Raw genomic sequence first — 57,671 nt, forward strand, 5'->3', positions numbered from 1 at the left:
CCTCTACGGGTACTGCGGAGACATCCCACCGGCGGAGATGGAGGCCGCCTACTACACTCGACAACCGGACCCGGCAATCGTCGGATCCTCAAACTAGAAAGTCTCCGGACACGCCGGGGCGGTTCACTAAAGGCTGGCACGCCGAACCTGCGGGTTGGGGCGGGCCCGTGGCTCAGGTCGGTTACAACCTGTCTCCGAGGCTGCACATCCTGTTATGGGGTGACGCACGCGGTAAGTAGCAGCTCCTCGGAGTGTGTCCTGAGGAGCGAAACGAGACCTCGGCAGAACCGCCTTCAAGCCCGCCGAGGACCGACCACAGGCAGAGCCGGAGCACAAAACCGTTCGACCCTCGACTGTTTACCTCGACGGTCGGGGCGGGATCCGGCGACCGCGTAGCCGGCGCAAAGCCCAGCACGAGGAGTCCTACGAGTGGACCAAGGGCTCCTTCTGTGGCGTGGGTCGGGTCAAAAGCAAATCACGAGGTCCGACCAAGATGTCGTCAACATCAGGTGTTCTCCCACGTCAAACGGCGATGGGACCGTCTCATCGACCGTCCCATCGCGTGTCTTTTCGGTGGAGGTAAGGGGATTCGAACCCCTGACCTTCTGCATGCCATGCAGACGCGCTACCAACTGCGCCATACCCCCGTGGAGCTGAGGGGACTCGAACCCCTGACCCCCTGCATGCCATGCAGGTGCGCTACCAGCTGCGCCACAGCCCCGGAAACCGCGCCGAACGAGAGCTTGAGAGGATCCAGAGATCCCCTCACTTCCTTCGGAGCAACTCGTCCATCTTAGACCGCGCCAGCCCCGCGCACAAATCCACAGACCCGCTCAGAGTCAGCCTTCGACGACGGCGACAGGCACCAGAAGCGTGCCCGCATTATGCTCGCCAAGGCGCCAACGCGGCGCACCGTCAGCCCCATCTCCGGGGGCTGATCGCCGCTCCTCGAGCACCGACCAGTTGCAGTTCGACAGGCCCGAGAGCGCTCCCCACAGCGAGTGCGGGAGACCGAGGAGCTCGGCGAGCACCACGCGAATCGCGCCGCCATGGCTCACCACGACGAGCGTCCCCGAGTCGCCCAGCTCCCCGAGCGCCCGCTCGACCGCAGCGCGCGTCCGGGCGGCGACGTCGAGCCGGGTTTCGGCCCCGCCCGCGGCCACATCCACCGCGCCGTCCTCCCACTGCGCGAGAAGATCAGCGTCGGAGAGCCGGATCTCGTCGAACGTCTGCCCCTGCCAGCGGCCCGCGTTGGTCTCGCGGAGGCCGGAATCCACGGCGACGGTCAGGCCCGTCTCCTCGGCGAGGGCCTCCGCCGTCGTCCGTGTGCGCTGGAGATCAGAGGCGACGATCGACGTGGGACCCATCGCCGCGAGCAGCCGGGCCGCGTGCTTCGCCTGACGCACGCCGTCCTCGTTCAACGGAATGTCCGTCTGCCCCTGAAAGCGGCCCGCCGCGTTCCAATCGGTGCGCCCATGGCGCCAGAAGACGATCCTCCGCCTCTCCCCCACGGTCGGTCAGCCGGCCGCTGTGGCGGACGCGCCGGACTCGTCGAGCCCGAGGTCCACCACGGGGCAGTCCTTCCAGAGCCGCTCAAGGGCATAGAAGGCACGGTCCTCGTCGTGCATCACGTGAACCACCATGTCTCCGTAGTCGAGCAGCACCCAGCGGCCCTCCGCGCGGCCTTCGCGTCGCACGGGCTTGCGGTCGAGCTTGATGAGCTCATCCTCGATGTTGTCCACGATCGAGTTGACCTGGCGTTCGTTGGACGCCGACGCGATGACGAAGAGATCTGTGATCGCGAGCCGCTCGCTCACATCCACGGCCACGATGTTCTCAGCCAGCTTGTCCGCTGCGGCCTTGGCGGCCACCCGTGCGGACTCGATCGCCGATTCTGTTGCGCTCACTCTTCTCCTTGAAGTCTTCCGAAAATTCTCACTGTCCCGGCAGCTTGCCGAACAGCACGACAATGACGACCGCGGCGATCAACGCCACGAGTCCGAAGAGGCCGAACCCGAGCAGGAACGCCCGCTCGCGGTTGCCCCGGGGTGCCTGGACGCCGAGAGGCTCCAAGCCGTGCGCCGTCGCCGCCGAGACTGGCGCCGCTTCGCGGACCTTGCCCGTGGTCACGGGCACGTGGGTCGTGGTGGGCGGCCGCATGACAGGATGCGGAAGCCCGGGAACCTTGACGTACTCGAGCGGGGTCACCATCGCGAGGTTGTTGGCCGCGGTGGGCGCGGGCCCCGCCTTCCCGCTCTCGGCGTCGCGGCGCGACGCCTCGGCGAGGCGTTGCCGGGTCTGGGCGCGGCGGTTGAGGATCGCCGCCCGCTCGGCCTGCGCAAGCTGCTGCTTGAGCGTCTCGGGGTCGACGGCGTCAGGCTGGCCCTGCTTGGCGGGAGCCGGAGCCTTGGCCTCTTCGCGGAGCTGCTCGCGGGCGGCCGCGATCTGCTCGTGCGAGAGCATGCTGAACGATCCGGTCTCGGGACCCAGCACGGCCGAGCCGTCGGGCGCCTGTCGCACCGGGGCCTGCCGTCCCCGGCGTCGTCCCGCGGCGGGAACGGACGACGGCGGCGCCTCGCCCTGGGTGCCCTCGGCGGGCTCCGCAGCTGGGACCGGTGTCGGGACGATCGGGAGGGCTCCGGCAGGAAGGTCGCCGCCGGACGAGCCAAGGGGGCGTGCCGCGGGCGTCGGGCGAGCTGCAGGCCACGCAGGCGCCTGCGGCTGCTCCTGGCCGGCGTCCGGCTCCGCCGCCGGCTGACGCAGCGAGCGACGGCTCGGGGGCTGCGCGGCCCTTTCCTTCTCGGCCAGCTCGCGCATGACGCGCAACGCCTCGCGGTCCCTGGCACGCGCCTGCGAGCTGCGCTCAGCTCGAGCAGCGTCGGCGTCTCGCACCGCGTCAACGGGGGCGTCCAAGGCCCGGCGGGAGCGGATCCGTCCCGTCTCAGTGCTCTCGGCAGCTTGCGCGCCGGGCTCGGCGGCCGGACCGCTGTCGGCGGCCCCGGTCGCCTCGGCTTCTGCCTTGGCCTCAGCTTCGGCCCTCGCCTGGGCAGGCGTCAGCTCCGCGAGGCCATCGCCTGCGGCGGCGCGCCGCCGCTCCCTTCGGCTCGTGATCGGCTTGTCGTCATTATTCATAGCTTCATTCACCCGGCCACCGAGGCGCCGCCCTGCGGGCCCCCTTCGTGCGCTGGCTCATCCCGCCACGCAAGGCTGACCACGTCCGAGGCAGCCGCCGGGCGCACTTGTTCGTCGGAGACGTAGAGTCCGTACTTCGCGATGTACTGCACCACGCCGTCCGGAACCAGATACCAGACGGGATCGTGGGCCGCGACACGAGCACGGCAGTCTGTCGAGGAGATGGCCATCGCCGGAACTTCGAGCAGGCTCACCTCGGCCCGCGCGAGGTCGGGAAGCTCGTGGCCGGGACGTGTGACGCCCACGAAATGCGCGAGTCCCCAGAGCTCGTCGACGTCCTTCCACGAGACGATCTGCTCCATCGCGTCAGCGCCTGTGATGAAGTACAGATCTGCCTCGGGCCGTTCGGCCCGCAGATCCCTCAGAGTGTCGATCGTGTACGTCGGGCCTGGGCGCTCGATGTCCACGCGGCTCACCGTAAATCGAGGGTTCGAGGCGGTCGCGATCACCGTCATGAGGTAGCGGTGCTCTGCCAGGCTCACATGGCGACTGCTCTTCTGCCACGGCTCACCCGTCGGCACGAAGACCACCTCATCGAGGCCGAACTTCGAGGCGACCTCGCTCGCCGCGACAAGGTGCCCATGATGGATCGGGTCGAACGTCCCGCCCATCACGCCGAGGCGGACGCGCCGCCCTCCGGGCACCTCCATTGGATCCGCCAAGGGTCAGTGGCTCGAAGCGCCCTGGTGGCGGTCGTGCTTGTTCGGGTGCTGTCGGTGCGGATCCGCGTGCTCGTCGCTCGCCTCGTGGCGGCGTCCGAGGTTCGAGTAGGAGAGCGTGACGAACATGAGCACCACGAAGATGGCGAAGAGGACCCCGCCGACCACGAACGGCGGAGCGATGGTCGGTGCGGGAGCCTCGTGCCCCGCGGCCTCAGCACTCACCGAGAGCGCGGCGGTCATGACCGTTGCCAGCATGCTTGAACCCCTTCAGAGCCTCTTAACTGCGGTTGGCCACTTTCGTGACCGATCTTCGGTTTATCCTACCCCGGCGCCGCGGCGAGAACCCTCAGCCCCGCACCTGTCCTTCGCCCTGCACGATCCATTTCGTGGTGGTGAGTTCGGTCAGCCCCATCGGGCCACGCGCGTGCAGCTTCTGCGTCGAGATCCCCACCTCGGCGCCGAGCCCCAGCTCGCCGCCGTCGGTAAAGCGCGTCGATGCGTTCACGATCACGGCCGCCGAATCAATCTCAGCGGTGAACCGCTCCGCGTTGCCCAGATCGTTGGTGATGATCGCCTCGGTATGGCCGGTGCTCCAGCGCCGGATGTGCTCGAGCGCCTCGTCGAGGGAATCGACCGTGGCAACCGCGAGGTCGAGGTCCATGTATTCCGTGGCCCAGTCGAAGTCCGTCGCAGGAACCCCGTCGACGCCTGCGGGGAGCGCACCCATGGAGCGCCCATCGACGTGCAGGCGCACCCCGCGCTCCGCGAGCGCACGGGCGACGGCGGGAAGCACCGTGCTCTTCGAATGGACGAGCAGCGTCTCGACGGTGTTGCACACGCTCGGGCGCTGGGTCTTGGCGTTGAGGAGGATGTTGACGGCCATCTCCTCGTCGGCAGATTCGTCGACGAAGATGTGGACGTTCCCCTCGCCGGTCTCGATGACCGGGACGGTCGAGTTGAGGACGACGTTCTGGATGAGCTCGCGCCCGCCGCGCGGGATGAGGACGTCGACCCGGCCGCGCGCCCGCATGAGCACCTCTGCGCCGGGCCGCCCGAACTCGTCAACCGTCTGCACGGCGTCCTCGGGCAGCCCGACCGCTGCAAGCGTGTCGCGGAGGATCCCCACCAGCTCGCGGTTCGTGTGCGCCGCGGCGCTGCCGCCGCGGAGGATCACGGCGTTGCCGCTCTTGAGCGCGAGGCCCGCGATGTCCACGGTCACGTTCGGCCGGGCCTCGTAGATCGCCGCCACGACGCCCATCGGGACGTTGACCTGCCGCATGCGCAGGCCGTTCGGGAGTGTCTGCCCCCGGACCACGTTGCCCACCGGGTCGGGAAGCCCCGCGAGATTCTCGAGGGCGGACACGAGCCCATCGATACGGGCCGGTGTGAGCGCGAGCCTGTCGAGCAGGGCCTTGGTGGTCCCGTTCGCGCGGCCCTCCTCGAGGTCCTTCGCGTTCGCCGCGAGGATCGCGGCCTCGTGCTCCTTGAGCGCGGAGCCGATCGCGCGGAGGGCGCGATCCTTCCACGCCCGGTTGGCACGGGCCATCGCGCGCGACGCGCGGCGGGCACGGTCGCCGATGGCGAGGACCGCGGCCTCGACGTCGACCGGCTGCGCGCCCGCAGGAGCGTCGGCAGCGGAGGCAGTCTCGTGGGCGACGGTGTCAGTCATGCCTTCAAGTCTAACGAGGCGCTAGACACTAGACGATGACGAGGTCGTCCGTGTGAACAACCACACGTTCATACTCCGGCCCGAGCTCACGCCCGAGGTCCTTCGTCGAGCGCCCGAGCATCGCGGGAAGCTCGTCCGCAGAGAAGTTCACAAGCCCGCGCGCCACGACGTGGCCTGCCTGGTCCGCGATCTCGACGGGGTCGCCGGCCTCGAAGTCACCCTCGACGGCGGTGATCCCGGCCGGGAGCAGCGAACGGTGGCGCTGTGCGACGGCACGGACGGCGCCGTCGTCGAGCGTCAGCGTTCCCCGAGTGGCAGCGAGGTGAGCGAGCCACAGGAGCCGCACCGGCTTCCGGCGGCCGCTCACGCTGAACCAGGTCCCGACGTCCTCCCCCGCAAGTGCTCGCGCTGCGGCCGCGGTCGACGTCACGAGCGCGGGAATCCCCGACCCCGCGGCGATGCTCGCTGCCTCGATCTTCGTGGCCATCCCGCCGGTGCCGACCCCGGCCACGCCCGCGCTGCCGATCTGCACCCCTACCAGGTCGGCGGCACCGCGAATATGTGCGATCCGCTCGCCGCCCTGGGTAGGGGGGCCCGTGTAGACGGAGTCGACGTCGGAGAGCAGCACGAGCGCGTCGGCGTGCACGAGGTGGGCCACGAGCGCCGCGAGGCGATCGTTGTCGCCGAAGCGGATCTCGTGGGTCGCCACCGTGTCGTTCTCGTTGACGACGGGGACAACGCCCAGGTTGAGGAGCTTCTCGAGGGCCCGGTGCGCGTTCTTGTACTGCGTGCGGCGCACGAGGTCGTCCGCAGTCAGGAGGACCTGGCTCACCGTCACGCCATGCGCGCCGAAGGCCTGCGTGTACCGGGCCATGAGGAGGCCCTGCCCCACGCTCGCGGCCGCCTGCTGGGTGGCGAGGTCGCGGGGGCGCTTGGGGAGGCCCAACGGTGCGAGGCCCGCAGCGATCGCGCCCGACGAGACGAGGACGATCTCAGTCCCCGCGTTCGCGCGCGAGGCGAGCGTGTCCACGAGCGCCGCGACGGACTGCTCCGAGATGCCGCCTCGGATCGTCGTGAGCGACGACGACCCGACCTTGACCACGATGCGCCGGGCCTCGGGCAGCCATTCCCGCTCGCGGACCTCGAGCTCAGAGGTCATCGTCGGCGTCATCCCCGGCTTCCTCCTCCGAGCGAAGGTCCGGTGCCCACTCCTTGCGTCGGCTCGACTCGGTCCAGATGCCAGCGCGGCGCTCCTGCTCGAGCTCGTCCCGGGCGGCGGCCCTCGCGGCCTTCCGGTCCTCGTACTCCTCGCGCTTCTGGACGCGCGTGGGACGGTTCCAGTCGGAGAGCCGCAGGTCGGTGCCGCGCGGGCCGGCCAGGATCTCTGCGCCGGTCATCATGGTCGGCTCCCAGTCGAAGACGACCGCGTCGTCCTCGCCGATCACCACCGTGTCACCGGGGTGCGCACCGATCTTGAACAGCTGGTCCTCGACACCGAGTCGGTTGAGCCGATCGCTGAGGTAGCCGACGGCTTCGTCGTTCGTGAAGTCGGTCTGCTTGACCCAGCGCTCGGGCTTCTCGCCCAGGACCCGGAACAGCGGCTCCAGGTTGCGCTCCTCGCGGCGGATCTTGAACCCGGCCTCGTTGACTGCGCGCGGGCGGAGGACCGTCGGCGCGACCTTGGGGGGCGCGACCGTGAGGCTCTCGCGGGCCTTCTGGACGATCTCGGCCATCGCGAAGCCGAGGGTGCGGAGGCCTTCGTGGCTCGTGGCCGAGACCTCGAACACGCGGTACCCGCGCGACTCGAGCTCCGCACGGACCATGTCTGCCATCGCCTGCCCATCCGGGAGGTCAACCTTGTTGAGCGCCACGAGCCGCGGCCGCTCGTTGAGCGGCACCGCCTCGCCGTCGGGACCCGCGAAGCTCATGTCCACGCTGTACTTGTCGAGCTCTCGCTCGATCACTTCGAGGTCATCGATCGGATTGCGCTCCGACTCGAGCGTCCCGCAGTCCAGGACGTGCACGATCGCGGCGCAGCGCTCGACGTGGCGGAGGAAGTCGTGGCCGAGGCCGCGACCCTCGCTCGCGCCCTCGATGAGCCCCGGAACATCCGCGATGGTGAAGCGGACATCGCCCGCCTGGACGACGCCGAGATTCGGCACGAGGGTCGTGAACGGGTAGTCGGCGATCTTGGGGCGCGCCGCGGACATGGCCGCGATGAGGCTCGACTTGCCCGCAGACGGGAAGCCCACGAGGGCGACGTCGGCGATCGACTTCAGTTCAAGTACGATGTCGCGCTCGTCACCCTCGATGCCCAGGAGCGCGAAGCCCGGGGCCTTGCGCTTCGAGGTGGCGAGCGCGGCGTTGCCGAGCCCGCCCTGACCACCGGCGGCAGCGACGAACTCGGCGCCCTCGCCCACGAGGTCGGCGAGTAGTTCGCCGTCGCGGGACTTCACGACCGTGCCGTCGGGGACCGGCAGGATGAGGGTCTCCCCCTTGTGGCCCGCGCGCCAATCGCCCATGCCGGGACCGCCGTTCTCGGCGTTACGGTGCGGCGAGTGGTGGTAGTCCAGGAGGGTCGTGGTCTGCGACGAGACGCGCAGGATCACGTCACCGCCGTTGCCGCCGTTGCCACCGTCGGGCCCACCGAGCGGCTTGAACTTCTCCCGCTTGATGGAGATGCAGCCGTGGCCGCCGTGCCCTCCGGAGACGTGCAGCACCACGCGGTCGACGAAGCTCGCCACGCCATTCTCCTTACGCCGGGGTCACCCCCGATTCTAATTCGCGGGCCCCAATGACCGGGGCGCCGCCACCCGCGCGGTGCGGGCCGATTCGCTGAAAAAACAAGGTGGAGCGGGCCGCTGGCCCGCTCCACCGAGAAAAGCATTTGGTCCGGACTCGCCGGGCCGCCCGACTACTGGGCGGCGACGATGTCCACGACGCGGCGGCCGCGACGCGTGCCGAACTGCACGGAGCCGGCCTCAAGGGCGAACAGGGTGTCGTCCTTGCCACGGCCAACGCCGTTGCCCGGGTGGAAGTGGGTGCCGCGCTGGCGAACGATGATCTCGCCGGCGCCGACAACCTGGCCGCCGAAGCGCTTGACGCCGAGGCGCTGAGCGTTCGAGTCGCGGCCGTTGCGGGTGGAGCTTGCGCCCTTCTTATGTGCCATGAGCTGTGCCTGCCTTGGTTCTAGGTGGGAAGAAGTACTGGGTCCGAAAGGATCAGGCGGAGATGCCCGTGATCTTGACCTTCGTCAGGTCCTGACGGTGACCCTGGCGCTTCTTGTAGCCCGTCTTGTTCTTGTACTTCTGAATGACGATCTTCGGGCCGCGGAGGTCCTCGAGGATCTCGGCAGTCACCTTGACCTTGGACAGCTCGGACGACTTGGAGGTGACATTGTCACCGTCAACCAGCAGGAGGGCAGGCAGCTCGATGGTGCTGCCAGCGGCGCCGGCCACGCGGTTGAGGGTCACGAAGTCTCCAACGGAAACCTTCTCCTGGCGGCCGCCGGCGCGGACAATCGCGTACACCACTGGGGAACTCACTTCTCTCGACGATATTTCTGAAAGCTCTTGCGCGCGGCGCCCGACGCTCCGCTGCACCTGCAACGGTCCGTGGACGCTCGACTGTGCTTCTTGCCGTGAGCCCGCGAGGGGATTCCCTGGGACGAAACCCAAGTGTAGGCGTCAGCACCGAGGATCTAGACTACGCCAGTCCTCTGCCCGGCCGCAAATGAGCAGCCTGCCGCAGCATCGGAATCGCTGTGGCATGCCGTTCGTGCCGGAAGCACGCTGCACTAGTTTACCCGATGTGCGGAGCTGTTCCGGTCACGCGTGCTGGCTGGGCGCGTCGAAGAAGTCGCGCTCGTACACCGTGGACTGCTCGAACGCGAGCATCATCGCGTCCCGCTCCGCCGGCGAACCGTGCTGGGCCGCCCTGTCCGCGTAACGGATGGCGCGGCGGGTCGACTCGGCAAATGCCTCGTCCGCGTACGTCTCGATCCACGCGCCGTACGGGTGGGGCGCCGCCCCGCCGTCGGACGTCGTGCGCTCCATATGCCGCCGGTGAAGCTCGTCGCCGACCTCTGCGTAGATCCAGTAGCACGGCAGGACGGCGGCCGCGAGGACCGCGTAGCTGCCCTGCGCCGAGACCGCGAGGAGATGGTCCAGGTACGCCTTGGTCACCGGGCCCTGACCCGAGGCCCGCCCCGGCGCGGGCGCGTGCTGGGACAGCCACGTGCGGTGCAGCTCGGCCTCGACCACAAGGCACACCTGAGCGGAATTGGCCCAGAACGCCTGCTCCTCCTCGGTGGGCGCGAGGGCACTCGCCCGCGCGAGCGCGCGAGAGAAGCCGTTGAGATATTGCGCGTCCTGCGCGAGGTAGTACGCGAACTGGTTCTCGGGCAGCGTCCCCGAGTCGAGCTGGGCCACGAAGGGCAAGGCGTCGATCTCGGCACGGACCTTCGCGGTCGCATCCCACATCCGCGCGGCGAACTCGCCTTCGGCAAGGGGCACCGAGCCCTCTGCGTGGTGGAAGTGATGGACGGGACCGTGGCCGCCGCCCACCTCGAGCTCGCCGGACGCAGCGAGGGCGCCGCGAAGCCAGTCCTTGACGACCCGCAGCGAGGACTCCCAGTCCCCCGTGCGGGCCTGCATCGTAGCCAGGGCGGAGGACAGCGAGCACCCGGTGCCATGCGTGTTGGGCGTGTCGACGCGCTCCCCCGGCACCTCGACAACGCGCATCGCGCCGTCCTCCGCCTGAAGCACAAGGGCGTCCGGGCACTCGGCCCCCGCGAGGTGCCCGCCCTTCACGAGCACGGCGGCACCAGTCCGCGCAGCGAGCCGCTCGCCTTGCGCAAGCGCGTCCTCCCACGACTCGGCGGCCGGCTCGTCGAGCAGCACGCCCAGTTCCGGGAGGTTCGGGGTGACCAGATCCGCCGCGGCGAGGAGACTGCGCAGGGCCGCGGCGGCGTCGTCCGCCAGCAGGCGGTCGCCACTCGTGGCGACCATCACCGGATCGAGGACGACGACGGCGGGCCTGACTCGCGCGAGCCACTCGCCCACCGCGCCGATCACCTGGGCATCCGCGAGCATGCCGATCTTGACGGCGTCGACCGCGATGTCCGAGGAGATCGCGTCGAGCTGGGCCCGCAGGAAGTCGACGGGCGGCGTGTGCACGGCGGTGACGCCGCGCGTGTTCTGCGCGGTGAGGGCCGTGATCGCCGCCATCCCGTAGCCGCCCATCGCGGCGATGCTCTTGAGATCGGCCTGGATGCCGGCTCCGCCCGACGGGTCGGAGCCGGCGATGCTCAGGACGCGCGGAATCTTCCGCGGCATGGTCACAGCTCCGAGGCCGGCACGCCGACGCCCAGGATGAGCGGACCCTCGCCCTCGGGCTGCTCGGGGGCCGGAGCCGGCGCGGGCTGCGCCGAGGACGTGCGCGTCGTGCCGCCGACGGCGGCCGCGGACTCGTCCACGCGCGTCACCTCGGCCGAGCCCTGACCGCTGCGCGCCCCCCGGCTCCGGCGGCGGCGCCCGGCGTGCTCCTCGCCGGAGTGGCGCTCTCCCGTGAGCTCGTCGAAAGCGTGGCTCAGGGCATCCAGGCTCAGGGTCGGTTCGGGGCGGGACACCGCAACGGGCACATCGCCGATGGGCAGCTCGATGCGCTCGCCGCCGATCGTCAGGACCGGGACGGCCGGAACCACGCCGCCGATCTGCTCTGCGTGCGTGGCGGCTGCGGCAGAAGGTCCGGTGTGCTCGGCGGCGATCCGCGTCACGTCGGCGAGATCTCCGGCGACCGGGTGCTCGGTCACGGCCCGCGCCTTCTCGTCGTCGTGGACGTGGGCAGCGTGAGCCGCTGCCGCGACAGCGGCGAGCGCCGCACGGGTGGCCTGCGCGCGCGCCTGCCGGTCGGAGTCCTCCTCAGGCGCGGCGTGCTCGTGAGCGGGGGCTGGCGCGGGCTCCGCCTGGCCGCCCCGCCCGCGGCGCCGCCGGCGCTCGGCGCGGCCGGCCGGCTGCTGCTGTTGCTGCTGGCTGTCCCCACGCACCGGCTGGTGCTCGGACGTGGATCCCTGCGGGCGGCCCTTCTCGACCGGTTCCTCGTGCGTGATGACGCCACGACCGCCGCAGACCTCGCAGGTCTCGCTGAACACTTCGAGCAGACCCGTGCCCATGCGCTTGCGCGTCATCTGCACGAGGCCGAGCGAGGTGACCTCCGCGACCTGGTGCTTCGTGCGGTCCCGCCCGAGGCACTCGACGAGCCTGCGCAGCACGAGATCGCGGTTCGATTCGAGCACCATGTCGATGAAGTCGATCACGATGATGCCGCCGATGTCCCGAAGCCGCAGCTGCCGGACGATCTCCTCGGCCGCCTCGAGGTTGTTCTTCGTCACAGTCTCTTCGAGGTTGCCCCCGGAGCCCGTGAACTTGCCCGTGTTCACGTCGATGACGGTCATGGCCTCGGTGCGGTCGATCACGAGCGAGCCGCCGGACGGCAGGAAGACCTTGCGGTCGAGAGCCTTGTGGATCTGCTCGTCGATGCGCCACTCCGCGAAGACGTCCGCATCGCCCTGGTACCGCTCGAGCCGGCCCAGGAGGTCCGGCGCGACGTACGTGACGTAGGCCTCGATCGTGTCCCACGCGTCCTCGCCGCTCACGATGAGCTTCGAGAAGTCCTCGTTGAACACGTCGCGGACCACCTTGATGGTGAGGTCCGGCTCGGCGTACAGCAGCTCAGGCGCAAGGACCTTCGTGGAGGTCGCCTGGTTCTGGATGGCGTCCCACTGGGCCCGGAGGCGGTTGATGTCGTGGGTCAGCTCCTCTTCGCTCGCACCCTCGGCGGCCGTGCGGACGATCACGCCGGCGTCAGCCGGGAGGCGGTCCTTGAGGATGCGCTTGAGGCGGTTGCGCTCGACGTCGGGGAGCTTGCGGGAGATGCCCGTCATCGAGCCGCCCGGGACGTACACGAGGTAGCGGCCGGGGAGCGAGATCTGGCTCGTGAGGCGGGCGCCCTTGTGGCCCACAGGGTCCTTCGTGACCTGGACCAGCACGGAGTCGCCGGACTTGAGTGCGTTCTCGATGCGGCGCGGCGCGCCGTCGAGGCCGGCGGCGTCCCAGTTGACCTCGCCCGCATACAGCACGGCGTTGCGCCCGCGGCCGATGTCCACGAACGCCGCTTCCATGGACGGCAGCACGTTCTGGACCTTGCCGAGGTACACGTTGCCGATGAGCGAGTCCTGCTGCGTCTTGGACACGAAGTGCTCGGCGAGCACGCCGTCTTCGAGGACCGCGATCTGGATCCGGTCCTCCTTCTGGCGCACGACCATCTGGCGGTCCACCGACTCGCGCCGTGCGAGGAACTCCGCCTCCGTGATGACGTGCCGGCGGCGGCCGGACTCGCGCGACTCGCGGCGGCGCTGCTTCTTGGCCTCGAGGCGCGTGGAGCCCTTGACACTCTGGACGCGGTTGCTCGTGGCCTCCGAGGGGGTACGGGGTCCGCGCACACGCGTCACGGTCCCGGGCGGGTCCGTGTCCAGACCGCCCTCGAGCTCGAGGTCGGACTCTCCGCGGCGGCGACGACGCCGACGGCGCGACGTCACCTCCTCCTGTTCCTCGTCCGACTCCTCGGTGTCCTGCTCCTCCTCGGAATCCGACTCGGTTCCCGTCTCGGAGCGGCCACGGCCACGGCGCCCGCGGTTCCGGCGGCGGCGGCGCGATCCGGCACCCTCGTCTTCGTCTTCCTCTTCCGTCTCGGCCTCACCCTCGGGCTCGGCAGACGCGGGGCGCGTGACCACGCTGAGGTCCGGCGCCTGGAAGATCATCGACGTCGGTGAGAGCGGCTCGCTGAACAGGGAAGCGAACGGGCTCATCTCGGCCTCTTCCACGGCCTCCTCGATGGCATCCTGCTTGGCCTCGTCGACGGTCTCTTCGGGTGTTTCGACGGGCGCGGATTCCCTGCGGGCTGGTGCCGGCGCCGCGGCCGGCGCGGACCTGGGCGCCCTCGCCGGAGCCTTGGCGGGCCGCGAGGCCTTCGCCTCGGCCTCGCGAGCGGTCGCGGGAGCGGCCTCGGAAGCCTCGTCGGGAGCCGTCTCGGCGGCCTCGTCCTCATCCGCGACGGTCAACGCGGCCTGCGCCGCGGCGACGACCGCACGACGGCGGGCGCGCACCGAGCTCTTGGCACGCGAGACGGGCGTCTCGTCGGCCTCTGGGCCCGACTCGCCGTCGTCGGGCAGCGGGAGCATGGGGTTCGCGGCCGCCGACTTCGAGTCGGCGTGGGCCGCCTTCGCCCGCGCCGACGTGCGGCGGGATCGCGAGGCGGTCTTGGTCGCCGCGGAGGCCTCTGCGGGGTCCGCAGCGGCGGCTCCGGCGAGGTCGGCCTCGGCCTGAGCCGCGCCCTCCGTCGTCTCGGCGGCCGCCGCCTCGCCCTTCTTCTTGCGGCTCCTCGGGGCGCGCTTGGGCTTCGCCGGGACCTCAGGCGACTCGCCCGGCTCAGGCGCACTCCCGCCGTCGTCCGTGCTCGGTGCGGCCTGCTCTGCCGCGGTGGCCGCCGCTGCGGGCGACCCGGTGTCTGCCTTGGCCCTTCGGGGCGCGCGGCGCTTCTTGACCGGCGCGCCTTCCTCGTCCCGGATCTCCGGAAGTTCCTGGGCCTGCTGTTCAATGTCCATTTTTGAGTACTCCACAAGCCGCCCGCAGCGCCGCCACATTCGACGCCGGGACGGCACCACGTGTCGGCACCCGCGGGCGCCGACGAAGTCGACCCTGTACCTGCCCGGCTGCGGCGTTGCCGACCGTGCAAGCCGATGCCGCGTTGACCCGCGGCCCTGACGGCCGGCAAGGTGCCGCTCGGTCCAGCGGGCGTCGGTGGGGATCATGCCCCGCGCGCCCGGCGTTGAATCGGCGGTCTTCGTCGCTCTGCATCGGACCGGCCGCCGAATGTGGATCGGCGCCCGGCCATTTGCATTGTCTCACACGCCGCCCAGACGGGCCCGGCGCACGGCTCGCAGCCAGCTTCGTGTCAGGGAGGGGTCCTAGAATCGGGTCAGGATCTCAGGAAGGACCCCGCAGCCATGACGAAGGCCCCGACCTCCGCGCCGACACTCCCGCAGACGACGTCGCCCGAAACCGGCCCGGCCATGGTGCGGACACGCGGGTTCGCGTGGCTCCTGCTCGTGACGAGCGTGGTTGGCTGGCTCGCGTCTGGCGAGCTCGTGCTGGAGAAGCTCGAGAAGCTCGCGGACCCCTCGCACCACACGATCTGCGACGTCAACCCGTGGGTCTCGTGCGGCGAGGTCATGAGCACCTGGCAGAGCTCGCTCTTCGGCTTCCCGAACATGTTCATCGGGATCGTCGCGTTCGGGATCACAGCGACGACGGCCATGGGCATCCTGCTCGGCGGAGCCCGTTTCTCGCGGGCCTACTGGATCGGGCTGCAGGTTGGCGTGACTCTCGGCTTCGCGTTCATCGTGTGGCTCTGGAGCCAAGCCCTGTATGCGATCGGGATCCTGTGCCCGCTGTGCATGATCGTGTGGGCGATGATGATCCCGATGTTCGTCTGGACGACCATCCGAAATCTGCAGCACGGCGTCATCCCGGCCCCGCCGGGCCTCGTGAAGACGCTCGGCGAATGGGGCTGGATCATCGTCGCAGTGCTGTACGTCGGCGTGATCGCGTCGATCTTCTTCCGCTTCCTGCCGATGTTCATCCCCTCGACGATGTAGCCACCCCGCCCCGCCCCTCCCCTTCCCCCTTCGTTTCGGGTACAGATACTCCCCGCCTCAGGCGTTTCGGGTACAGATACTCCCCGCCTCAGGCATTTCGGGTACAGATACTCCCCGCCTCAGGCATTTCGGGTACAGATACTTGAACTTGGAACACAGGCCACCCCACGACGAACGACGGCGGGTGGCGGCTTCGTGATGAAGCCGCCACCCGCCGTCGTCTGTTTCTCAGTCCGTCGCGAAAGTAGCCGTACCCGAAACCGCTGAAAGGCGGAGGATCTGTACCCGAAACCGCTAAAAGGCGGAGTATCTGTACCCGAGACGGCTAGCAGACGGAGTATCCGTACCCGAAACGGCTAGCAGACGGAGTATCCGTACCCGAAACGGCTAGCAGGCGGAGTATCTGTACCCGAGACGGGAATGGAGGGTGCGCGGTCCGGTCAGTTGCCGAACCAGATCTTGATCTCACGCTCCGCCGACTCGGTCGAGTCCGAGCCATGGACGAGATTCTGCTGGACCTTGAGCCCCCAGTCGCGGCCGAAGTCGCCACGGATCGTCCCGGGCGCGGCCGTGGTCGGATCGGTCGCGCCGGCCAGGGAGCGGAAGCCCTCGATGACGCGCTCGCCCTCGAAGACCGCGGCCACCACGGGGCCGCTCTGCATGAACTCGAGAAGCGGCTCGTAGAACGGCTTGCCCTCGTGCTCGGCGTAGTGCTCCTCGAGCAGCTCGCGGCCGGCGGTGAGGAGGTTGAGCTGAGCAAGGCGGTAGCCCTTCGCCTCGACACGCGCGAGGATCGCGCCGGCAAGGCCGCGGGACACGCCATCCGGCTTGACGAGGACAAGGGTGCGCTCTGCGGTCACGGTGGCTCCTTGATAGAGGGGGGTCGTGGGTCGGGACCAGTCTACTGAGTCTGGCCGGCCTCCCCGTCCGCCCCGTCGGGATGCAACCGCTCCCATTCGGCCTGCTCGCGGTCGCGCACCACGTTCTCCCGGTCAAGCCGAGCGCCCGTGCGGATCGCGAACCACCAGGCCAAAGCCATGAGGACACCGACCACGAACATCATCGGCTCGACAAAGCCGAGCGCGATCAGGACGAGCTGGAGGAGCCACCCGAGGGCCATGCCCCACGGCCGCTTGACCACGGCACACGCGAGAACGAGGACCGCCATCAGGCCGAAGCCCACCCCCAACACCAAGCCGGGGCCGTACTCGTGGCCGCGGAGCCCGAAGACGGCGAGTGTCGCGAAGAGCGCGACGAACGCTTCGGTGAGCAGCACGACCGACGCGAACTGGACCCGGATCGACCGCCGTTTCTTCGGCATCCCCGGGCGCCATTCACGCTGGGCTTTGGTGAGCTTTGCCATCACGCGGCGTCCTTCCCGAGCAGGATGCGGGCCTCGCCGACTACCGTGATCGATCCGGTGACGAGCACGCCGCCCCCGAAATCGCCGACCTCATCGGCTCGCTCGACCGCATAGGAGATCGCGTCGTCGAGCTTTTCCTCCGTGTGGACGGCGTCCTCGTCGAAGCCCAGGTCGAGGGCGATCTCCGCGAGCTCGTCGGCGGGAATCGCTCGCGGCGACGCAGACTGCGTGAACACGAACTCCGTGGGCAGCTCGCTGAACTCGTCCTGGAGCGCGCTGAGGATCTCCTCGGCGTCCTTCTCGCGGAGCACGCCGAGGACCACGACAAGACGGCTGAACTCGAATGCCTCCTGGAGCGCCTGGGCGCTCACGCGGATCCCATCTGGATTGTGCGCTGCGTCCACGACGATCGTCGGAGACGTCCTGACGACCTCGAGCCGCCCGGGCGACGTCACGCTGCTGAAGGCCTCGCGCAGCACCTCGTGGTCGAGCTCGCGCTCTCCCCCGCCGAGGAATGCCTCGAGCGCCGCGACCGCCACAGCGGCGTTCTCCGCCTGATGCGCGCCGTGCAGCGGCACCGAGAGATCCTCGTAGCGGCCCGCGAGCCCCTGGACAGTCACGAGCTGGCCGCCGACGGCGAGCGTGCGGCTCTCGACGCCGAATTCGACGCCTTCGAAGCGGAACTCCGCGCCGACCTCGCGGGCCCTGTCGAGGAGCACCTGGGCGGCGTCCGCCGGCTGCGCTGCGCTCACGAGGAACCCGCCGGGCTTGATGATCCCGGCCTTTTCCCGCGCGATGTCCTCCGTCGTGTCACCGAGGAGGTCCGTGTGGTCCAGGGAGATCGGCGTGACCACGGAGACGACACCGTCACCCACGTTCGTCGCGTCCGTGATCCCGCCGAGGCCCACCTCGATGACCGCCACGTCGACCGGCTCGTCCGCGAAGACCGCGAAGCCGAGGATCGTGACGCACTCGAAGTACGTGAGCCTAGGCTGGCCGGCCGCGGTCAGCTCGCCGTCAACCAGGCCCAGATACGGCGCGATCTCGTTCCAGATCCGCACGAACGTCGAATCCGGCACCGGCGCGCCGTCAATGCTGATGCGCTCCGTGACGCGGCTCAGGTGCGGGCTCGTGTACCGGCCGGTCCGCAGGCCGTGGGCGCGCAGGCCGGCCTCGATCATGCGCGCCGTCGACGTCTTGCCGTTCGTCCCGGTGATGTGGACGATCGGGAACGCCTTGTTCGGCTCCCCCAGCACGTCCATGGCGCGGAAGAGCGGCGCGAGGCGCGGCTCCATCTTGTTCTCGGGCGCCCGTCCGAGCAGTTCGGCGTAGACCTCCTCGACCGTGGTCGGCACTCCCGTCAGCTCCGTCACAGCGCGACCTCCTCGGCGGGCTCGGCGCGCTCCACGACCGCGCTCGGCTCGACGTCGGCCTCGTTGAGCTCGAGCTCGACGCTCAGCGTCTCGCCCATCAGCAGCTCGGCATGCGCGAGCGCAGCGGCGACCAGGGCGGGGCGCGCGGTGACGCTCGTCCGAATCCGATCGCTCACGTTGAGGTCGGCGTCCTTGCGCGCCTGCTGGATGACGCGCACGAGGTCACGGGCCAGGCCCTCTGCCTCGAGTTCGGGCGTCACCTCGGTGTCAAGGACCACGAAGCCGCCGCCGGGCAGCATCGCCACCGCCGCCGAGCCGCCGGCCCTCGCGGAGTCGACCACCGTCTCGAGCGCGTACTCGTGCGGCTCGAGGGCGATGCCGCCCGAGGTGACCTGGCCGCCGTCGTCCACGGACCAGTCACCGGACTTGGAGCCCTTGATGGCCTGCTGGACGTTCTTGCCCAGACGCGGGCCGGCGGCGCGAGCGTTCACCACGAGCTTCTGCTCGATGCCGAACTCCTCGGGCGCAGCCTCGTCGGCGTCGAGCACGCGCACCGACTTGAGGTTGAGCTCGTCGGCGATCACGGGCTCGGAGCCGGCGAGCGCTGCAGCCCCGGGCACGACGACGGTCATCGCCTTGAGCGGCAGCCGCACCCGCAGCTTCGCGGCCTTGCGGAGCGACGAACCGGCCGAGCACACGGCCTGGGTCCGGTCCATCTGGTCCACGAGCGCGGGCTCGTCCACGAAGAGCGCAGCGTCGGGCCAGTCGGTGAGATGCACGGAGCGCCCGCCCGTGAGGCCACGCCACATCTCCTCGGACACGAGCGGCAGGAGCGGCGCGGCCACGCGGCACACGGCCTCGAGGGCGGTGTACAGCGCGTCGAAGGCATCCGTGTCCTCGTCGAAGAAGCGCTGGCGGCTCCGGCGGACGTACCAGTTCGTGAGCATGTCGAGGTAGACGCGCAGGGCCTCGCACGCGTTCGAGATGTCGTACGCGTCGAGGTGCCCGCGCATCCCGCCCACGAGACGCCCGGTCTCCGCGAGGAGGTACCGGTCGAGGGGGTCTGTGTAGCCGTCGTAGCGGAGCTTCGCCTCGTAGCCGCCGGCCGCCGCACCGTTTCCGGACCCGTTCGCGACCCGAGTCGCGGCGTTCGCGTAGAGGGTGAAGAAGCTGTACACGTTCCAGAGCGGCAGCATGACCTGGCGCACGCCGTCGCGGATGCCCTGCTCGGTGACGATGAGGTTGCCGCCGCGCAGGATCGGGCTCGCCATGAGGAACCAACGCATGGCGTCGGAGCCGTCGCGGTCGAGCACCTCGGAGACGTCCGGGTAGTTGCGCAGGCTCTTGGACATCTTCTGCCCGTCCGAGCCGAGCACGATCCCATGGCTGATGACGTTCCGGAACGCGGGTCGGTCGAACAGTGCGGTGCCCAGCACGTGCAGGAGGTAGAACCAGCCGCGGGTCTGCCCGATGTACTCGACGATGAAGTCCGAGGGGTTGTGGGTCTCGAACCAGTGCTGGTTCTCCATCGGGTAGTGCACCTGCGCATAGGGCATCGACCCGGAGTCGAACCAGACGTCGAGCACGTCCGTGACGCGACGCATGGTGGACTGGCCCGTCGGATCGTCCGGGTTGGGGCGCGTGAGCTCGTCGATGAACGGCCGGTGCAGGTCCGGCAGCCCCTCGTGGTTGACGGGCACGCGGCCGAAGTCCCGCTCGAGCTCGGCGAGCGACCCGTACACGTCCGTGCGCGGGTACTCGGGGTTGTCGGAGACCCACACCGGGATCGGCGAGCCCCAGTAGCGGTTGCGGCTGATCGACCAGTCGCGGGCGTTCTCAAGCCACTTGCCGAACTGGCCGTGCTTGACGTTGCCCGGGATCCAGTTGATCTGCTCGTTGAGCTCGACCATCCGGTCCTTGAACTTCGTGACCTGGACGTACCAGGACGAGACGGCGCGGTAGATGAGCGGGTTGCGGCAGCGCCAGCAGTGCGGGTAGCTGTGCACGTAGCTCGCCTGCTTGACTAGCCGTGCCTGCTCCCGGAGCACGCGCGTGATCGGCTTGTTGGCCTCAAAGACCTGGAGGCCCACGATCTCGCCGAGGGGCGCGTCCTTGCCCTGCGCCGCATCACCGGAGGCAAACAGCGGGAGGAACTTCGCGCCGTCGTCCACGGAGATGATGACCGGGATGCCCGCGGCCTCGCAGACGCGCTGGTCGTCCTCGCCGTAGGCCGGGGCCTGATGGACAATCCCCGTGCCGTCTGTCGTGGTGACGTAGTCCGCGACGAGGATCTGCCACGCCTGCTCGGTGCCCCACGTCTCGGCATCAGTGAAGTAGTCCCACAGCGGTTCGTACCGGATGCCGCTGAGCTCAGAGCCGAGGAAGGTGCGCTCGACGGCGGCCGCAGCGGCCGCCGCTGCGGAAACCTCGCCGTCGTCGTACCCGAGGTCCTTCGCGTAACCCGCGAGAAGATCCTCGGCGAGGAGGAAGCGCGCGTCGCCGGGGATCGCAGAGGCCTTCACACCGTGGGGCCCCGCGGGCACGACGGCGTAGCGCACCTCGGGCCCGACCGCGAGGGCCGCGTTGGTGGGCAGCGTCCAGGGCGTGGTGGTCCACGCGAGCGCGAGGACCCCGGCGAGCGCTTGGGAGACCTCCGATTCGCCGGCGAGCAGGGGGAACGTGACGGTGACGGTCTGGTCCTGACGGTCCTTGTAGACGTCGTCGTCCATGCGCAGCTCGTGGTTGGAGAGCGGCGTCTCGTCCTTCCAGCAATACGGCAGCACGCGGTAGCCGCTATACGTGAGCCCCTTCTCATGCAGCGTCTTGAACGCCCACATCACGGACTCCATGTACTCGACATTGAGCGTCTTGTAGTCGTTCTCGAAGTCCACCCAGCGAGCCTGGCGCTTGACGTACGCCTCCCACTCCCGGGTGTACTTCAGCACCGAGGCGCGGCAGGCCTCGTTGAACTTGTCGATGCCCATGCGGTCGATGTGGGCCTTGTCGCTCATGCCGAGCTGCTTCATGACCTCGAGCTCGGCTGGCAGGCCGTGGGTGTCCCAGCCGAAGCGGCGCTCGACGCGCTTTCCGCGCTGCGTCTGGTAGCGGGCCACGAGGTCCTTGGCGTAGCCAGTGAGGAGGTGCCCGTAGTGGGGCAGGCCGTTGGCGAACGGCGGGCCGTCGTAGAACACGAACTCGCCGGAACCGTCCTGCCCGGCGTCGCGGTTGTCGATCGAGGCCTGGAAGGTGCCGTCCTCGTCCCAGTACTTGAGGATCCTCTCCTCGAGCTCCGGGAAGCGCACGGAAGCCAACGAGCCTGCGCTGGCTGACTTGTCTGCGTTCGGCGCGGTGGTGGCCTTGGGGTACACGCTCACGGAAGATCCTGGCTGTTCGGCTGAGGATGCGAGGACGGCGAACGCCCGGATCTGCCGGGCGGCACCGCGGTACCACCTCGCTTGCCCGTTGCGTGCGCTGTGCGCGCTCGCGCGGGGCCTCTCGTGAGGGCTGTGACGGGCCTGCCCGTCCGGTTCTACTGGGCGGCCGCGCCGGGCTGGCGAAGCGCGCTGTTCTTCCGGAAGCTCACCGGTGATGGCCGGGTCGATGCTTTGCTGACCAGTGTACCCCTCGGCCCTACAGTTCCCGGGAAGCGCTCAGCGCCTCCCGCGCGCCCTGCGCTCAGCGCTTCCGGAGGAGCTTGTGCGCCGCCGCCTGCGCCACGGGGCGGATCACGATGTCGTCCAGGTTGACGTGGTGCGGGACGGTGACGGCGTAGCGGATCACGTCGGCGACGTCCTCGGCCGTGAGCGGCTCCTCGACGCCCTCGTACACGCGCTCGGCCGCGGCGGCGTCGCCGCCGAGCCGGCTCAGGGTGAACTCCGGGGTCTTGACGAGACCCGGCATGACCTCGACGACGCGCACGTTGTGCTCGGCCTCCTCGAGCCGAAGCGCCCGCGTCATGCCGTGCTCGGCAAACTTCGCGGCGTTGTACCCGCCTCCGCCCTCGTAGGACACGAGGCCAGCCACCGACGTGAGATTGAGCACAGTTCCGCGGCCGTGGGCGCGCAGCATCGGGAGGAACGCCCGGGTGATCTTCATGGTGCCGACCACGTTGACGCGCAGCATCCACTCCCAGTCCTCGGTCTTCGCGTCGGCCACCCAGTCGGTGCCCCGCGCGCCGCCCGCGATATTGACGAGCGTGTCGATCCACCCGCCCGCCTCCACGGCCTCGAGCAGGCGAGCGACGTCGTCGTCCTCCGCGATATCCGCGGGCACCGCGATCGCGCCAGTCTCCGCGGCGAGCGCCTCGAGCCGCTCGGCGCGGCGCGCCACCGCGTAGACGCGCCAGCCCTCGGCGGCGAGCGCACGGACCGTCGCCTCGCCGATGCCCGTGCTTGCGCCGGTAACGACAGCGGCGCGCTGGGGCCGGACATCGGGCTGGTCGACGGCGGTGGAGGGCTGCGTGGCGTCTGTGGTCATGGCCCCAAACTACCGCGCGCCCTCATGACCGCGCGCCCAACTACCGCGCAGACCGGCCGAGCACGTCCCGGAGCACCACTGCCTGGTTGTGCTCCTCGTCGCGCGCCGAATAGACGAGGTCCACGCGCGAATGCCCGGCGACGGCGTCCTTCAGCTCGCCGAGCGCGGGCGAGCCCTCGAGCTCGTCCCGGTAGCGACGCGCGAACTCGTCGAAGCGCTCGGGATCGTGCGCGAACCACTTGCGCAGCGCGGTCGAGGGTCCCACGTCCTTGAGCCACAGGTCCACGGCCGCGTGGTCCTTGCTCAGGCCACGCGGCCACACGCGGTCCACGAGGATTCGATAGGTCCCTCCAGGCGAGGAATCATAGACCCGGCGCACATTCACGGTGGCCATGGGCCCCATGCTAGGCCCGCCGACCGCCTCCGGGGACCGGCCGGAGCGGCAATCCATGGAAGAATTGACGCATGCCTGAAGCGAACACCACGGGTACAGACACGCCCACCCCAGAGTCCCGCCCAGCCGCCCCTCGCCAGTCCGGCCCAGCCGCCTCAGCGGCCCGCGCCGCGACCGTCCCCGAGAAGCCCGCCCTCGAGGGCCTCGAGGCCAAGCTCACCGACCGCTGGCTCGCCGCGGGCACCTACCGGTACGAGCCGGACACGAGTCGGGAGCAGGTCTACTCGATCGACACTCCCCCGCCGACGGCCTCGGGCTCGCTCCACGTGGGACACATGTTCTCCTTCACGCAGACCGATCTCCTGGCGCGCTACCAGCGCATGACGGGCAAGAACGTGTTCTACCCCATGGGCTGGGACGACAACGGCCTCCCGACCGAGCGCCGCGTCCAGAACTACTTCGGCGTGCGGTGCGACCCGAGCATCCCGTACGACGCCGACTACCGGCCGCCTGCCCAGCCCGCCAAGAACCAGCGCGACTTCGACGTCGTCTCCCGGCGCAACTTCATCGAGCTGTGCGAAGAGCTCGCGGTCGAGGACGAGAAGGTTTTCGAGCATCTCTTCAAGACGCTCGGGCTGTCCGTCGACTGGGACATGACGTACCGCACGATCGACAGCGCGTCGCGCGCCGTCTCGCAGCGGGCGTTCCTGCGCAACCTCTCTGAGGGGGACGCCTACCTCGCGGAGGCGCCCACCCTCTGGGACGTCACGTTCCGCACGGCTGTGGCCCAGGCGGAGCTCGAGGACCGCGAGGTGCCGGGCGCCTACTACCGGTATGCCTTCACGGCCGACGACGGCCGGCAGGTTCACATCGAGTCGACCCGCCCCGAGCTGCTCGCCGCGTGCGCCGCGCTCGTGGCGCACCCGGACGACGAGCGTTACCAGCCGATCTTCGGGACAACCGTGCGCTCGCCGCTCTTCGGCGTCGAGGTCGAAGTGAAGGCGCACCCGCTCGCGAAGCCGGACAAGGGTTCTGGCATCGCGATGGTGTGCACCTTCGGTGACCTCACCGACGTCACCTGGTGGCGTGAGCTCCAGCTCCCCACGCGCTCGATCATCGGCCGCGACGGCCGCCTCCAGGCCGAGACTCCCGAGTGGATCACGTCCGAGGAGGGCCAGGCCGCCTACGCCGAGATCGCAGGGAAGACCGCGTTCTCCGCAAAGGAGGGCGTGGTCAAGCTGCTCTCCGAGCAGGGGCTGCTCGACGGCGAGCCGAAGAAGATCATGCACCCCGTGAACTTCTACGAGAAGGGCGACAAGCCGCTCGAGGTCGTCACGAGCCGCCAGTGGTACATCCGCAACGGTGGGCGGGACGCCGACCGGCGCGCACGCCTGCTCGAGCGCGGCCGCGAGTTCGCATGGCACCCCGGGTTCATGCGCTCGCGCTACGAAAACTGGGTCGAGGGCCTCAACGGCGACTGGCTCGTCTCCCGCCAGCGATTCTTCGGGGTCCCGATCCCCGTGTGGTACCGCCTCGACGAGGGCGGGAACCCCGACTACGAGAACCCGATCGTCCCCGACGATTCCATGCTGCCCGTCGACCCCGTGGCAGAGCCGGCACCCGGCTACGACGAGTCGCAGCGCGACCAGCCGGGCGGGTTCACGGGCGATCCCGACGTGCTCGACACGTGGGCCACGTCCTCGCTGACCCCCCAGATCGTGGGGCGCTGGAGCCGCGACGACCAGTTCTTCGCCAACGTGTTCCCGTTCGACCTGCGCCCGCAGGCGCACGAGATCATCCGGACATGGCTGTTCTCGACCGCCGTCCGCGCCGACGCGCTCCACGGCTGCACGCCGTGGCGCAACGCCGCGATCTCGGGCTGGGTCCTCGACCCCGACCGCAAGAAGATGTCGAAGTCGAAGGGCAACGTCGTGGTGCCCACCGACATCCTCGAGGAGTACGGTGCGGACGCGGTCCGCTACTGGGCCGCGTCGGCGAAGCTCGGAGCGGACACGGCCTTCGAGGTCGCGCAGATGAAGATCGGCCGCCGCCTTGCGATCAAGATCCTCAACGCTTCCAAGTTCGTGCTGGGACTCGGCGCAACGGAGGCGAACGTGATCCGCGAGCCGAACGATGCCGTGCTCGTGAACCCGCTCGACCGTGCGCTCCTTGCGCAGCTTTCGGACGTCGTGGCCCAGGCCGGTTCCGCCTTCGCCGGCTACGACCCGGCACGAGCACTGCAGATCACGGAGTCGTTCTTCTGGCAGTTCACGGACGACTACGTGGAGCTCGTCAAGGATCGCGCTTATGGCGCCCAGGGCGACGCCCAGCAGGCCTCGGTGCTGGCGGCCCTCGCGACGACCCTCGACGCGATCCTGCGCCTCTTTGCACCGATCCTGCCGTTTGCGACCGAGGAGGTGTGGAGCTGGTGGCGTGCCGATTCTGTCCACCGTGCCCCGTGGCCCGAGCCGCTCCTCGTCGAAGGCGATCTGGGCATGCTGGCCACGGTCGGGCTCGCCCTCTCCGGCATCCGCAAGGCGAAGTCTGAGGCCAAGGTGAAGCAGCGCACCGAGGTGCTCTCCGCGACCGTCTCCGCCCCGGCCAAGCAGATCGCCCAGCTCAGGGACGGCCTCGGCGATCTCCAGGCCGCCGCCAACGCACGGGAGCTCAGCCTCGAGGACGGCGCGGACGAGCTCAAGGTCTCGGGGGTCGAACTGGCGGCGGCAGAGGTCTGATTCTCGCGGCTCTCTGGGACCTCTAGGCAAGAGCCCCAGAGCGAGCAGGAGTCCCAGGGCAAAGGGGAAGCCCCATCAGCGTTTCCGCGTTGGTGGGGCTTCGACTTTGTCGACTGTTCGGTGACATCTCCCAGTCTGGTGGAATCCTTGGAATCCAGGTCTTGTCCTGTGTCACTGAGGACCAGTCGCCGGCTTTGCCTGAGGCTGCGTCGAATCGACTGTCACTGAATCTTCGGTTTCCACGTCCTCCTCTTCCTGGAGGAGGTACCTTCCATTGTGATCCGAGCCACAACGGGGTGCAAGGCCGATCGGCGAAGTACAGGCGCGTAATTCGGGCTCGGGATCGGCAGGTCCCGAGCCCGAATCAGCACTCACGTCCGGCCCGCGGCGGGACCGACCGACCGCCGAGCCAGCTTCACCCAGCCTTGGGGTGCTCCGTGCGTGTCCGCTTGATCTCGAAGAAGTGAGGGTAGGACGCGAGCGCCACAGAGGCATCCCAGATCTCGCCCGCCTCATGGCCCTTCGGCACCCGGGTCATGACGGGTCCGAAGAACGCCGTGCCGTTGAATGCCACGATCGGCGTCCCGACTTCCTGGCCCACAAGCTCGATCCCGGACTTGTGGCTCGCCCTCAGCTGGGCGTCGAACTCGTCGGAGTCGGCATAGTCGGCCAGGCTGCTGGGGAGGCCTACCTGCTCGAGCGCGCGCCGGATGACCTCTGGCCGGTCCTTGACGCCCTCTTCATGGATGAGCGTTCCCATGGCGTCGTAGAGGGGCTTGATGTGCTCGTCCCCGTGCAGCTCCGACGCCGCGATGATGACACGCACGGGTCCCCAGTTCTGATCCATCGCGCGCTGGTAGTCGGGGTCGAGCTCTCGCCCCTCGTTGAGCACTGAGAGGCTCATGACGTGCCACTGGGTCTCGACGTCGCGGACCCCCTCCACCTCGCCGATCCACCTCGACGTGACCCATGCGAACGGACAGGCCGGGTCGAACCAAAAGTCGGCCCTGCTCTTCACGGCCTCTGCTCCTGCGGTTGCTCGCGTGGTTGCCTCTGCGGTCATGCCGGTCTCCTTCCCTCGGGCGATGCGTTCTTCGCCATCGTATTCCGCCGCTCCGGACGGCTCTGTTTGGGATACCAATATTCTCGACAGATGGAAATTGAATTTCTTCTTGTGGAATCAGAAATGATTCGCCTACTCTGGTTTTACCCCCGCTGACGTGAGAAGGCTCACGACAATCCCCGACCGACAAAGAACGGGCTCGATGTTACCCACCCCCTGCGACGCGCTGAAGGCGAGTTCGGCGCGCGCTAGGAAGCCGCGGCAGCGTCGCCCAGCTTCCGAAACCCTGATCGCCCGATAGGAGCACCCTTGTTGTCTCAGGTATCGAAGAACCCCGCCCCAGGGCAGACCACCCCGCCCGTCCGTCCGCGCGGACGTGCACGCTGGAGCGTCGCCCTGCTCATGGGCTTCGGCATCCTCATCAACTACGTCGACCGCCTCTCGATCTCGGTCACGCAGCACCCGCTGACCCAGGACTTCGGGCTCACCGCCACGGAATTCGGCGTCCTCTCGTCCGCCTTCCTCTGGTCCTACGCGATCATGCAGATTCCCTCCGGCATGCTCCTGGACCGCTTCGGCGTCAAGAAGATCTGGGGCGCGAGTGCCGTCCTCTGGACTGTCGCGTCCGCCCTCACCGCCATCGCATCCGGGGCCTGGGTCATCATCGTGGCCCGAGTGCTTCTGGGCGTCGCCGAGGCCCCCGCGTTCCCCGGCGCCATGAAGGCCACCGGCCAGTGGTTCCCCCGCCACGAGCGCGGGCTCTGCACCGCGATCTTCGACAGCGGCACACGCCTGGCCAACGTCCTGGGGCTTCCCCTCATCGCCTTCACGGTCTCCACGTGGGGCTGGCGCGAGGCGTTCTGGCTCCAGGCCGGACTCTCGGTCGTCTTCCTCGTCGCGTTCCTGTGGCGGTATTCGGGGCCCAAGGCGCGCCTCGCGAGGGGCCGGATGACGGACGGCGAGTACCGCTACATCGTCGACGGCGGCGCCTCGAGCGAGGACGTCCGTCCGCAGAGCGACTGGGCCACCGTGGCCTACCTCCTTCGCCAGCGCAAGGTCTGGGGGCTCTCGCTGGGCCTCGCGGGTGCCGGCTACGTCCTCTGGATGCTGCTCACCTGGCTCCCCGGCTACATGCAGACGAGCATGAACCAGAGCGTCCTCCAGAGCGGCCTCTACGCTGCCGTCCCCGCGTTCGCGATGTTCGTCTCCGAGATGACCATCGGCGGCTGGTGGGTTGACCGCGTGATCGGCCGCGGCGCGAACCCGGACAAGGTCCGCAAGGGCGTGCTCGTGGCAGGCATGATCGTGGCGCTGTTCACGGTCGGCGCCGCCTTCAGCAACACTCCGCTCGTCGCGATCATCTGGATCGCGATCGGCAGCGCAGGCATTGCCCTCGTCTACGTCACGAGCAACTCGCTCCCTGCGCTGATCGCGCCCGAGGGAAGCGCGGGGTCGCTCGCGGCGATCGTGAACTGCGTCAACCTGCTCGCGGGCGTCGCCGCGCCGATCGTGACCGGCTTCGTGGTCGACGCTACGGGGCACTTCTTCTACGCGTTCCTCATCGGCGGCGTCGCGCTCATCGGAGGACTCGCCTCGTATCTCCTGCTCATGGGGAAGATCGAGCCGATCCCGGCCCGCGCCGTCGTCCATACGGCGAGCGCGTAAGAGCGCGCGGAGCGCCGCCGCATAGCCAATCCACGCGAAGGGGCCCGGCACCACGGTGCCGGGCCCCTTCGCGTGCCTGTGCGGCTAGGCCGACTTCGTGCGCCGCTTGGCGACCACGCTGTGCGGAATGAGCCGAGGCTCCTCGTGACGAATGACGACGTCGCGCGTCACCACGACGCTCGCGACGTCCTCGCGGCTCGGCAGGTCGAACATCACGGGGAGCAGAACCTCCTCCATGATGGCCCGCAGACCACGGGCGCCCGTGCCGCGCTCGAGAGCGAGGTCCGAGATCGCCTCAAGGGCGCCATCCTCGAAGTGCAGCTCGACGCCGTCGAGCTGGAACATCTTCTGGTACTGCTTCACCAGGGCGTTCTTCGGTTCAGTCAGGATCTGCATGAGGGCCGGACGGTCCAGGTTCTCCACGGTGGTGATGACCGGCAGGCGGCCGATGAACTCTGGGATGAGGCCGAACTTGAGGAGATCCTCCGGCATGACATCCGCATACGAGCTCTCGTGCTTCGTGATCGAGCTCAACGGCACGCCGAAGCCGATCCCCTTCTTGCCGGCCCGCTGGCCGATGATCTCCTCGAGCCCCGCGAACGCGCCAGCGACGATGAAGAGGACGTTCGTCGTGTCGATCTGGATGAACTCCTGGTGCGGATGCTTGCGCCCGCCCTGGGGTGGGACAGAGGCGACCGTGCCCTCGAGGATCTTCAAGAGCGCCTGCTGGACACCCTCGCCCGAGACGTCCCGCGTGATCGACGGATTCTCGCTCTTGCGCGAGATCTTGTCGATCTCATCGATGTAGATGATTCCCTGCTCCGCCTTCTTGACGTCGTAGTCAGCGGCCTGGATGAGCTTGAGCAGGATGTTCTCGACATCCTCGCCGACGTAGCCCGCCTCCGTGAGGGCCGTCGCGTCTGCCACCGCAAACGGGACGTTGAGCCGCCGCGCGAGCGTCTGGGCGAGATAGGTCTTGCCGCAGCCCGTGGGTCCGATAAGGAGGATGTTGGACTTGGCGATCTCGACGTCTTCGTGCCCGTGCCCTTCGGCGAGCGAGCCGGACTTCGAGCCGTGGCCGGCCTGGATCCTCTTGTAGTGGTTGTAGACCGCGACGGCCAGCGCGCGCTTGGCGGGCTCCTGGCCGACAACGTACTCCTGGAGGAAATCGAAGATCTCACGCGGCTTGGGCAGTTCGAAGCTGCCCAGATCCGAAACCTCGGCGAGCTCCTCCTCGATGATTTCGTTGCAGAGTTCGATGCACTCGTCGCAGATGTAGACCCCGGGGCCCGCGATGAGCTTCCGGACCTGCTTCTGGCTCTTCCCGCAGAACGAGCACTTCAGCAGATCCGCGCTCTCACCAATTCGAGCCATTCGTCGAATCCCTTCGTGTAGGGGCAGAAGCCGTAACCACTCCACTGTAGGACACTGGGCCGACAGCGCACCGATGCCAAACGCCGGTGCCGCCGAAGATTTCTGGGCGGCACCGGCGCATGTCACGACACGCCCGGCGAGTGGCCGTCAGCGGGCGATCGCGCTCTGCCGGATCTTGCGCGACTCGAGCACCTCGTCGACAAGTCCGTAGGCCTGGGCCTCGGGGGCCGTGAGGAAGAGGTCGCGCTCGATGTCGCGGCTGATCTCCTCGGGCGTCTTGTTCGAGTGCTTGGCCCATGTCGTCTCGAGCCATTCGCGCATGCGCAGCACCTCGCGGGCCTGGATCTCGAGGTCTGTGGCCTGGCCGCCCTGGCCGCCCGAGAGGGACGGCTGGTGGATCATGACGGTCGAGTTCGGCAGCGCGAGGCGCTTGCCCGGCGTCCCGGCAGCGAGCAGGACCGCCGCGGCCGAAGCCGCCATGCCGAGGCACACGGTCTGGATCTCGGGCCGGATGAACTGCATCGTGTCGTAGATCGCCGTCATCGCCGTGAATGAACCGCCCGGCGAGTTGATGTACATCGTGATGTCGCGGTCGGGATCGTTGGCCTCGAGGACGAGCAGCTGCGCCATGATGTCGTCCGCGGACGCGTCGTCCACCTGGACACCCATGAAGATGATGCGGTCCTCGAACAGCTTCGTGTACGGGTCCTGGCGCTTGAAGCCGTACGGCGTGCGCTCTTCGAACTGCGGCAGGATATAACGGCTCGTGGGCAGGCCCGCCGGGTTGACGCCCATGTTGTGATTCATTTCGTGCTCCTTGTTCGACCTGGCGTCTCTTACTTGTCCGTCCCGCCGCCGCCGGTGACGTGCCCGGCGCGCTCAGCGATCTTGTCGAAGAACCCGTACTCGAGCGCCTCCGTGGCCGTGAACCACTTGTCGCGGTCGTTGTCCCTGAGGATGGTCTCGATGTCCTGGCCCGTCTGGTCGGCCGTGAGCTGAGCCATGACCTGCTTCATGTGCAGGATGAGCTCCGCCTGGATCTTGATGTCCGACGCGGTGCCCCCGATCCCGCCCGAGGGCTGGTGCATGAGGATTCGCGCGTGCGGGGTCGCGTAGCGCTTGCCCTTCGTGCCCGAGGAGAGCAGGAACTGTCCCATCGAGGCGGCGAGGCCTGTCGCAACGGTCACAACGTCGTTCGGGATGAACTGCATCGTGTCGTAGATGGCCATGCCTGCCGTCACCGAACCACCGGGCGAATTGATGTAGAGATAGATGTCCTTCTCGGGATCCTCGGCTGAGAGGAGGAGGAGCTGCGAGCAGATCGTGTTCGCATTGTCGTCCCTGACCTCCGAGCCGAGCCAGATGATGCGCTCCTTGAGGAGCCGCTGGTAGATGAAGTCCTGGCCGTTGCCCTCCGCGGGCCCGGCCATGCTCGGCGTGCTCTCCTGCTGTGGCATGGTGCGATACCTCTCGATCTGCTGCAGAGTCTGGTTGCTGCTACAGGGACACTAGCCCGTTTGGGCGGACGTTTGTTCCGCGCGTCGCCGCTGTTCGCTTTAGGCGCATGCCACCGCGGCCAGCACCGGGCAGGGGATGCCAGAAGGGCCGCCCCCTGCGCCGTGCGGCGCGGGGGACGGCCCTTCTGGAAGGTGCGTCAGAACTTGGCGGCGGCGGGGTCGTCGCTCGGGATGACGTCGGCGGCGGCCTCGTCGGCGCCCTCTTCGACGAGCTCCTCTTCGCCGGACGGGCGGACGAACTCGGTCAGGTCCACGGCGTTGCCCTGGGAGTCGGTCACCTCGGCCTGCCCGAGAACCACTGCGAGCGCCTTGCGACGGCGGACCTCGCCGACCATCATCGGGACCTGGCCGGACTGGTCCATGATCTGGGCGAACTGGTTCGGGTCCATGCCGTACTGCGACGCGGTCGCGATGAGGTACTCGATGAGCTCGCTCTGCGAGACACCGATCTCCTCCTTGTCCGCGATCGCGTCGAGGATGACCTCGTTCTTGAAGGCGCGCTCGGTGTTCGCGAGGACCTCCGCACGGTGCTCTTCCGTGTCGTGGTCCTCGGCAGCGGAGTGGCCGCTGGCCTCGGGGTTGAAGTGCGCCTCGACCTGGTCGGCGATGACCGACTCGGGAACCGGCACCTCGATGAGCTCGACGAGCTTGTCGAGGACCTTGTCCCGGGCCTCGACACCCTGCTGGGTGACCTTGGACTCCGCGGCCTGCTTCGCGAGGTCATCGCGGAGCTCGGCGATCGTGTCGAACTCGGACGCGAGCTGGGCGAAGTCGTCGTCGGCCTCAGGGAGCTCGCGCTCCTTGACCGCCGTGACCTTGACCGTCACCTGGGCCTCCTCGCCCGCGTGCTCGCCACCGGCAAGCTTCGTCGCGAAGATCGTCTCCTCGTCGGCGCTGAGACCCGTCACGGCCTCGTCGAGGCCGTCGAGCATGGTGCCCGAGCCGACCTGGTAGGAAAGGCCCGCTGCCGAGTCGACCTCTTCCTCGCCGACCTTTGCGGTGAGGTCGATCGTCAGGAAGTCATCGGCCTGAGCGGGACGATCCACCGGCTTGAGCGTGCCGAAGCGGCCGCGGAGCTCGTCGAGCGACTTCGTGACGTCGTCGTCCGAAGCCTGGGCGGCCTCGACGTCGACCTTGATGCCGGAGTAGTCGGGGAGCTCGACCTCGGGACGCACGTCGACCTCGACCTGGAACTTGAGCTCGCCATCAGTGGCGCTCGGGTCGGGAACCTCGGTGATCTCGACCTCGGGGCGCGAAAGCGGGCGGATCCCCGTCTCGGCGACGGCCTGCTGGTACCAGTCGTTGAGGCCGTCGTTGATCGCCGTCTCGAGGACGTAGCCACGGCCCACGCGCTGGTCGATGATGCGGACGGGAACCTTGCCCTTGCGGAAGCCCGGCACCTGGATCTGCTCGGCGACCTGCTGGTACGCCGCGTCGATGTTCGGCTTGAGTTCGTCGAACGGGACCTCGACGTTGAGCTTGACGCGGGTGGGGCTAAGGTTCTCGGCGGCGCTCTTCACAGCGTGGCACTCCTGAATGGTTGGTTGAGGGTTGCCGCCCTGGCTGGCTTGCCGACGGCGGAACTGTCGGGATGACAGGATTTGAACCTGCGACTTCCTGCTCCCAAAGCAGGCGCTCTAGCCAAGCTGAGCTACACCCCGTCTCTGGTGCAGAGACCACAATACAGGCGTCCATCCGGGCGCGCACATTCGCACCATCGAGGGCGTCACAGAGGGGGCGACGGGAATCGAACCCGCGTATCCAGTTTGGAAGACTGGCGCTCTACCATTGAGCTACGCCCCCGTGGGCGCACTCAACTAAAGCGAATTCGCCGACAGGGTGTCAAATTTCGCCGGGCGACACGCCGTGACCGTGTCGCGCGACACGGCGCACGACGGCGGGCGGGAGGTCGCGCCGGATCCTCGCCGACCTGCCGTGCGAGGCGGCGGATCGACGGCCCTCTGGTGCTAGTCGAGGATCTCGCCGGTGGCCTCGTAGGTGGCGATCTTGCCGATGCGCCGCACGTGCCGCGGGTCGTGGCTGAACGGCTCCGCGAGGAAGGCCTCGATGAGCGTCGTCGCCTCCTCGACGCTGTGCTGGCGCCCGCCGACGGCCACGACGTTCGCATCGTTGTGCTCGCGCGCGAGGCGCGCCGTGTCGAGGTTCCACGCAAGCGCGGCCCGCACTCCCCTGACCTTGTTGGCAGCGATCTGCTCGCCGTTGCCCGAGCCGCCGAGCACGATGCCGAGCGCCTCGACGCCGGCCTCCTGGTCTGCGACGACCGCCTGTGCGGCGCGGAGGCAGAACGCGGGGTAGTCGTCGAGCGGATCGTAGTCAGCGGGGCCGTGGTCGATGACCTCATAGCCCTGCGCACCGAGGTGGTTCACGAGATGGGCGCTGAGCTCCATCCCGGCGTGATCGGTGGCGATGTGGACACGGGGCTTGGACACGGCGGGGATCTCCTCGGAGTCAGTGAAGGGCCGGTCCCAGCCTACTGGGCCGCGGCGCCGCGCAGCACGTCTGCTACGCGCTCGGCGAGCGCCGGATCCTTCGCTGAGAAGACGAAGCGGGTCCCGTCGCGGCACAGCACATCGACGGCCTCGCCGCTCGCCACGAGAGCCGAGACGAGCTTTCCTCGGCGCCGGTAGCCCCATCCACCGAACGAGCGGGCGACGACGGCGCCGTACCCGGCGCGGAGGACGTTCGCGGGCCGGATCCGCGCGACGCGGATGAGGCCCGCGAACGCGAGGCGGACCTCGTCCGGGCCGACGCTGACCCGGAGCATGAGCATCGAGGCGGCCGCGAGGGAGACGAACGCGAGCGCGAGCGCGAGCCACGGGGAGAGGAGCAGGGCGAGGAGAGGCAGGTCGATGCCGAGGACCGCGAGCATGACGAACACCGAGGGGCGTGCGTGTGCCCAGAAGACAAAGGTGTTGCGCGCCCGCTCCGGCTCGAGGATGTCGCGCAGCGCCTCCTCGTCCCGCGGGCTCCACTGCTCGTCCGGCTTGAAGATCATGAACATCACCACCGCGAGGGCCACGGTCGCGCCGCTGCCGGAGGCGAGGACGATGGAATCCGGATGAGTCAGGCGCGCGTCCTTGGCCCCGACCTGGCCCATGAGGCCCGCCCCGAGCACGGTCACGAGGAACATCGACATGCCCACGCCGCCGGCCATGAAGATCTTGCGCGAGATCGGCGGCCGCCCCTGGAGCCCAGCCTGGAAGCACAGGAGGACGCCCACGACCACGACCGTCCCGGCCCCCGCGCCGAGGTACACGAAGAACGGTACGAACGCCTTCCCGCCGTCGGCGTCCCAGAGCCACGCGACTGGCTCTGGCACCTGGCCACGGAACGTCAGTGCCGCGATGAAGAAGCCTGCCGCGAGGAGGATCGGGTAGCCGATCGCGAAGCGGACCGCCTTGCGGTCCCAACGCCCCTCCGTCTCGCGCATGGGTCCACGCTAGCGCAGGCGTTCGGGGGCGCGTCACACCGGGGACGACACTTGCACGCGGCGGGGAACTGAAACAATAATTTCAAATATGTGCGGCGCGCCACAGCGCCGCGATCGCTAGTGTGCAGGAGGCGCGCATGCCAGGGACGAACCTGACCCGGTCCGAGGCCGTCGAGCGGGCGAAGTCCGTGCTCCGGGTCGAGAGCTACGACGTCGAGCTCGACCTCACGAGGGGCGAGCGGGTCTTCGGGTCCCGCACGACCGTCGAGTTCGACGCGGTGCCCGGTTCCCACACGTTCATCGACGCCATCACCGACTCGGTTCGGTCCGTGACGCTCAACGGCGCGGCCCTCGATTCCTCGGACGTCGCGGACGGCGTCCGCATCCAGCTCCCGGGCCTCGCCGCCCACAACGTGCTCGTGGTCGACGCCGACGCGCGGTACATGAACACGGGCGAGGGCCTCCACCGCTTCGTGGATCCGGTCGACGGCGAGGTGTACCTCTACACGCAGTTCGAGGTCCCGGACTCGCGCCGCATGTACGCGGTCTTCGAGCAGCCCGATCTCAAGGCCTCCTTCCGCTTCACGGTGACGGCGCCGTCCCACTGGGCGATCGTCTCCAACTCCCCGACCCCGGAGCCCACACAGGCCGCCGCCTCCGAGGACGGTGCGGCCCGCTCCGTCTGGCAGTTCGAGCCGACCCCACGCATCCCGAGCTACGTGACCGCCCTCATCGCGGGCCCATACCAGGCCGTCCACGACGAGGTCGTGAACTCCGCGGGCAGGACGATCCCGCTGGGCCTCTTCGCGCGCAAGTCGCTCATGCAGTACCTCGACGCGGAGAACATCTTCGACACCACGAAGCGCGGCTTCGCCTTCTTCGAGGAGCAGTTCGGGTGCGAGTACCCGTTCGCGAAGTACGACCAGCTCTTCGTCCCCGAGTTCAACGCGGGCGCGATGGAGAACGCCGGCGCGGTGACCATCCTCGAAAGCTACGTCTTCCGCTCCAAGCCGACCCAGGCAACGGTCGAGCGCCGCGCCATCACGGTGCTGCACGAGCTCGCGCACATGTGGTTCGGCGACTACGTGACCATGCGCTGGTGGGACGACCTGTGGCTCAACGAGTCCTTCGCCGAGTTCATGTCCCACCTCGCCGCGGCGGACACCCCCGATTTCGGCCACGCGTGGACCACGTTCGCCTCCGTGGAGAAGTCCTGGGCCTACCGCCAGGACCAGCTCCCCACGACGCATCCGATCTTCGCCGACATCAACGACCTCGCGGATGTCGAGGTGAACTTCGACGGCATCACGTACGCGAAGGGCGCGTCGGTGCTCAAGCAGCTCGTCGCATGGGTCGGCCAAGACCAGTTCATGTCCGGCGTGCGCGCCTACTTCGGGAAGCACGCGTGGTCCAACACCGTCCTCTCGGATCTCCTCGCAGAGCTCGAGGCCGCGAGCGGCCGCGACCTTTCGTCCTGGGGCCGGCTGTGGCTCGAGACGGCGGGCGTCAACACGCTCGCCCCCGAGATCGAGACGAACGACGACGGCGCCATCGCCTCGTTCGCGATCCGGCAGACCGCCTCCGCCGCCCAGCCGACGCTGCGCCCGCACCGGCTCGCCATCGGCTTCTACGAGCCGAGCGCGGACGGCAGGCTCGTTCGCACGCGGCGCGAGGAGCTCGACGTCGAAGGAGCGGTCACCGAGGTTCCCGGCCTCGTCGGAACGACCCGGCCCGCCCTCATCCTGCTCAACGACGACGACCTCGCCTACGCGAAGGTGCGCCTCGATCCGACGTCCCTCGCGACGGCGACCGGCAGGCTCCGCGATATCGCCGAAAGCCTCCCCCGGGCCCTCGTCTGGGGCTCGGCGTGGGACGGCGCGCGCGACGGCGAGACGCCCGCCCGTTCGTACGCCGAGCTCGTCCTCGCAAACATCGGCTCGGAGACGGACTCCTCGGTCGTGCAGACGCTCCTGCGACAGCTCGCGACGACGCTCGACTTCTACGTCGACGCCGCCGCCCAGCCCGAGGCCAAGCGTGCCGCCGCGGGCCGACTCTGGCAGCTTGCGGCAGACGCCCAGCCGGGCTCCGACTCGCAGCTCCAGTTCGTCAAGGCGTTCTCCGCGCTCGCGTCCGCCGAGGAGCACCTCGACGCCGTCGCCGGACTCCTCACCGGTGGCGTCGCGCTTCCTGGACTCGCCGTCGACCAGGACCTCCGCTGGGAGCTCGTGGCCTCACTGGCCGCGGGCGGCCGAATCGGCCGGGACCGGGTGCAGGAGGAACTCGCCCACGACAACACGTCGACGGGCCAGTGCGCCGCGGCCCTCGCGACCGCGGCGCTGCCTACACCGGAGGCCAAGGCAGAAGCCTGGCGCCAGATCGTCGAGACCGGCGAGCTCTCGAACGCGGTCCAGCAGGCGGCGGTCAACGGGTTCATCCGGGTCCACGACGCGGAGCTCATCTCGCCGTACGCCGAGAAGTACTTCGAGGCGGTCCCCGGGATCGTGGCGAAGCGGACCCACGCGCTCGCCAAGCAGATCGTCGTCGGCCTCTACCCCGCCCGGCAGACGACCGCGGCGACGCTCGAGCGGACCGACGCCTTCATCGCCTCGCTCGGCGACGACCAGGGCGCCCTGCGCCGCATGATGCTCGAGAATCGGGATGGCGTGGCGCGAGCGCTGCGCGCGCAGGCCGCAGATCGGTAGCGTTGGCGCATGGCGATCGACCAGCACCACTACAGCGTCACCGTCACGTGGACCGGGAACCGGGGCACGGGCACGTCGGGATACCGCGACTACGGCCGCGACCACGACGTCGCCCTGCCCGGGCTGCCGGTGCTTCCAGGGTCTGCCGATCCGACGTTCCGCGGCGACAAGGACCGGTACAACCCCGAACAGCTGCTCCTGACCGCGCTCTCGCAGTGCCACATGCTCTCCTACCTCCACGTGGCCGTGAACCACGGCGTGATTGTGACGAATTACACAGACCACGCTGAGGGCACCATGCGGCTCAATCGGGACGGGAGCGGGGAGTTCACCGAGGTGGTCCTGAGGCCGCGCATCGGGCTTGCTGATGAGGGACAGCGCGAGCTCGCGGACAGGCTGCACGACGAGGCACACCATCTGTGCTTCATTGCGCGCTCGGTGAACTTCCCCGTGCGCCCCGAGCCCGCCACGCCTTAAGGCCCGATCCTCGCTAGGGTGGAAGGGCACCCAGACCTGCCCCCACCCCCAGCCAAGGAGGCAAGCAGCCGTGCTGTTTTCCCTGCAGCCATCCCTGACCACCCACGTCGCCGCGGCGACCTCGCCAGCGTCTCCGACGCCGTCGCCCACGCCCACGCCCACGCCCTCGGCGTCGCCCACGTCCACGCCCACCCCGCTGACCGCCGCGGAACTCAGCTCGGCGGTCAACACCTTCAACTCGACGCTGCTGCAAGTAGCGATCGTCATCGGCGTCGGCCTCGTGGTCTGGCTCCTCGCGTCGTACCTCATCCGCCAGGTCGTCAAGCGAGTCCAGACGGGCAGCCAGCTGAGCCGGCGCCGCATCTTCCGCTGGGCCGCGCCGGCACTCCGCGCCCTCGACTCCGAGCGCCGCGCGCAGCGCGCCCAGACCATCGGCTCGCTCCTGAATTCGATCGTGATCGTCGTGATCTCGACGATTGTGATCATCTACGTGCTCAAGGCCTTCGGCGTGGACATCGCGCCGCTCCTGACCAGCGTCGGAATCCTCGGTGTCGCGATCGCGTTCGGCGCCCAGCAGCTCATCCGCGACTTCCTGTCCGGGATCTTCCTCACGCTCGAGGACCAGTTCGGCATCGGCGACGTGATCGAGCTCGGCGCCGGCGAGGTCGTCGGCACGGTCGAGAGCGTCGGGCTGCGCATCACCCGTGTCCGCGGGGAGGACGGAGCCATCTGGTACCTGCGCAACGGCGAAATCCTGCGCGTGGGCAATCGCTCGCAGGGATCGTACGTCCCGCCCGCCGCCGCGGAGCCGACCCCGCCCTCCCCCGCCACCGGTCCGGTTCCTCGGCAGGAACAGACCGGCCCGAACCCCGACGCCCAGGGCCAGCGGGCCAGCGAGTAGCCGCCTGTCGCGGCGGGCATGATCGCCCCGCCGCGACAGTTTGAACAGTCGGAACGGGTTGAACAGTCAGAACAGCGCAGCACCGAGGAAGGACGGCGGACCCATGACGCAGAACGAGGGCCAGGCGGCGGGGAACCAGCCGCTCCCGCGGCGCAACTTGCTCAAGGTCAACGATCCGTTCGCCCATGAGGACTACGCGAACACGTTCTACGCCGAAATCGGTGGGCACGAGGCGTTCGTCAAGCTCGTCGACGTCTTCTACGAAGGGGTCGCCGAGGACCCGGTGCTGCGCCCCCTGTACCCCGAGGAGGACCTCGGACCGGCCCGACGCCGGCTCACGATGTTCCTCGAGCAGTACTGGGGCGGACCGTCGACGTACAGCGAGGAACGGGGCCACCCTCGGCTGCGCATGCGGCACGTGCCGTTCAAGGTCAACCCAGAGGCGCGCGACCGCTGGCTCCACCACATGCGCGCGGGGGTCGACGCGCTGCACCTCTCGCCCCTCCATGAGGCGACGCTCTGGGATTACCTCGAACGCGCCGCGCACTCCCTCGTCAACACGTTCGACGACTGAAGCGGCTCACGCAGCGGGCCGGTACGCGCGCCGCGGCGAGTGCCTACGACGTGCCGAGCCCCGCGGCCCTCGACGCTGGAATGCGGCACAGCACATGCCCCCGCGGGGAGCTGAGCCGGACCCACGCGCCACATTCGAAGCGCTGCATCGGCACACCGGGGGCGAGGAAGCCGAGCGCCTCGGCCGCAAAGGCCGCGCCGGCGGGCAGGCGATCGGCTCCCTCGACGTCCCTGCCCCACACCGCCGCCCGCGCGCCGTCGACCACTGCCTGACCGGGCTGCGGCGGCACGGTCGCCGCGACCTCCGCCATGCCGCTCGCCGCGGCGGCGGCGAGCGCCTCGCTCGGCACGGCGCCCGACGGCGTCCACGGGCCGCGAGGCGGGCGGATCGCCGCCCAGGAGACATGGACGGACGACGGCGGGACGTCCAGGAGCGTCCCCTCGTCGCCCATGCGGGCCAGCCGGTCGGCGACGGCGGCCATCGGAACGGTCGCGTCGACGCCGGCCGGGTGGGCGAGCGGGATCGCGCGCATCCCGAGAACGGTCGGCGTGGCCTCGCCCAGCATCCGCGGCCACAGGACGCAGACATACGCGGCGAGCACCGAACCGACGGCCTGCAGGCGCACGGCCCCGCCCGCGTCGACGGCGCGGGCGCGGGCGATAAACGTCCGCAGGTCTGCGACGGCCTCGCGGTCGCCGAGGTCGAGGGCCGTCTGAACGTCCGCCGCGCTCACGCCGCGCCGCCTTCTACCGACGCCGCTGCCTCGGCCTCGGACGGGAGCGGCGGGCGCCGCCGGAACGGGACGGTCGGGCCGGCGTACTCGCCGAACGCGGCCCGCAGCGCGTGCGGCAGCCGGACGGGGCGGCCCGTCGACCGGCTGACGAGCACCATGGACGTCGCAGCGTACGCGTACAACGAGCTCCCGTCGATCTCGGCGACCGAGTAGCCGAGGTCGAAGCTCGATCCGCCCACCCGCGTCACCCACAGGTTCACGGCGATGGGTGCGGGGCGGTACATGAGCGGCGCGAGGTACTCGATCTCGTGCCGTCCCACGAGCGTGAAGTTCGCCTCCGTCACGTAGTCGAACATCGTGGGCCCCGGTTCGGTCCGAGGCCCGTCCCCGCCGCCCGGAGCGGGCTCCCGGAGCCAGTGCACGCGGGCATCCTCGAGGAATTGGAGGAAGCGCACGTTGTTCACGTGCCCGTACGAATCCACGTCGCCGAAGCGCAAGTGAAGCGGGAACTGGTAGGGGGCTGGCATGTTCCCATTTTCGCGCACGCGCCGAACCGCGGCGAACTGCGCAGCTTGTTGCCGGGCTACCGGCGAGTTTAGTGTCGTGCCATGACGTCGCCCGCCCGCCAGACCGGCCCCACGGACACCCTGCTCACCCTCCTGGACCTCGACAATCTGGGCGGAGCCCGGACAGACAAGGACGTGTTCGTCGGGCCCAGCGAGCGCCAGCCGCGGCACCGCGTCTTCGGCGGCCAGGTCCTCGCCCAATCGCTCATCGCCGCGGCGCGGACCGTTCCCGCGGACCGCGCGGTCCACTCGATGCACGGCTACTTCCTCCGCGCCGGCGACGCCGACAAGTCGATCACGTTCGGCGTCGAGCGGCTCCGCGACGGACGCTCGTTCTCGGCCCGCCAGGTCCATGCCTATCAGGACGGGCAGCCGATCCTCTCGATGATTGCCTCGTTCCAGACCGACGCGGTGGGGATTGACCACCAAACGGACATGCCCCAGGACGTTCCCGCCCCTGAGACGCTCCCGAGCACCGCCGACCTGCTCGGCAGCATCGACCACCCGATCGCCCAATACTGGGCGTTCGATCGGCCGTTCGACGTGCGGCATGTCGACTCCGCGCTCTACGTTTCCGCGAGCGGCGAGCAGGTGGCCCGCAACGCCGTGTGGATGAAGACGTTCGGCCCCATGCCCGACGACGAGCGGCTCCACCGCGCGGCCCTCGCCTATGCGAGCGACTACACGCTGCTCGAGCCCATCCTGCGTCGGCATGGGATCAGCTGGATCACCCCGGACATGAACGTCGCGAGCCTCGACCACGCGATGTGGTGGCACCGACCGGTGCGCGTCGACGAATGGCTCCTCTACGTCCAGGAGTCTCCGAGCGCCCACGGCGCCCGCGGACTCGGCGTCGGGCGGATCTTCACGCGCGACGGGGTCCACGTCGCCACTGTCGGCCAGGAGGGCATGGTGCGGCTCCCGGTCCTCCCCTAGGCCCGCAGTCAACCGACGACGGCGGAGGCCGGCCCCCGCGCTGGGAGCCGGCCTCCGCCGTCGTCGTTCGTCGCCTGGGCGCGCGTCGCCTGGGCGCGCGCCGCGCTCAGGCGTCCCTGGTTAGTCGCGCGTGAGCTTCCGGTGGGTGACCCGGTGGGGAGCCGCAGCGTCGGGACCGAGGCGCTCGATCTTGTTCTGCTCGTACGCCTCGAAGTTGCCCTCGAACCAGTACCACTTCGACTCGTCCTCGTCCGTGCCCTCGTAGGCGAGGATGTGGGTCGCGACGCGGTCGAGGAACCAGCGGTCGTGGGAGACCACGACGGCGCAGCCCGGGAACTCGAGCAGCGCGTTCTCGAGGCTCGCGAGCGTCTCGACGTCGAGGTCGTTGGTGGGCTCGTCGAGGAGCAGGAGGTTGCCGCCCTGCTTGAGCGTGAGCGCAAGGTTGAGGCGGTTGCGCTCGCCGCCCGAGAGGACGCCGGCCTTCTTCTGCTGGTCCGGGCCCTTGAAGCCGAACGCGGAGACATAGGCGCGGGAGGGCATCTCGACCTGGCCGACCTGAATGTGATCGAGGCCGTCGGAGACGACCTCCCACAGCGTCTTGTTCGGGTCGATGCCGCCGCGGCTCTGGTCGACGTAGGAGATCTTGACCGAGTCGCCGACCTTGAGGTCGCCGCCGTCGAGCGCCTCCATGCCGACGATCGTCTTGAACAGCGTCGTCTTGCCGACGCCGTTCGGGCCGATCACGCCGACGATGCCGTTGCGGGGCAGGGAGAACGACAGTCCGTCGATGAGGACCCGGTCGCCGAACCCCTTGCGGAGGTTCGAGGCTTCGATCACGAGCTGGCCGAGGCGCGGCCCCGGCGGGATCTGGATCTCCTCGAAGTCGAGCTTGCGCGTCCGCTCGGCCTCCGCCGCCATCTCCTCGTACTTCGCGAGACGGGCCTTCGACTTGGTCTGGCGTCCCTTCGCGTTCGAGCGCACCCACTCGAGTTCCTCGGCGAGGCGCTTGGCGAGCTTCACGTCCTTCTTGCCCTGGACTTCGAGGCGGGCTCGCTTCTTCTCGAGGTACGTCGAGTAGTTGCCCTCGTACGGGTAGAGCCGGCCGCGGTCGACCTCACAGATCCACTCCGCGACGTGGTCGAGGAAGTAGCGGTCGTGGGTCACCGCGAGGACGGCGCCGTGGTACTTCGCGAGGTGCTGCTCGAGCCACTGGACGCTCTCGGCGTCGAGGTGGTTCGTCGGCTCGTCAAGGAGCAGGAGGTCCGGCTTCTGCAGGAGCAGCTTGCAGAGGGCCACGCGCCGGCGCTCACCGCCCGAGAGGACGCGGACGTCCGCGTCAGGCGGCGGGCAGCGGAGCGCGTCCATGGCCTGCTCGAGCTGGGAGTCGAGGTCCCACGCATCGGCAGCGTCGATGGCCTCCTGGAGCTTGCCCATCTCCTCGAGGAGGGAGTCGTAGTCCGCGTCGGGGCTCGCCATCTCCTCCGAGATCGCGTTGAAGCGCTCGATCTTGGCGTGAATCTCCGCCACGCCCTCCTGGACGTTGCCGAGGACGGTCTTCTCCTCGTTGAGCGGCGGTTCCTGGAGCAGAATGCCGACGCTGTATCCCGGTGAGAGCCGGGCCTCACCGTTGGACGGGGTGTCGAGCCCCGCCATGATTTTGAGAATCGTCGACTTTCCCGCGCCGTTCGGGCCCACGACGCCGATCTTGGCACCGGGGAAGAACGACATGCTCACGTCGTCGAGGATCACCTTGTCGCCCACGGCCTTCCGGGCCTTGGTCATGGTGTAGATGAATTCCGCCATGGTCTCTAATCTATCGGCTCGCCCTGTCGAACTCACATCTCGTGCACCGTGCGGCCGCCCGGAAGGCCTCGGGGTTACGCGTAGGGAAGCACGAGCTCCGCGAACCGCTCCTTGAGCATGGCCAAAGTCTTGTCTCCGTCGGCGTCCCAGATCTCCTGGTTGAAGATCTCGACCTCGATCGGACCTGTGTAGCCCGCGTCGCGGACCCAGGACGTGATGGCGGTGAAGTCGATGACGCCGTCGCCCATCATCCCGCGGGAGAGCAAGGCATCGGCAGCGATCGGCAGGTTGAAGTCGCACACCTGGTAGGACGCGAGGCGCCCCTCGCGCCCTGCCCTCGCGATCTGCTCGCTGAGTGCTGGATCCCACCACACGTGGAACGTGTCGACGGCGACGGCCACGTCCTGCGGATCGAACGGCGCTGCGAGATCGAGGGCCTGGCCGAGCGTCGAGACGAGGGCACGGTCCGCCGCATACATCGGGTGCAGGGGTTCGAGGAGCAGCCGGACGCCGTGCTCGCGGGCGAACGGCGCGAGTTCGGCAAGACGGTCCGAGATGCGCGCACGCGCCGCGACAACGTCCCGCTTGCCGGCCGGAAGCCCGCCCACCACGAGGTACAGATCCCGTGTGCCGAGGGTCTCGGCTTCGAGGACCGCCTCGCGGTTGTCTGCGAGGGCGACGGCCTGCCCCTCGGCATCGGCGGCCGTCAGGAAGCCGCCGCGGCACAGCGACGAGACCTCAAGGCCCGCCGCCCGGATGAGGCGCGCCGCCTCGTCGAGGCCAGCCTCGTGCACGCGGTCCCGCCACGGCCCGATCGCGGGGATTCCCGCGCGGACGCAGCCGTCCACGGCCTCACGGAGGGTCCAGCGCTTGGTCGTGGCGGTGTTGAGCGACAGCCGCGAGAAGTCGGTCACTGGGCCACCCCGTTCACGCTCAGGAACGCCGCCATGCGCGACGCCGCGAGGACGGGGTCGCGCAGGAGGCCCGCCTGGTCGGCGAGCTCGAAGGTACGCGCCAGGTGGGTCACCGACCGCCCCGACTGCAGACCTCCCACCATCTGGAAGCCCGGCTGGTGCCCGTTGAGCCAGGCCAGGAAGGCGATGCCGGTCTTGTAGTAGAACGTCGGGGCGCTGAAGATGTGCCGGCCCAGCTCGCGCGTCGCGTCGAGCGCACTGCGCCCCTCGGTGGGACGCCCGGCGTCGAACGCCTGCAGCGCCGCGGACGCCGCCGGGTAGATCGCCGCAAAGATGCCCAGGAGAGCATCGGAGTGGCGCTCGCCGTCGCCCGCGATGAGCTCCGGATAGTTGAAGTCGTCGCCCGTGTAGAGCCGTACCCCTGCGGGAAGCGCAGCGCGCAGGGCCGTCTCGTGCTCGGCGTCGAGGAGAGAGACCTTCACGCCGTCGATCTTGTCGGCGTGCGCCGCGATGAGCTCGAGGAACGTGTTCGTTGCCGTGGCGACGTCCTCGCTCCCCCAGTAGCCCCTGAGGGCGGGATCGAACATCGTGCCGAGCCAGTGCAGGATGACGGGCTCCCGGGCCTCGTCGAGCAAGGCAGAGTACACGCGCAGGTAGTCGTCGGGGCCCGAAGCCGCCTTCGCCAGAGCGCGGGACGCCATGAGGATGGCCTTCGGGCCGGCATCCTCGACCGTGGCGAGCTGCTCACGGTACGCGTGGAATGCGCGCCGCACGCCCTCGGGCCCCTCCGGCACCGTGGCGAGGTCGAGCTGGTCGGTTCCGGCTCCGCACGCGACGAGATCCCGCACCGAGAGACCTGCCGTGGCGCCTTGCCCGGTCGCCGCGACGGCTCTCGCCTCGGCCCCGACCCGGCGGATGAGCTCGCGGGTCGCGGCCCAGTCCAGCCCCATGCCTCGCTGGGCGGTGTCCATCGCGTCGGCGATGCCGAGGCCGTACGACCACAGCTCGTGCCGGAATGCCAGCGTGCGCTCCCAGTCGAGGGATGCAGGCGTTCCGGGGGTGTTGTCGGCTCCGACTGGGGGAATGACGTGTGCGGCGGCGTACGCCTTCCGAGTGGCGAAGGGGGCCGACGGGCGTGCCCACTCGCGCGGGGCTGACAGCTCGTGCCGGCGGGTGCCGCCGTCGGCTGTCGGGAGTGCGACGCTGAGAGCCGAGGAGACTGTCTGGGTCACAGGACGATCTCCGGGATCTCGACGGTGCGGCGTTCGGCGCTGGACCGGAGGCCGAGTTCGGCGAGCTGGACGCCGCGAGCGGCAGAGAGGAGCCCATAGCGGTGTTCTCGTCCGGCCAGGACGTCGCGGAGGAATTCCTCCCACTGGAGCTTGAAGCCGTTGTCGAGCTCGCGATTCGCCGGGACGTCCTGCCACTGGTCGCGGAAGGACTCCGTCACCGGAAGGTCCGGGTTCCAGACCGGCATGGGCGTGTGCGCGCGGTGCTGCGCCACGCACTTCGTCAGGCCGGCGACGGCCGAGCCGTGCGTGCCGTCGACCTGGAACTCGACGAGCTCGTCGCGGTAGACGCGCACGGCCCACGAGGAGTTGATCTGGCCGACCACGGGGTCGCCGTCCGGCGTCTCGAGCTCGAAGATCCCATACGCGGCGTCGTCCGCGGTGGCCTCGTACTCGCGGCCCGCCTCGTCCCAGCGGGACGGGATGTGGGTGGCCGTGAGTGCGTTGACGCTCTTGACCTTGCCGATGATGCCCTCGAGGACGTAGTTCCAGTGGCAGAACATGTCTGTGGTCATCCCGCCGCCGTCCTCCTTGCGGTAGTTCCACGACGGACGCTGGGCCGGCTGGATCTCGCCCTCGAAGACCCAGTAGCCGAACTCGCCGCGGATCGAGAGGATGCGCCCGAAGAAGCCCTCGTCGACCAGGCGACGCAGCTTGACGAGCCCGGGAAGGTAGAGCTTGTCGTGCACGACGCCCGCAGTCACCCCCGTCTCCCGTCCTATCCGCGCAAGCTCGATTGCCTCCTCGAGCGACTCCGCCGTCGGCTTCTCCGTGAAGATGTGCTTGCCTGCCCGCATGGCCTTACGCAGTGTCTCGGCCCGCAGGCTCGTCATGGAGGCATCGAACACGATGTCCACGCTCGGGTCCGCGATGAGCGAATCAAGGTCGGTGGACCACTCTGCGATCTTGTGCAGCTCTGCCAGCTCGCGCAGCTTGGCCTCGTTGCGACCCACCAGGATCGGCTCGACCTGCACGCGGGTCCCGTCATCAAGGAGGAGCCCACCGGCATCCCGGAGCGGCAGAATCGAGCGCAGCAGATGCTGGCGATATCCCATCCGCCCGGTGATGCCGTTCATCGCGATTCTGAGGGTTCTGGTATCGGTGGCCACTGCCGCCTCCTTGCGTAGTCTCCGATGACCGGAGCGAGTGGTGGCGCTTTGCATGGTGGAAAGCGCATTCCGTCGCTTCAGTGTGCGGCACGGCACGATGCATTGGCAAGCGCATTCCCTCCGGAGGCCTTCAAGTGCCATAATCTGGCCAGAGAAAAGGGAGGAGACCCCATGGCAGCCGTGACGTTGAGCGAGGTGGCACGGGCGGCGGGAGTGTCCCCGGCCACCGCGTCGAGGGTCCTGAACGGGTCCTCCAGGATCCCGGGCGCAGACATCGCGGAGCGTGTCCGTGCGGCCGCGGCCGCCCTCGGATACATCGCCAACGCCCAGGCCCAGGCTCTGGCCAGATCGAGCTCGGGGCTCCTCGGGCTCATTGTGCACGACATCGCAGACCCCTATTTCTCGTCGATCGCGCGAGGCGTGCAGTCTGCCGCCCGCGAACTCGGGAAGACGCTCCTCCTGATCTGCACCGAGGGGACACCGGCCGAAGAGCGACTCGCCGTCGAGGCCTTCACCTCCCGGCGCACCGACGCCATCGTCCTCGCCGGCAGCCGCTCGTCGCGTCCCGAGGACGATGCGGACAACGCGGCGCTCCTGCGCGAGTCCGAGCGATACCTCGCGAACGGCGGGCGACTTGTCCTCGTGGGCCACGATCTCATCGACTCCCGCGCCGACGCGGGGAGGTCCCCTGACGACCGCTCCACCCGCACGGCCGACGGATCGAGCGACCGGTCGGGCGACGCAGTGGGCTTTGCCCGGGTCGACGCGCCGTCCTCCCACCTCGTCATCGACATTCCGAACGAGACCCTCGCCGTCGACCTCGCGCAGTCCCTCGCGCGTCTCGGGCACCAGCGGTTCGCCGTCATCGCGGGGCCCGAGGGCCTCATGACGTCGGACCTGCGCCTCGCAGGGTTCCAGCGGGGCTTGAGGAATGCCGGGCTCGCGCCCGCGGAGGTGACGCGCGCCGCGTTCAACCGGGACGGCGGCTTCAAGGCCGGCCTCTCCCTCGAGGCGGGCGTCCGGGCCGCGGCCTCCGAGGGTTCGCGGCTGTGCATCTTCGCCGTCAACGACCGCATGGCCATGGGAGTGGTCGCGGCGCTGAGGCAACAGGGGCTCGAAGCACCCACCAGCTATACGGTCGCGGGCTTCGACGACATCCCCACGCTCGAGGACTTCTTCCCAGGCCTCACCACAGTGCGCCTTCCGCTCGAGGACATTGGGCGGACGGCCGCAGAAGCCGCCCTGATCGACGCCCACCGCGTTCCAGTGGGGGGCGGCGTGGTGCTGCGCGACAGCACCGGGAGTCCGGCCTAGGCCGAGATCCCCGCGACTGGCGGGGTCGGGACCCCGGGACTGCCTTGCCCGAGATCCCGGGCCTCGCGAGAGCGCCCAGAACCCGAAGCGACACCACGGGGAACCGGCACCGCCGGGAGCGACGTCGCGGGGTCTCTTACGGCCACGGGACCGCGGTGGCGACCGTGTTGTCTGTGTATTGGACGATGCCGCCGATCGCGCTGAGTGGGCTGTTCTGATCACACGTCATCAGAATGAGCTGTGCGGGGCCGTCTGCGTCGAAGGTGGCCGGCGAGAGGGCAGTCTTGGGCGAGTTCTGGAGTCGAACGACCCGATAGCGGTACTCCACGCCGAGCGTATCCGTGACGAAGACCGGCGAGCCGATGGCAACGCGGGCCAGCCCCGCCATGGGCGCCAGGGATCCATTCGCGAAGTTGACATGTCCCGCCACGACCGTTGAGCCGCGCTCGGCGCCAAGCGGGGCGGTCCGAACGTACCGGGCAACGTGTGGCGGGTCCGGGAGGACGAGATAGCCGTCGCGATCCGTGGTGTCCACGACAGAGGCACGAAGCCCTACGTCGGGAACCCGGATCGTCGACGCGGACGATTCCGGGTCGGCAGCGCCGTGATTCGGTTCGGCGCGAACGGCGCCGGGACTGCTCGGGGTTGGCCCAGACGGGAGACCGGGAACCATGAAGGCGAGGGCTATGAGAGCGGCCCCGAAGACCCCGAGGCACACGGCGGCACCGGTGGTGAACCGATGCCGCCGCACGCGCTTCAGGCTTGCTCTTCGCACGTCTACCGAACCGACTCGCGGCTCTCCGCCCGGCGGCGAAGCGCAGCGGACACGCCCAGGTACGCGGCTACGAGCACGGACGCCGCGCCCGCGACGCCGAGGGGCACCATGGGGCCACCGAGCCCGGCATCAGCGGACCCTGCCGGCGATCCGACGTTGCCGGCGTTCACGAGGGGCCCGCTAACGTCGGCCGGTGCCGCGGGTTTGCCCGGTGATGGCGCGGCCGCCGGATGTCCAGAGGAGGGCGGTGCCGCGGGTGGGCTCGGGGAGAACGCGATGACGGTTTCCCCCTGCTCTCCGCAGGCGCCGGTGTGAAGGATCGCCTCCTTCCCGTCGACGATGACCTTCAGCGTCTCGACATAGCCGTACGTCCCGGGGCGTTCGATCGTGTGGGTCGGGTAGGTCACCGAACTCGCGCCCGGCAGTACGTCCAGCCAATCCGAGGCATAGGACGGGTCGGCACAGACCGCTCGCGCGGAGCCATCAGTCGAATCACCGAACTTGTACTGCTCCACCTTGGTCACGGTCTTCACACCCGGACCGGACGGAATGGTGCCGGTGACCTTGCCCTTGTCCCGCGATTCGACCGGCACGGTTCCGTTGCCAGAGGCTTCCGTCGTGATGGTCGGCTTTTCAAGGACGGTCGTCTCCGCCGGAACGAGGTACTTGCCCTGCCAGGCATCAGTAGTCTCAGTGGCCTCGATGCTCTCGTGCCAGCTCAGGCAAGCTCCCTTTCCTGCGGCCCAGAGATCGACGACCTTCGCCCACGGCACGGCCAGCGGCGCGGTGGTCACGGTTCCGTCGCCCGCGACCTGGGTCGTGACCCTCCCGGCAATCTGTGCGTCTGCCGGAGGCGAGTCTGCGCCCTCCCCCGCGGCACATTCGCTGGTCAGGATGAGTTCGGACACGACACTGAGGCGCTGGCCCGGATAGCTCCCGGAGACCGTGAATGCATCGGCGATGGTGCCGTTGCTGATCTCGCCCGTCTTCGTCACCACCCGCGGCGTGTACTTCACGACGGACTGCTCGCCGGGGTCGTTGAATCCCGCAGACCAGTCCGCAACGAAGTGGTGCCGACGATCAACAGGCTGGTTCGCCACGGCAAACCGCGCGATCGGATAGTAGAACCCGGCCTGATCCACCCTCGGGCCCCGGATAATGAGGTCACCCGGCGCGTCAGCGACAGCAGAGGCCGTGCCCAGTGAGGCCCCTCCCTCTGGCGCCGAGTGCCCGGGCTCCTGCGCGCTCGGGTAGTAGAACCACTCGACGTCGAAGCGCGCGCCCACACCCGGGATCCAATCGGCCCCACGGCCTGCCGTCGTCACGTGAAGCACGTCCGTGAGCAGGCCTCCGACGTTGACATACTTGGGCGCGCTCGATCCCGCCTTCGGCTGGAATGTGCCCCAGATGTCGACGCTCTTCGCCGAGCCGGACACGGCCGTTGGAGCCGCTGCCGCTAGCTGGGTCTGGTTCCCGGGGCTCGAGAACTGCCGCAGTGAGGAGCCAATGGGGCTGCTGGTCTGCGAGACGGAGATGCTGCCGCCACCGTTGACCACGTGGAACGTGGGCGCGTCACCGGAGGTCCCGGTGTACGTGTCTGTCCCCGTGGAATCGAAGACCGCGTTGCCGCTGAGCGTGAGCTTGACGGGGATCGAAATATTGCCCGATGCCCCGACTACGTGCGTATCGACCACCGCTCCGGTCCCCGAGGGTCCCGATTGGATGGCCGGAGACGTCCGGTACGAACCCGTGTAGGGGGCCGAGGCCTCCCACATCCGCTGGGCCTCGGCGAGCGTCGCCGAACCGGATGGCGTGGCGTTGAGGATCTTGAGGACTCGGTCTTGGGTGTTCGTGAAGAAGACGTGGATCATGTCCTGCACCGCTGCGTCTCCGGCGGGGCTCTTCCCGCCGAACGTCGAGATGACCCAGGCGACGCGGGCCGCGCCTTGGGACGTGAGCGATTCCTCGGTCCACGGCCCGGCCGAGCCGAAGGCGGTCCCGTACAGCGAGCAGAACGTTCGGAGCGGGCTTCCAGAAGCTGGATCCTTGATCCACATGCTGCCTAGCGAGGCGTTGAACACCGAGCCTTGCGGGCCCGAGTCGTTGTAGGTGAGCCCGCTGGCCACGCCGTTCTCCCCCGATGGGATCGCCCCGCCGGGGTGAGCGTAATCGTAGGGAGCGGGCGGCGCCGCGTGCGCCGGGGGCGCAAGAGCCAGCAACCCGAGAGCTGCGGCGAGCACCGCAGCAGTCCGGCCAGCGGCCCTCGGGCCCGGGACAGTCAACTGGACACCGGAAGGCGTGCGAAACAGGCGCCGAAGAAGTCGCATGGGGCCTCCAGAGCTCATGGGCCGACGATCCGTCACGCGGACATCAGCTGGCGGTCAGCGGAAGGTCCGGACTCGGACTCGTCACCCAGCTTTGGTCCCATCCCGTCAGCGTCCCCAGGGCGCCCGTCCTCGCCGTCGTCCGCCTCCTCGCTTCCCGGACTCGACGGGTCGCCGCCGATCTTCTCGCCGTCATAGCCCTCCATCGGTACCTCACCGGTCTGGAGGTCCACCACGCCAACTCCGTCCACGGCCACCCGTTGGGCCGACGGCTCCGCCCGCTGGGCGTCCTGCTGCGTGCGCGAGAATTTTGCGGAGCCCCAATGGAGGTCGTGCCCCACGGACTCGGCCTCGACCTCAGCCGAGTGATAGATCCGGCCGTCCTTTTCCCATTGCTTGAGGCGCAGGCGGCCCACGACGATGACCCGCTGCCCCTTCTTGAGACTCCCGCACATGTTGCTGGCCAGCTGCCGGAACCCCACGACCGTGAACCAGTTGGTGTGGCCGTCCACCCAGGTGCTCGACTCCCGGTCGAAGCGCCTGTCGGTCGCCGCGAGCCGGAAGCTCGAGACGATGTCCCCGCCATTCGTCGTATTCGTCCTCGGGTCCGTCGCGACGAATCCCCGCACCGTGACGATCTCGCTCATCACTGCCTCCCTCTGCTTTCGGTATCCCCTGACGGGCTGCGCCCTGGGCATTTCCAGCGTCAGCTGCCGCTGGCAGGAGGGACCACCGCCTCAATGCGGCATGTGGAAGACACGCCGAGCCGGGTTGTGGGGAGGGGAAACGGAGGGCGCGAGCGGTCCTCGTCGAGTGACGCGCCAAAGGGGGCGGAGGGACGAGCCAAAGGGGGCGAGTGACGAGTCAAGGGATCGAGGGACGAGCCAATGTGGTCGAGCTACGCGCCAAAGGATCCAGAGACGATGCACACGAAGGGACGCCTTGGCCCTGAGCGACCACGAACAAAGCAAAGACGCCCCCGGTCCGAAGACCGGGGGCGTCCCCGACGTCCAAACTCACCCGCGATGGATGGCCCGACTCGTCGCACAAAGCGCCCCAGGAGGGAGTCGAACCCCCGACCAGAGGATTAGAAGGCCCCTGCTCTATCCGCTGAGCTACTGGGGCGGGCGCAGCGCGCTGGCTAACCCAGCAAGTCTAACGCGCAGTCCGGGGACGACCGATCCTCAGGCCGGGAGCAAAGAGCACCCGTGTCTTCCAGTCCCACAGCATCATGTACGCGACGAACGCGACGCTCAGCACGATGGCAACCGCCCTCACCACGACGATCGGGATCCACTCGAAGACGTCGAGCTGATCGGTCAGCGCGATCACGGTGAAGAACAGGGTCGCGACGTAGTAGAACCGCAGATAGCGCCCCTCGCTCACGCCGACCAGGGCGAAGAACGCCATGAGCCAGGTCACGTACCACGGCTGGATCATCGCCGCAGTCACCACGACAGCGGTGAACGCGAGCGCCATGCGGAGCATGATCTTCTCGCTGCTCCCCTTGACCACGAACCACGCCGCGAGGGCGATCCCTACAACGCGTCCGATCGCCTTGACGACCTCTGCCACGACGTCGGCGGGTCCGTTGAAGAGCTGGATCACTGCGCCCGCGGTGGCCGCGAGGAGGCCGAACGGCGCAAACCAGATCCAGACCGTCCCCGACGTCGTCATCGCGGGAAGCCAGCCGAACCAGAAGCCCGTGGCGGCCCCGGCGAGCGTCAGGAGACCGCCCGAGATCGCGGCGGTTGCCGCCCAGGACGCGATCTTCCGGCCCCATCCGGCGCGCTGGCCAGCCCAGATGAGCCCGATGAACGGGAGCGCGATGAGCGTGATCGGCTTGATCCCGATCGAGAGCGTCGCCAGGACGACGGCGGAAATCGGCTTCCCGCGGACGGCCGCCAGCAGCCCGACGAGCAGGAGGCCCAGCATGAGCGAATCGTTGTGGATGCTCGCAATGAAGTTGATGACGAAGAGCGGATTGACGACCGTGAGCCACAGCGTCCTGGACGGATCGAGTCCGTAGTGCCGGGCGAGACCGATCACGGCCACCGCGCAGAGCGCGACCCCGGCCACGGCCGCGATGCGGAACAGGAGGAAGGCAACTTCGAGGTTTCCCCCGCTGAGCCACACGACACCCTGCTCGATCCAGAGGAAGAGCGGTCCGTACGGCGTCGGCGCCTCGGTCCACAGCGAGTCGGGGCCGAGGTTGTGGTAGTTGTTCAGCGCCGAGATGCCGTTAACGTACGGATCGAGGTCAGCCATCATCAGGCGTCCCTGCCCGATATAGGCGTACACGTCGCGGCTGAAGAGCGGGAACGTGACGAGAAGCGGAGCACACCACAGGGCCGCGATCCGGCACAGCACCCCGGGCGAGACGGCGTTCCACTCCCCCACGCGCTGTCCGAGGCGGAGCCATGCCCGCACGAGCAGGAGGCCGCCGAAGACCACGAGCACTGTGCAGACGACGACGATGATCGGGTTGTCTCGGAGCACGATGAAGAAGGGGACGCGGATAAGCGATGAGCCGCTCGCCATCCAGCCCACGCCCAAGCCGCCTACTGCCATGCAGAGCGACGCAATGGCCCCTTGCCACACGGCAACGCGGCCACCGCCGGGAAGATCCGCGATCTTCCGCGCGTCGCTGAAGGCGCTCAGGCTGCTGCCAGCCGGGGGCTGAGGCATCAGAGTCCCTACTGTCAATGTCAATGAGTGCGCCGGGCGGCAGCGGCGCGCTGAACCCTCGGCGTGACGTCTTATCGATGCTATCAGCAGGGTCTGAGCGCCTCGGCGGCGAGGTCTCCCGCGGGAGCCCGCTGATAGACTGGCGGGCGGCTGCGCACGCCCTTCGCGGCCCGTGATACGCCGAGGAGACCGTCATTTCCATCGAGACCCCCCGCCCCGCGGACCGCAAGAGCCAGGACAGGCGGAGCGAGGTGACGCGGTGGCTCCTGACGCCGCGCGGCCTGCTCACGGGCTTCCTCGTGGTTCACCTCGGCTACCTCGTTTTCATGTCCGTCTTCGTCTTCCAAGGCCAAGCGTTCAGCGACACGAACATCTACCGTGACTGGTCCGCTGCGGGGTTCCCGCAGGACCTCCAGCCGTCCCCCTGGGTCTATCCGATCGCCGGGCTCCTCCCGATCTGGATCTCCGGGCTCGCGGGCCCAGGGCCGTTCCTCATCCTGTGGGTCCTTCTGACGTCGATCCTCAACGGCGTGGCGCTCGGCATCCTGAGCGGCTGGGGAAGAAAGCCTGACGGCGTGCGGGCGGCGTGGTGGTGGCTCCTCTTCATCGCAATCATGGGCGTTCTCGGCTTCGCCAGGGTCGACGGCGTCACGGCGCCGATCGTCCTCATGGGCCTGAGCCTCGGCGTCGCGAGCCCGTTCGCCTCCGCCGCCATCCTCGCGTTCGCGACGTGGATGAAGGTGTGGCCTGCCGCCGCATTGGTGCCGCTCTTCGCCGTCGTCCGCGACCGCTGGAAGGTGATCGCGGGCGGCGCCGTGGTCACGGCGGCCGTCACGGCGATCGCCGCGGCCCTGGGGGTGCTCCCCCATCTGCTCGACTTCCTGACGACGCAGGGCTCGCGCGGCATGCAGCTCGAGGCCACTTTCACCACCCCCTGGCTCTGGATGTCCGTGCTGGGGATTGGCGGCGCCCGCATGTACATGAACACCGAGATCAACTCGATGCAGGTGGACGGCCCGGGCAGCACCATCGCGTCGGCGCTCATGCAGCCTCTGTTCGTGCTGATCGCCCTTGCCGTGGCCCTCGTGATCTTCTGGGCGCTCCACCAAGGCAAGAAGCGCGGCCACGAGGACCGCGCCGAGCTCCTCCTCGCTGGCGCCCTCACGATGGTGAGCGCGTTCATCGTCTTCAACAAGGTGGGCTCGCCGCAGTTCATGGTGTGGCTCGGCCCCGTCGTGGCGCTCGGACTCGCACAGGACCGCCTCGCGTGGCGCGTGCCGGCCCGACTCCTCCTCGCGGTCGCGGTCGCGACCTTCGTGATCTACCCGCTCTTCTACGACGCACTGAGCCACAACAACCCGATCATGGCGTTCGTGCTCTCGGTGCGTAACGTCCTGCTCGTCGTCCTGTTCGTGTGGGCGGCCATCCGCCTCGTCCGGCTGGGCCGCAAGGGCGCGCCGGCCGTCGATCAGGAGCTGCGCGACGCCAAGTCCTGACGGCGCGCGGGCCGTTCGAACACGAGCCTCCGCGTCTTCGGGTCGATGAGCACGAGGTAGGCGAGGAACGCGAGCGAGGTGACGCCCGCGAGCAGCTCAGGCGCGATCGGCACGTCGACGAACGTGAACACGTAGAGCTGGTCCTGCGCCCCGAACACCACGAAGAACACGACCGTGAGGTACCACAGGCGGATCTCCCAGTTGTCGCGGATCCCGGTCACCGCGAGGAACGGGATGAACCACAGGACATACCACGGCTGGATGATCGGCCCGAGCACCACGATGAACATGAACGCGAGGCCGAGGCGGCGGACCACCTTGCGGCCGTCGCCTCGCAGGATGAACCAGGCGGCGAGGCCCACGCCGATCCACTTCACGACCGTCCGGAAGCCCTCGGCGATCCGGCCACCGTCGAGCCCCACGAGGCTCGTGATGGACGCCACGATGTTGCTCAGGAACCCTGACGGCGTATAGGCGATGAAGCCAGGCGTCGGGTCGACGATCGCATTGACCCACCCGAAGCCGAGTCCGTACACGAGCGCGCTCACGGCGAAGAGCGCAAGGCTGATGAGGCCGGTCGCGGCCCAGCACAGGATCCGGCGCAGCCACGTGGCTCCGGGGCCCGCCCAGAGGAGCCCGATGAAGGGGAGGACGACGGCGGTGATCGGCTTGACACCGATGGACGCCGTGGTGAGCACGATCCCCGCGAGCCAATTGCCGTTCGCCGCGTAATAGACACCGGCGACGGCGAGCCCGATCATGAGCGCCTCGTTGTGGGCGCTCGCGATGCAGCTGATGAGGAACAGCGGGTTCGCGACGGAAAGCCAGACGGCCCGCGCACCGTCCACGCCGTGCAGCCGCGCGAGCTTGAAGCCGTAATACGCGCAGAGCGCGACGCCGACCAGCGCGAGCACGCGGAAGAGCAGCACCGAAGGATCCGGCTGGCCGCCCGTGATCAGCACGACGAGGCGCTCAAGCCACAGGAAGTACGGACCATACGGCGTCCGGGTCCCGGCCCAGGACGGATCGGTGCCGAGCTCGAGCCAGTTGTTGAGCGTTGAGATGCCCGTCGTGTATGGGTTCAGCCCGGCCGCCATGAGTCGCCCCTGGCCCGCGTACGCGTAGACGTCGCGCGAGTAGATCGGCACGCAGAACATGAGGGGCAACCCCCACAGCGCCACGGCGAGGGCGACCGGACGGATGGTCCCGGGCCCCCAATAGCGCAGCCTCTGGCCGAGACGCAGCCATGAGCGGGTCATGAGCATGGCGCCGAACACGAGCGCGAGGATGCAGCTTGTCACGCCCCACGTCTCGGTGCGCAGCGAGATGAACACCGGATTGCGCATGAGCGGCGAGGCGTCGGCGAGCCGGCCGACGCCGAAAGACCCGAACACCATGAGAAGCGAGCCAGCGAATCCCTGGGCGATGGCCCAGTGCGGCGGCAGATTGATACCGATGGGCGGAAGCGCCGTCCACAGCGACTTCAGCCACTCGAGAATCCTCCCGGGTAGCCCAAGGCGCTGAGTGGACACGAATCACCCCTTCGATCAGTGCGGGAGAGGCCCAGTCTAGCATCGGGGCCCGGCACCAAACGGGCCGCGACGAGGGCCTCGGGTACATTGGCAGGGTGTCAAACCATGCTGAACGCATCGTCTGGATCGACTGCGAAATGACGGGCCTCGATATCGGCCGCGACGCCCTCATCGAGGTCGCCGTCCTCGTGACCGATTCGGAGCTCACCGTCCTGGGCGACGGGGTCGACGTCGTCATTCGTCCCTCCGAGGAAGCCCTCACGGGCATGAACGACTTTGTGCGCCAGATGCACACGTCGTCGAAGCTCCTCGACGAACTGCCGAAGGGCATGACCCTCGAGGCGGCTCAGGCCGAGGTCATGGCGTATATCCGCCAGTGGGTTCCCGAGCCGAACAGGGCCCAGCTCGGAGGAAACTCCGTGGGCACTGACCGGATGTTCCTCGCGCGGGACATGCCTGAGGTCGTCGCGCACCTCCACTACCGCATCATCGACGTCTCGACGATCAAGGAGCTCGCGAGGCGCTGGTACCCGCGCGCCTACTTCCAGGCTCCGGCGAAGACCGGTGGCCACCGCGCGCTCGGCGACATCCGCGACTCGATCGACGAGCTGCGCTACTACCGCGAGGCCGTGTTCGTCCCCGCCCCGGGGCCGGATTCGGCCACGGCCCAGGAGATCTCGGCCCGGATTTCGGGCGGGATCGCGGCTCGCGCCGACGGAACGCCCGCAGAGTCGACCACGGACGTGTGACCTGCGCCGCAGGGCTCGAAAAAGTCCCGGCAACCCCGCAGAATTGGCAAAAGCACTCGTGAACAGCGGGTAGACTAGTTGTCGTTGCCGGCGCAGGCGGAGGGAAATCCTCGTGTTCTGGCGGCGCCATGGTGGGTATA

47 protein-coding genes and 6 tRNA genes (1 of these 53 running past the window's edge) are annotated in these 57,671 nt (G+C 68.9%); 12 read left to right on the top strand and 41 right to left on the bottom strand.

Annotated elements, in window-relative coordinates; translation table 11 throughout:
- Positions 1-574: 574 nt before the first annotated feature.
- From E6A26_RS11095 to E6A26_RS11160, 14 genes are all read right to left on the bottom strand, one after another.
- Positions 575-647, bottom strand: a tRNA-Ala gene (locus tag E6A26_RS11095).
- A gap of 1 nt (position 648) precedes the next feature.
- A tRNA-Ala gene (locus tag E6A26_RS11100) sits at positions 649-721 on the bottom strand.
- 118 nt (positions 722-839) lie between these two features.
- Positions 840-1,511, bottom strand: a complete 672-nt coding sequence (locus tag E6A26_RS11105) for a histidine phosphatase family protein (protein ID WP_136611276.1) — start codon at positions 1,509-1,511, stop codon at positions 840-842.
- A 6-nt stretch (positions 1,512-1,517) separates the two neighbouring features.
- Entirely contained in the window at positions 1,518-1,907 is a 390-nt protein-coding gene (rsfS, locus tag E6A26_RS11110; protein WP_136611277.1) for a ribosome silencing factor, read from the bottom strand.
- A gap of 28 nt (positions 1,908-1,935) precedes the next feature.
- On the bottom strand, positions 1,936-3,132 hold the full coding sequence (locus E6A26_RS11115) for a hypothetical protein (RefSeq protein WP_136611278.1): 1,197 nt from the start codon (positions 3,130-3,132) through the stop codon (positions 1,936-1,938).
- Positions 3,133-3,140: 8 nt separating this feature from the next.
- Positions 3,141-3,803 carry a nicotinate-nucleotide adenylyltransferase gene (nadD, locus tag E6A26_RS11120; RefSeq protein WP_234865387.1) on the bottom strand — a complete coding sequence of 221 codons (663 nt, stop codon included), beginning with the start codon at positions 3,801-3,803 and terminating at the stop codon, positions 3,141-3,143.
- Between the two features lie 54 nt (positions 3,804-3,857).
- Entirely contained in the window at positions 3,858-4,109 is a 252-nt protein-coding gene (locus tag E6A26_RS11125) for a hypothetical protein (protein WP_136611280.1), read from the bottom strand.
- A 91-nt stretch (positions 4,110-4,200) separates the two neighbouring features.
- Entirely contained in the window at positions 4,201-5,523 is a 1,323-nt protein-coding gene (locus tag E6A26_RS11130) for a glutamate-5-semialdehyde dehydrogenase (protein WP_136611281.1), read from the bottom strand.
- Positions 5,524-5,551: 28 nt separating this feature from the next.
- Positions 5,552-6,694, bottom strand: a complete 1,143-nt coding sequence (proB, locus tag E6A26_RS11135; RefSeq protein ID WP_234865374.1) for a glutamate 5-kinase — start codon at positions 6,692-6,694, stop codon at positions 5,552-5,554.
- On the bottom strand, positions 6,672-8,267 hold the full coding sequence (gene obgE / locus E6A26_RS11140; protein ID WP_136611282.1) for a GTPase ObgE: 1,596 nt from the start codon (positions 8,265-8,267) through the stop codon (positions 6,672-6,674). Before obgE ends, proB begins: the two co-directional genes overlap by 23 nt.
- Positions 8,268-8,437: 170 nt before the next feature.
- On the bottom strand, positions 8,438-8,692 hold the full coding sequence (rpmA, locus tag E6A26_RS11145; RefSeq protein WP_136611283.1) for a 50S ribosomal protein L27: 255 nt from the start codon (positions 8,690-8,692) through the stop codon (positions 8,438-8,440).
- A gap of 52 nt (positions 8,693-8,744) precedes the next feature.
- Positions 8,745-9,056, bottom strand: a complete 312-nt coding sequence (rplU, locus tag E6A26_RS11150) for a 50S ribosomal protein L21 (protein ID WP_136611400.1) — start codon at positions 9,054-9,056, stop codon at positions 8,745-8,747.
- 294 nt (positions 9,057-9,350) lie between these two features.
- Entirely contained in the window at positions 9,351-10,859 is a 1,509-nt protein-coding gene (gene thiD / locus E6A26_RS11155) for a bifunctional hydroxymethylpyrimidine kinase/phosphomethylpyrimidine kinase (RefSeq protein ID WP_136611284.1), read from the bottom strand.
- Between the two features lie 2 nt (positions 10,860-10,861).
- Entirely contained in the window at positions 10,862-14,185 is a 3,324-nt protein-coding gene (locus E6A26_RS11160; protein WP_211129090.1) for an Rne/Rng family ribonuclease, read from the bottom strand.
- 402 nt (positions 14,186-14,587) lie between these two features.
- Here E6A26_RS11160 and E6A26_RS11165 point away from each other — a divergent pair, with 402 nt between their 5' ends.
- Entirely contained in the window at positions 14,588-15,238 is a 651-nt protein-coding gene (locus tag E6A26_RS11165) for a vitamin K epoxide reductase family protein (protein WP_136611285.1), read from the top strand.
- Positions 15,239-15,678: 440 nt separating this feature from the next.
- Here the strand turns inward: E6A26_RS11165 and ndk are convergent, their stop codons facing one another.
- The 6 genes from ndk to E6A26_RS11195 form a co-directional block, all read right to left on the bottom strand.
- The gene (ndk, locus tag E6A26_RS11170) at positions 15,679-16,098 is read right to left on the bottom strand and encodes a nucleoside-diphosphate kinase (protein ID WP_136611286.1); all 420 of its coding nucleotides are present in this window, start codon (positions 16,096-16,098) and stop codon (positions 15,679-15,681) included.
- A gap of 41 nt (positions 16,099-16,139) precedes the next feature.
- Positions 16,140-16,601 carry a DUF4233 domain-containing protein gene (locus tag E6A26_RS11175; RefSeq protein WP_136611287.1) on the bottom strand — a complete coding sequence of 154 codons (462 nt, stop codon included), beginning with the start codon at positions 16,599-16,601 and terminating at the stop codon, positions 16,140-16,142.
- A complete protein-coding gene (locus E6A26_RS11180) occupies positions 16,601-17,974 on the bottom strand; it encodes a bifunctional folylpolyglutamate synthase/dihydrofolate synthase (protein WP_234865376.1) in 1,374 nt (457 codons plus the stop codon). The genes E6A26_RS11175 and E6A26_RS11180 overlap by 1 nt, the downstream gene beginning before the upstream one ends.
- On the bottom strand, positions 17,971-21,348 hold the full coding sequence (ileS, locus tag E6A26_RS11185; protein WP_136611288.1) for an isoleucine--tRNA ligase: 3,378 nt from the start codon (positions 21,346-21,348) through the stop codon (positions 17,971-17,973). The genes E6A26_RS11180 and ileS overlap by 4 nt, the downstream gene beginning before the upstream one ends.
- A 301-nt stretch (positions 21,349-21,649) precedes the next feature.
- A complete protein-coding gene (locus E6A26_RS11190) occupies positions 21,650-22,450 on the bottom strand; it encodes an SDR family oxidoreductase (RefSeq protein WP_136611289.1) in 801 nt (266 codons plus the stop codon).
- A gap of 40 nt (positions 22,451-22,490) precedes the next feature.
- A complete protein-coding gene (locus E6A26_RS11195; RefSeq protein WP_136611290.1) occupies positions 22,491-22,844 on the bottom strand; it encodes a DUF488 domain-containing protein in 354 nt (117 codons plus the stop codon).
- A 71-nt stretch (positions 22,845-22,915) separates the two neighbouring features.
- On the opposite strand from E6A26_RS11195, the gene valS reads away from it, so the two are divergent.
- Positions 22,916-25,579, top strand: a complete 2,664-nt coding sequence (valS, locus tag E6A26_RS11200; protein WP_136611291.1) for a valine--tRNA ligase — start codon at positions 22,916-22,918, stop codon at positions 25,577-25,579.
- Positions 25,580-25,994: 415 nt separating this feature from the next.
- Here valS and E6A26_RS11205 read toward each other — a convergent pair whose 3' ends face one another.
- Positions 25,995-26,642, bottom strand: a complete 648-nt coding sequence (locus E6A26_RS11205) for a DsbA family protein (protein ID WP_136611292.1) — start codon at positions 26,640-26,642, stop codon at positions 25,995-25,997.
- Between the two features lie 309 nt (positions 26,643-26,951).
- Here E6A26_RS11205 and E6A26_RS11210 point away from each other — a divergent pair, with 309 nt between their 5' ends.
- Positions 26,952-28,307, top strand: coding sequence for an MFS transporter (locus E6A26_RS11210; RefSeq protein WP_136611293.1), 1,356 nt, complete (start codon positions 26,952-26,954; stop codon positions 28,305-28,307).
- A gap of 84 nt (positions 28,308-28,391) precedes the next feature.
- Here E6A26_RS11210 and clpX read toward each other — a convergent pair whose 3' ends face one another.
- From clpX to E6A26_RS11250, 8 genes are all read right to left on the bottom strand, one after another.
- Positions 28,392-29,681 (bottom strand): ATP-dependent Clp protease ATP-binding subunit ClpX, encoded by a 1,290-nt coding sequence (gene clpX, locus E6A26_RS11215; protein WP_136611294.1) that lies wholly within the window; start codon positions 29,679-29,681, stop codon positions 28,392-28,394.
- A 147-nt stretch (positions 29,682-29,828) separates the two neighbouring features.
- Complete coding sequence (locus tag E6A26_RS11220) at positions 29,829-30,488, bottom strand: ATP-dependent Clp protease proteolytic subunit (RefSeq protein ID WP_136611295.1); 660 nt, start codon at positions 30,486-30,488, stop codon at positions 29,829-29,831.
- Between the two features lie 29 nt (positions 30,489-30,517).
- Positions 30,518-31,138 carry an ATP-dependent Clp protease proteolytic subunit gene (locus E6A26_RS11225; protein ID WP_407695378.1) on the bottom strand — a complete coding sequence of 207 codons (621 nt, stop codon included), beginning with the start codon at positions 31,136-31,138 and terminating at the stop codon, positions 30,518-30,520.
- A gap of 197 nt (positions 31,139-31,335) precedes the next feature.
- Positions 31,336-32,718, bottom strand: a complete 1,383-nt coding sequence (gene tig / locus E6A26_RS11230; RefSeq protein ID WP_136611296.1) for a trigger factor — start codon at positions 32,716-32,718, stop codon at positions 31,336-31,338.
- Positions 32,719-32,784: 66 nt separating this feature from the next.
- A tRNA-Pro gene (locus E6A26_RS11235) sits at positions 32,785-32,859 on the bottom strand.
- A gap of 71 nt (positions 32,860-32,930) precedes the next feature.
- Positions 32,931-33,001, bottom strand: a tRNA-Gly gene (locus E6A26_RS11240).
- A 164-nt stretch (positions 33,002-33,165) separates the two neighbouring features.
- The gene (locus tag E6A26_RS11245) at positions 33,166-33,648 is read right to left on the bottom strand and encodes a ribose-5-phosphate isomerase (protein WP_136611297.1); all 483 of its coding nucleotides are present in this window, start codon (positions 33,646-33,648) and stop codon (positions 33,166-33,168) included.
- Positions 33,649-33,689: 41 nt separating this feature from the next.
- The gene (locus E6A26_RS11250; RefSeq protein ID WP_136611298.1) at positions 33,690-34,649 is read right to left on the bottom strand and encodes a hypothetical protein; all 960 of its coding nucleotides are present in this window, start codon (positions 34,647-34,649) and stop codon (positions 33,690-33,692) included.
- Positions 34,650-34,786: 137 nt separating this feature from the next.
- Here E6A26_RS11250 and pepN point away from each other — a divergent pair, with 137 nt between their 5' ends.
- The 4 genes from pepN to E6A26_RS11270 all read left to right on the top strand — a co-directional run bounded on the left by pepN (position 34,787) and on the right by E6A26_RS11270 (position 39,303).
- A complete protein-coding gene (gene pepN, locus E6A26_RS11255; RefSeq protein ID WP_136611299.1) occupies positions 34,787-37,351 on the top strand; it encodes an aminopeptidase N in 2,565 nt (854 codons plus the stop codon).
- 9 nt (positions 37,352-37,360) lie between these two features.
- Positions 37,361-37,828, top strand: a complete 468-nt coding sequence (locus E6A26_RS11260) for an OsmC family protein (protein ID WP_136611300.1) — start codon at positions 37,361-37,363, stop codon at positions 37,826-37,828.
- Between the two features lie 196 nt (positions 37,829-38,024).
- Positions 38,025-38,729 carry a mechanosensitive ion channel family protein gene (locus E6A26_RS11265; RefSeq protein WP_136611403.1) on the top strand — a complete coding sequence of 235 codons (705 nt, stop codon included), beginning with the start codon at positions 38,025-38,027 and terminating at the stop codon, positions 38,727-38,729.
- A 103-nt stretch (positions 38,730-38,832) separates the two neighbouring features.
- Positions 38,833-39,303 carry a globin gene (locus E6A26_RS11270; protein ID WP_136611301.1) on the top strand — a complete coding sequence of 157 codons (471 nt, stop codon included), beginning with the start codon at positions 38,833-38,835 and terminating at the stop codon, positions 39,301-39,303.
- Positions 39,304-39,346: 43 nt separating this feature from the next.
- Here E6A26_RS11270 and E6A26_RS11275 read toward each other — a convergent pair whose 3' ends face one another.
- Together E6A26_RS11275 and E6A26_RS11280 are read right to left on the bottom strand one after the other, a co-directional pair.
- Positions 39,347-40,036 carry a hypothetical protein gene (locus tag E6A26_RS11275; protein ID WP_136611302.1) on the bottom strand — a complete coding sequence of 230 codons (690 nt, stop codon included), beginning with the start codon at positions 40,034-40,036 and terminating at the stop codon, positions 39,347-39,349.
- Positions 40,033-40,563 carry an acyl-CoA thioesterase gene (locus E6A26_RS11280; protein ID WP_136611303.1) on the bottom strand — a complete coding sequence of 177 codons (531 nt, stop codon included), beginning with the start codon at positions 40,561-40,563 and terminating at the stop codon, positions 40,033-40,035. The genes E6A26_RS11275 and E6A26_RS11280 overlap by 4 nt, the downstream gene beginning before the upstream one ends.
- Positions 40,564-40,644: 81 nt before the next feature.
- On the opposite strand from E6A26_RS11280, the gene E6A26_RS11285 reads away from it, so the two are divergent.
- Entirely contained in the window at positions 40,645-41,538 is an 894-nt protein-coding gene (locus tag E6A26_RS11285) for an acyl-CoA thioesterase (RefSeq protein ID WP_136611304.1), read from the top strand.
- 120 nt (positions 41,539-41,658) lie between these two features.
- On the opposite strand, the gene ettA is transcribed toward E6A26_RS11285, so the two are convergent.
- The 4 genes from ettA to E6A26_RS11305 form a co-directional block, all read right to left on the bottom strand.
- The gene (ettA, locus tag E6A26_RS11290) at positions 41,659-43,341 is read right to left on the bottom strand and encodes an energy-dependent translational throttle protein EttA (protein ID WP_136611305.1); all 1,683 of its coding nucleotides are present in this window, start codon (positions 43,339-43,341) and stop codon (positions 41,659-41,661) included.
- A 74-nt stretch (positions 43,342-43,415) separates the two neighbouring features.
- On the bottom strand, positions 43,416-44,255 hold the full coding sequence (locus E6A26_RS11295; RefSeq protein ID WP_136611306.1) for a sugar phosphate isomerase/epimerase family protein: 840 nt from the start codon (positions 44,253-44,255) through the stop codon (positions 43,416-43,418).
- Positions 44,252-45,487 carry a dihydrodipicolinate synthase family protein gene (locus tag E6A26_RS11300; RefSeq protein WP_136611307.1) on the bottom strand — a complete coding sequence of 412 codons (1,236 nt, stop codon included), beginning with the start codon at positions 45,485-45,487 and terminating at the stop codon, positions 44,252-44,254. The genes E6A26_RS11295 and E6A26_RS11300 overlap by 4 nt, the downstream gene beginning before the upstream one ends.
- Positions 45,484-46,620 (bottom strand): Gfo/Idh/MocA family protein, encoded by a 1,137-nt coding sequence (locus E6A26_RS11305; protein ID WP_407695382.1) that lies wholly within the window; start codon positions 46,618-46,620, stop codon positions 45,484-45,486. Before E6A26_RS11305 ends, E6A26_RS11300 begins: the two co-directional genes overlap by 4 nt.
- Positions 46,621-46,824: 204 nt before the next feature.
- On the opposite strand from E6A26_RS11305, the gene E6A26_RS11310 reads away from it, so the two are divergent.
- A complete protein-coding gene (locus E6A26_RS11310) occupies positions 46,825-47,967 on the top strand; it encodes a LacI family DNA-binding transcriptional regulator (protein ID WP_136611309.1) in 1,143 nt (380 codons plus the stop codon).
- Between the two features lie 136 nt (positions 47,968-48,103).
- Here E6A26_RS11310 and E6A26_RS11315 read toward each other — a convergent pair whose 3' ends face one another.
- The 5 genes from E6A26_RS11315 to mptB (E6A26_RS11335) all read right to left on the bottom strand — a co-directional run bounded on the left by E6A26_RS11315 (position 48,104) and on the right by mptB (E6A26_RS11335) (position 53,754).
- Positions 48,104-48,718: a class F sortase gene (locus E6A26_RS11315; protein WP_136611310.1), complete on the bottom strand. Its 615-nt coding sequence runs from the start codon at positions 48,716-48,718 to the stop codon at positions 48,104-48,106.
- Between the two features lie 26 nt (positions 48,719-48,744).
- Positions 48,745-50,868, bottom strand: coding sequence for a hypothetical protein (locus E6A26_RS11320; RefSeq protein ID WP_136611311.1), 2,124 nt, complete (start codon positions 50,866-50,868; stop codon positions 48,745-48,747).
- Positions 50,869-51,101: 233 nt separating this feature from the next.
- Positions 51,102-51,713 (bottom strand): single-stranded DNA-binding protein, encoded by a 612-nt coding sequence (locus E6A26_RS11325; protein WP_136611312.1) that lies wholly within the window; start codon positions 51,711-51,713, stop codon positions 51,102-51,104.
- Positions 51,714-52,118: 405 nt separating this feature from the next.
- Positions 52,119-52,191 (bottom strand) — tRNA-Arg (locus E6A26_RS11330).
- 30 nt (positions 52,192-52,221) lie between these two features.
- Positions 52,222-53,754 (bottom strand): polyprenol phosphomannose-dependent alpha 1,6 mannosyltransferase MptB, encoded by a 1,533-nt coding sequence (gene mptB / locus E6A26_RS11335; protein ID WP_136611313.1) that lies wholly within the window; start codon positions 53,752-53,754, stop codon positions 52,222-52,224.
- Positions 53,755-54,005: 251 nt separating this feature from the next.
- On the opposite strand from mptB (E6A26_RS11335), the gene E6A26_RS11340 reads away from it, so the two are divergent.
- A complete protein-coding gene (locus tag E6A26_RS11340; RefSeq protein WP_234865378.1) occupies positions 54,006-55,250 on the top strand; it encodes a glycosyltransferase 87 family protein in 1,245 nt (414 codons plus the stop codon).
- Here the strand turns inward: E6A26_RS11340 and mptB (E6A26_RS11345) are convergent.
- Complete coding sequence (gene mptB / locus E6A26_RS11345; RefSeq protein ID WP_136611314.1) at positions 55,223-56,782, bottom strand: polyprenol phosphomannose-dependent alpha 1,6 mannosyltransferase MptB; 1,560 nt, start codon at positions 56,780-56,782, stop codon at positions 55,223-55,225. The two genes, E6A26_RS11340 and mptB (E6A26_RS11345), sit on opposite strands and share 28 nt — an antisense overlap.
- Positions 56,783-56,877: 95 nt before the next feature.
- Here mptB (E6A26_RS11345) and orn point away from each other — a divergent pair, with 95 nt between their 5' ends.
- Entirely contained in the window at positions 56,878-57,531 is a 654-nt protein-coding gene (orn, locus tag E6A26_RS11350) for an oligoribonuclease (protein ID WP_136611315.1), read from the top strand.
- A gap of 131 nt (positions 57,532-57,662) precedes the next feature.
- A tRNA-His gene (locus E6A26_RS11355) sits at positions 57,663-57,671 on the top strand (it continues 64 nt past the right edge of the window).

Source organism: Sinomonas albida, assembly GCF_004919045.1.
Classification (GTDB): Bacteria; Actinomycetota; Actinomycetes; order Actinomycetales; family Micrococcaceae; genus Sinomonas; species Sinomonas albida.

Bases quoted from the DNA above. Each gene is read 5' to 3' on its own strand.
- E6A26_RS11115 (WP_136611278.1), bottom strand. From the start codon at position 3,132: ATGAATAATGACGACAAGCCGATCACGAGCCGAAGGGAGCGGCGGCGC.
- nadD (WP_234865387.1), bottom strand. From the start codon at position 3,803: ATGGGCGGGACGTTCGACCCGATCCATCATGGGCACCTTGTCGCGGCG.
- E6A26_RS11125 (WP_136611280.1), bottom strand. From the start codon at position 4,109: ATGCTGGCAACGGTCATGACCGCCGCGCTCTCGGTGAGTGCTGAGGCC.
- E6A26_RS11130 (WP_136611281.1), bottom strand. From the start codon at position 5,523: ATGACTGACACCGTCGCCCACGAGACTGCCTCCGCTGCCGACGCTCCT.
- proB (WP_234865374.1), bottom strand. From the start codon at position 6,694: ATGACGCCGACGATGACCTCTGAGCTCGAGGTCCGCGAGCGGGAATGG.
- rpmA (WP_136611283.1), bottom strand. From the start codon at position 8,692: ATGGCACATAAGAAGGGCGCAAGCTCCACCCGCAACGGCCGCGACTCG.
- thiD (WP_136611284.1), bottom strand. From the start codon at position 10,859: ATGCCGCGGAAGATTCCGCGCGTCCTGAGCATCGCCGGCTCCGACCCG.
- E6A26_RS11160 (WP_211129090.1), bottom strand. From the start codon at position 14,185: ATGGACATTGAACAGCAGGCCCAGGAACTTCCGGAGATCCGGGACGAG.
- E6A26_RS11165 (WP_136611285.1), top strand. From the start codon at position 14,588: ATGACGAAGGCCCCGACCTCCGCGCCGACACTCCCGCAGACGACGTCG.
- E6A26_RS11175 (WP_136611287.1), bottom strand. From the start codon at position 16,601: ATGGCAAAGCTCACCAAAGCCCAGCGTGAATGGCGCCCGGGGATGCCG.
- E6A26_RS11190 (WP_136611289.1), bottom strand. From the start codon at position 22,450: ATGACCACAGACGCCACGCAGCCCTCCACCGCCGTCGACCAGCCCGAT.
- E6A26_RS11195 (WP_136611290.1), bottom strand. From the start codon at position 22,844: ATGGCCACCGTGAATGTGCGCCGGGTCTATGATTCCTCGCCTGGAGGG.
- valS (WP_136611291.1), top strand. From the start codon at position 22,916: ATGCCTGAAGCGAACACCACGGGTACAGACACGCCCACCCCAGAGTCC.
- E6A26_RS11205 (WP_136611292.1), bottom strand. From the start codon at position 26,642: ATGACCGCAGAGGCAACCACGCGAGCAACCGCAGGAGCAGAGGCCGTG.
- clpX (WP_136611294.1), bottom strand. From the start codon at position 29,681: ATGGCTCGAATTGGTGAGAGCGCGGATCTGCTGAAGTGCTCGTTCTGC.
- E6A26_RS11220 (WP_136611295.1), bottom strand. From the start codon at position 30,488: ATGAATCACAACATGGGCGTCAACCCGGCGGGCCTGCCCACGAGCCGT.
- E6A26_RS11225 (WP_407695378.1), bottom strand. From the start codon at position 31,138: ATGCCACAGCAGGAGAGCACGCCGAGCATGGCCGGGCCCGCGGAGGGC.
- E6A26_RS11250 (WP_136611298.1), bottom strand. From the start codon at position 34,649: ATGCGCGAGACGGAGGGGCGTTGGGACCGCAAGGCGGTCCGCTTCGCG.
- pepN (WP_136611299.1), top strand. From the start codon at position 34,787: ATGCCAGGGACGAACCTGACCCGGTCCGAGGCCGTCGAGCGGGCGAAG.
- E6A26_RS11260 (WP_136611300.1), top strand. From the start codon at position 37,361: ATGGCGATCGACCAGCACCACTACAGCGTCACCGTCACGTGGACCGGG.
- E6A26_RS11270 (WP_136611301.1), top strand. From the start codon at position 38,833: ATGACGCAGAACGAGGGCCAGGCGGCGGGGAACCAGCCGCTCCCGCGG.
- E6A26_RS11280 (WP_136611303.1), bottom strand. From the start codon at position 40,563: ATGCCAGCCCCCTACCAGTTCCCGCTTCACTTGCGCTTCGGCGACGTG.
- E6A26_RS11285 (WP_136611304.1), top strand. From the start codon at position 40,645: ATGACGTCGCCCGCCCGCCAGACCGGCCCCACGGACACCCTGCTCACC.
- ettA (WP_136611305.1), bottom strand. From the start codon at position 43,341: ATGGCGGAATTCATCTACACCATGACCAAGGCCCGGAAGGCCGTGGGC.
- E6A26_RS11305 (WP_407695382.1), bottom strand. From the start codon at position 46,620: ATGAACGGCATCACCGGGCGGATGGGATATCGCCAGCATCTGCTGCGC.
- E6A26_RS11310 (WP_136611309.1), top strand. From the start codon at position 46,825: ATGGCAGCCGTGACGTTGAGCGAGGTGGCACGGGCGGCGGGAGTGTCC.
- E6A26_RS11325 (WP_136611312.1), bottom strand. From the start codon at position 51,713: ATGAGCGAGATCGTCACGGTGCGGGGATTCGTCGCGACGGACCCGAGG.
- mptB (WP_136611313.1), bottom strand. From the start codon at position 53,754: ATGCCTCAGCCCCCGGCTGGCAGCAGCCTGAGCGCCTTCAGCGACGCG.